The organism is Nocardia sp. NPDC004168 (genome assembly GCF_040610355.1).
Classification (GTDB): Bacteria; Actinomycetota; Actinomycetes; order Mycobacteriales; family Mycobacteriaceae; genus Nocardia; species Nocardia sichangensis.
In genome coordinates this window covers 113,386-169,750 of sequence record NZ_JBEXME010000014.1, presented here as the reverse complement: position 1 = coordinate 169,750, position 56,365 = coordinate 113,386, and the positions used below count along the sequence as shown (strand labels likewise).

Sequence of the window (56,365 nt, the reverse complement as noted above, 5' to 3'; positions counted from 1 at the left end):
GCGTCCCACCATCCATCGGGCCGACTGGAACGGCAAATATCGTTGCCGGTTCGGCAACCCGCCCTGCCGGCTGTCCGCCCGGAGTCCCCGGCCGCCCGTGGGTCAGTAGTCCTCGAGCGGGTCGCGCAGGATCATGCCCTCGGCCGCGCGCAGGCGCGTGGTCATGGTCGTCAGCAGGTCGACGGAGTCCTCGGACAGGCCGATGGCCGTGTGCAGCAGCCTGCGCAGCCGCGGGCTGGCGAGCCGGTCGGCGAGGGTGTTGTCGTGCTCGGTCGGTTCGGCGTCGAGCTGTCGGTCGAGATTCACGGGAAGGTACTCACAATCGGTCATCGGGCCCCCAGGAAACCATGTCAATGCGACGCTCGTGCCTGGAACGACGCGGTGGGCACGGGCGAGATCGTTCCGGGGCGCAGCGTACATCGCGGACGGTCGGTCGCTGGACCGGGTCGAAATGGGTGCATGTGGCCTCCGTGCCGCAGTCGGGTCGGCGCGTCCGTGCCATGGCCGTGCCCGCTCCGGCGCCGAGATCGTGCCCATTGTTCCACTCTCCCTGGACAATTCGGCGCAGCGACCCCGTCTACGCAGGTTGCGGACGTGCTGCGGCACGCAGAAGCGCACGTCGTGCCAGGCAGCGGGTGCGGCCCGTTCCCAACTCTGGGAAATATCGCCTCGGCGACGCGGCCCCCGGAAAACCGGGAGATCAGCTCGTTCGCCCATGACACGATGGGGGCGGCCGAAGCAGGTACCGACCGACGAAGGGCCAGTCATGGGCAACCTCGACGACCGGGTGGCGGTGATCACCGGCGGCGCCCGCGGGCAGGGGCGCGCGCACGCCTTGGCGCTGGCGAACGCGGGCGCGGACATCGTGGTGTGCGATATCGCCGCACCGGTGCCCGGCCTGCCCTACGAGCTGAGCACCCCCGGCGACTTGGCCGAGACCGCCGCGCTGGTCGAGCGGACCGGCCGCCGCTGTGTCGCCGTCCGAGCCGACGTGCGCAGCCTGGAACAGATGCGGACGGTCGCCGAGCGCGCGCTCGAGGAGTTCGACCGCATCGACATCCTCGTCGCCAATGCGGGCATCGCGTCCAACTCGCCCGTCGCCGAGATGGACGAGCGGTTGTGGCGGGACATGATCGACACCAACCTGACGGGCGTGTTCCACAGCTTCCGCGCGGTCGTCCCGCACATGATCGAGCGCCGCTGGGGTCGCGTGGTGGCCACCTCCTCCATCGTGGCGAAGATGGGCGTGCGCAACGCGGCGCACTACGCCGCGAGCAAATGGGGCGTGCTCGGCTTGGTGAAGTCACTGTCGTTGGAAGTGGCGGAGTACGGCATCACGGTGAACGCGCTGCTGCCCTCCGGCGTGGACACCGACATGATCCAGAATCCGGCGACCTGGCGGCTCATGATGCCGGACAAGGAGAATCCCACCAGGGAGGACTGGATGGCGATCATCGAATCCGGGCCGCCCAACGGTGATCTGATCCAGCCCGCCGAGGTGGCCGAGGCGATGCTGCTGCTGGTCTCCGAGCACGGCCGCCACTTCAACGGCGAAGCCGTCACCATCTCCTGCGGCGGGAGCGCGAGCACCTCTTAGGGCTCCGGCCGCAAAAGTGCTTCCCGCCACGAAGTTCGCGCGCTGACTCTCGCCGGTCGCCTTCCTTGCGGCGGCTGGACTGAGCGTCCTGGTCGAGGCGCAGACCGAGGCGGCGCGCTCGCGCGGCCGGATGATGCTGACCACCACCGTGCGGCCGGTTACCGGGCGATCGAGATCACCGGCCTGGCCGACCGGTTCCAGCGGGTCTCCTCGCTCGGCGCGGCACTCATCGACCTCGCGCACGATTACGGCGAGACCGCCCGACCGGCGCGCAACCGCAAGTCGCTCGAAGGCGTGAGCGAAGAAACGGATGCTCGTCCGCGAAGTAGCGGGCGTCGCGCGACGCCCGCTACCGAACGCTCATGAGGCCGAGCCGGGCCCCAGCTGGCCCGCTTGTGCACGACTGGCTCGCCGGGCACGTCCCTCGCTGCCGGGCCGAGGCGAAGCCTGTCGCGAAGCGTCAGTGGCGACGTGACTCGATCGCGTCGCGGGCCGCGTGCGCGGTCTGGGCTCCACGCTCGCGCGCCAGGTGTGCCGCGTGCACACCGCGTTCCTTGGCGGCGTCGGCGAGCTCAGGCCCGCGCTCTTTCGCGATCTCCGCCCATTCGGCGCCGCGCTGCTTCGCCAGATCCGCGAGGTGAACGCTCTGCTCCTTGGCGACCTCCGCCCATTCGGCGCCGCGCTCCTTGGCGATCTCGGCCCATTCCGCGCCGCGCTCTTTCGCGATTTCCGCCCAGTCCGCGCCGCGTTCTTTGGCGATCTCCGCCCAGTCGGCACCGTGTTCTTTGGCGATCTCGGCCCACTCCTGCCCGTGCGTCTTGGCGGTCTCGGCCCAGTCGCTGCTGTGCTCTTTGGCCGATTCCGCCCACCCGGGCCGGTGCCGCTGGGCCGATTCGGCGAGTTCCGCCCCCTTGCTCGCGGCCACCGCGCCCACTGCCCGCGCCTTGTCCGCGGCCTCGTGCGCGTGCTTGCGCAGTGCCGCGCCGGTGGCGGTGTCCGAGGCCGCGCCGAACGGCAACGCCGCGGTCACCGCGGCGGCGGCATCGCGCGCGGCCCTGCGGCCACGCCAACCCAGCGAAGGCTTGCCCTCGGTGTCGGCGGCGGTGATCATCAGTCCGCCGAGCAGCCCGAGATCCTTCAGGAACGCGGTGCGCTTCGCCGACTTGCGGGCGGGATCCTGTTCGTTCCAGAAGTCCTGCTCGGTGACGGCCGCGGGCACGACGGTCGCGGCGAGCACCAAGGCGGCCAGTCGCGGCGCCTTGCCGAGGGCCAGCAGGACGCCGCCGCCCACCTGGGCGAAGGCGTTGACCTGCACGACGGTCGACGGATTCGATGGCAATTTCGCGGCGACCTCTGCGGGCAGCTGCCGTTGCCCCCGTTCCAGCAGTGCGTTCGCGGACTTCACCCGCTCGTCCGGGTGCCGCAGCGTATCGACCCCGTCGACCACGAACACGGTGGCCAGTAGCGGCCGGGCGAGTCGGCGCAACAACATGACAGAACCCCTTCCCTTAGATGGCGTCACAATTCGGATTCCCGCGCGATTCGTGACCAAACAAGCGGGTCCGCCGCCGTGTGAAAGCGGACTCATCCGGGTAACAGCTAATCGAGAGAGATCGATCCAGGGGGTAGAAGGCGCCGCCGCACCGCTCGTTCTCCCGCCCCTGCTCCGCCGGAAGGTATCCGCTGTGAACACCCATACGGCCACAACGGCTTTCGATGCCGTCGTCGCCGAGTTGCCCGCCGCGCCGAAGTGCACGTTCCGCTTCGATTCCGTGCCCTGCCGTCATCGCGCGGAATGGTTCATCCGTAAACGGTCCTGCTGCCATCCGGCGGGTGTGGATTTCCTCTGCGAGACCTGCCATACCCGCATCCACTGGATGCTGGACATGGGCATGGTGTTCGAATGCGCCGGATGCGGAGTGCACTCGGCCAGTTTCGCCGAACTGTGCCCGACCGTGGCTCCGCTCTGAGTGCGGCTCAGCGGCCGCCGGACTGCTCGCGGGCCGGGACGTCGGTCGCGGCCAGGAAGCCGGTGATGATCGAAGCGACCCGCTCCGGAGCCTCCACCATCGGAAGATGACCGCAGTCCGGTAGTTCCACCGCCGTGTGCGGGCGCAGCTTGCGGTTCAGCCGTCCGCCCGCCTTCGCCGACAGGATGCGGTTGCGCCGCCCCCAGATCGTGCAGATCGGCGGGAAACCGGCGGGCGGCTCGAAGGTGTCCAACGCGCGGTAGGACGGGAAATCCTGCACCAAGCCGTGCAGAGCTCGCAGCCTGCCCCGATCGGTCCAGTGCGCCCGCACGCGCGGCTCGTGCTGGGTGCGCAGACGCCGGCCGCGGGGGCCGAGCTGATTGCCGACGATCAGCGAGACCACCGGGTCCGGCAGGCTGATCCGGCGGGCCAGCGGCCCCAGCGGCAGCCGCGCGTCCAGCCAGGCCAAGCCCGCCGACTGTCCCGAACTCACAGTGTCCAAGGTGAGCGGATTGATCAGGACGAGCGCGCGCACCCGGTCGGGATGCCCCATGGCGTAGCGCAGCGAGGTGGCGCTGCCGAGACAGTTGCCGATCAGCACCACGTCGGTGACGCGTTGGGCGTCGAGGAACGCCGTGAGCATGTCGACGTAATCGGTGAGGCGGTAGCCGGTCGCGGGCTGGTCGGACTGCCCGTAGCCGGGCAGGTCGAGCGCGAAGACCTCATGCGAGTCCCGCAGTGCCGCGACTTGGTCGTCCCAGATGCGGCGTTGCGTGCCCGCGTTGTGCAGGAACACGACCGGAGACCCGCTGCCCGTGCGGTCGAAGACCACGGACCTGCCCCGATGTTCGAATACGTCCACGCTGACTCCCTACGAACCACCGGCGAGCGAACCGCCGGGTAGCAGCGATTTTACGTGGACGAACCGGACCGAGCGGGCGGTTGGACTATCCGGTGGCGGTCGCCGCGCGCAGGAAACGGCCGGTCCGCCGGGCGCCGAGCTCCGCGGCGGGCGCGCCGCCGCCGAACACCGGCACGCCGCCGACCAAGACCGCGGTGACCGCCTCGTCGTTGCGGTTCACCATGCGCGACAGGTTGTCGAAGGGGGCGATGGGGGATTCGTGGTAGGCGTCCAGCGAATCGTCCAGGCGAGCCGGATCGAGCACGACGACGTCCGCTCGGTCGCCCACCCGCAGATGTCCGGCGTCCAGGCCGTACCAGTCCGCGAGTTCGCCGGTGAGCCGGTGCACCGCCTGTTCCATCGACAGGAACGGACGGCCCGCGTTCGCGGCGTCGCGCACCCGGCGCAGGAAGCGGAGCCCGAAGTTGTAGAACGCCATGTTGCGCAGATGCGCTCCCGCGTCGGAGAAGCCCAATTGCACGCCGGGGTCGGCGGCGAGCCGATCGAGCACTTCCGGTCGGTGGTTGGAGATCGTCGTACGCCAGCGGACCTTGCCGCCGTGTTCCACCACGAGGTCGAGGAACGCGTCCACCGGGTGCGTGCCGCCGCGCTCCGCGCCCACCTCGCCGAAGGTCTTGCCGATCACGCTCGCGTCCGGGCATTCCACGATCCGCGCATCGAAGAAATCACGGTGCCACACCCGTGGACCGAATTTCTTGTCGTAGTCCTTGCGGAAGCGGCGCCGGTACTGCTGGTCGCGCAACAGTTCCCGGCGCTTGTCCACTTGGTCGGCGAGGTGCAGCGCTTCGGCGCCGGAACCGAACTCCTCGAACACCACCAGGTCGATGCCGTCGGCGTAGACCTCGAACGGCACCGGAAGGTGTTGCCAGCGGAAATCGCCGCCCAGCGCGTTGAGCACTCGCGCGATCAGCGGGAAAAGGTACGCGATGCCGGGAATGGCCTTGAGGTCGGCGGCAGAGAGCAGGCTGACCTTCAGCGGCTTGCGGAACAGGCCGAGGCTACCGGCCGCCATCGTCACCAGGCTCTGCGGGCGGGACACGTCGGGTCCGCCCTGTAGTGCCCGCCCGCGCCGGCGCAAGATGGCGTTGAGCCTGCGCCGTTCCCGGGTGGTCGCGTAGGTGGACGGCAGGGTGCGCGATCGGCACACCGCACCGTCGAGTTTGTCGAACAGCAGCTGCTGGGAGGACATGCCGACGAACCCGGCGTCCAGCGCCTCGGTCAGCTTCGCCGCCATCCCCGCCAGTTCGGCGGCATCGGGCCGGACGTCCTTGCGGGTCGCGCGCTCCAGACCCATTTCCGCGGCGCGGATGTCCGAATGCCCGATGAACGCGGCCACATTCGGGCCCAGCGGCAGTTGTTCCAGGGCGGCCGCGTATTCGTGCGCCGAGCGCCAGGTCTTGTGCTCGCCGACCGCGGCGAGGACGTGCTTGCGCGGAATCGCCTCGACCCGTGCGAACAGGTCGCCCGCGTCGGAGGCGTCGACGTGGACGGTCGACAGCGAGCACGAGCCCAGCAGGACCGTGGTGATGCCGTGGCGCAGCGATTCGGTCAGCGCGGGATGCTGGAGCACCTCCACGTCGTAGTGGGTGTGGATGTCGAGCATGCCCGGGATCACCCATTTCCCGGTGGCGTCCACGATGTTCGGACAGTCGGGGTCCTCGATCGAGTCGGCCGAGACGGTCGCGACGCGCCCGTCTCGGATGCCGAGGTGCCGGATCGCCGAGGGCGCGCCGGTGCCGTCGAACCACTGGCCGTTCGCGATGATGGTGTCGTACATGGCTTTACACCTCGAGATCGGCGCGTATGACCTTGCCGGTCGCGTTGCGCGGTAGTGCGGTGGTGGTGAGCCGCCAGCGGGCGGGCACCTTGTAGTAGGCGAGCCGCTCGGCGGCGAACGCGCGCAGCTCCTCTTCGCTTGTCGCCGTGACGCTTTCGACCACGACCACGGCGGCGACCTGCTGTCCGAGGTCGGCGTCGGGTACCCCGAGCACCGCGCACTCGCGCACCGCCGGATGCTCCTCGAGGCACTGCTCGATCTCCGTGGGATAGACGTTCTCCCCGCCGCGCAGGATGAGATCCGAACGACGCCCGGACAAGCGCAGCCTGCCGTCCTCCAGCACCCCGATATCGCCCGTGCGCAACCAGCGGTCGGCGGTGATCGCCGCGGCGGTCGCTGCCTCGTTCTGCCAGTAGCCCAGCATCACGTAAGGGCTGCGCACGCAGATCTCGCCTTCGGTGCCGTCGGGGACCACGTTGCCCGCGCTGTCGCGGATCTCCAGCGCGACCCCGACGACCGGACGACCGACGGTGTCCGGGAACGCCGCCAGCTCGGCCGGGCTCGCCAGCGTCGCGGCGGTGCTGCATTCGGTGAGCCCGTAACTGGTCACCAGCGCGTTGCGGGCGACGGGCAGCTGATCGCGCAGCTTCTCCTGCAACGCGGCCGAGGACGGCGCGGAGTTCAGCGAGAAGGAAGTGAGCGAGGACAGGTCGTAGTCGGACAGGTCGAGTTCGAGCATCCTGGTCGCCATGGTCGGCATGGCGCCCCAGTTGGTGACCCGCTGCGCCTCGATCAGCCGCAGCACCCGGTCGGCGTCGAACGAGCCCTGGTGGATCACCGCCGCGTCACCGCTGACCAGCCGGGGAACCACCAGGTTGTGCAGGCTGGCGATGTGGAACAGCGGCGAGGTGAGCAGGAAGCGCCGCCCGCTCGGCAGTTCGTCCGCCCCGGTGAGCGCGGCGGCCAGCGCGTCGTTGAAGAGGTGATAGTCGGTGACCGCCACCAGGTTTCGGTGCGAGTGCACCGCCCCTTTGGGTCGGCCGCTGGTGCCGCTGGTGTACAGGATCACCGCGGGATCGTCTTCGTCGATCTCGGTGTCGGGCAGGTCGTCGGTGCGGTATTCGGCCAGCAGCGCGGGTATGTCGTGTTCCATGGTGAGCACCGGGACCGGGATATCCAGTTCCGCCACCAGCGCCGCGCGCTTCGCGTCGACCACGAGCACGGAGGGGCTGGTGTGCTCGACGCCGTAGGCGATCTCGCGCGGCGCCCACCACGCGTTGTAACCCACCGCGATCGCGCCGAGCGCTTGGGCCGCCCAGAAGGTGAGCACCCACTCGGGCGTGTTCGCGGCGAGAATGCCCACGCGGTCGCCCTTGCCGACGCCGAAGCGGTCGCGCAGGGCCGTGGCCAGTGCCGCGACCGCGGCGGCGTGCTCGGTGAACGACATCCTGCGGTCCGCGGTGACCAGATAGTCCCGGTCGCCGTGCGCGGCCCCGGCGACGAGCACTTCCCGCAGCGAGGACTTGCGATGGCGCACCACCGGCAGCGGCGCGCCGAGCACGTCCTCGACCACCATCTCGAATCGACCGCCGGGTCCGGTGAGCCTGCTCGCGGCCTGTGCCACGAACGTCTGCGGGTCGATTGCTTTTGTCATATCGGATACTTCCTCGTCACTGCGCAAGGGTTGATTCGTCACGGCTCTGGGATCAGCACGGCGCGGCCGGTGATCAGCCCGCGCTCCAGCCGGTCGAGGGCGGCGCGGCCGTCGGCCAGCGGGTAGCGCTCCACTTCGGCGCGCAGCTTGCCCGCCGCGGCCAACGCCACGGCGTCGATCAAGTCGGATCTGGTGCCGCCGTAGGATTTCCGGACCGTGGCGCCCCACGGCCAGCCCGTGCCGGTGGCGGGCGCCGCCGTGATCTCCGGCGCGCCACCGCCGAGGCCGACCATGCGGTAGGCCCCGTCGGGCGCCACCGATTCCACCGCGAGCCGCGCGGTGGCGTCGACGCCGACAAAGTCGAACACCGCGTCCGCGCCGCGACCTGCGGTCCGGTCGAGGATCTCCTTCGCCGTGTCGTCGCCCGCGAGAAGTCCTTCGGCCGCACCGCACCGCGCGGCGAGTTCGAGCTTGTCGGCGCTCACGTCCACGGCCAGCACCTTGGCCGCCGTGGTCGCGGCGAGGATCTGCACCGCGAGGTGGCCGAGCCCGCCGATCCCGACGACCACCGCCACCGACCCCGGCCCCAGCCGATCACGAGCGCCGCGGATGGCGTGGTAGCTCGACAGCGCGGCGTCGGCCAGCGGCGCGGCCTCGGCGAAGTCGAGGTCGCCGATCGGCACGAACGAACTCGCGGGCACCCGGATGTAGTCGGCCATCCCGCCGTCCGGCCCGAGTCCGGGGCACGGCGGCATGGCGGTGCGACCCGCGGCGAGGCAGACGTTCTCGTTGCCGCCGACGCACTCCCGGCAGACCCCGCACGACCAGCACAGATACACGATGCCGCGCTCGCCCGCCCGGCGGCCGCCGACCCCGGCGCCGACGGCTTCGATGGTGCCCGCGATCTCGTGGCCGAGGGTCAACGGTTCCTCGCGCATCCGGAAGGGGATGTGCAGCACGTGCAGATCCGAATGGCAGATGCCCGCCGCGCCGACCCGCAGCAGCAGATCGGTGGGACCGATCTCCGGAATCGGTACCTCGCGCAGTTCCAGCACACCGGGCTCGGTGAGCTGCAGTGCCCGCATCATCCGCGCACCGCCGCGAATGTCGCGCGCAGATAGGCATCGCCGCGGTCGGAGCCGATCAGCCCCGGCGCCATCCGGTTCATGGCGTAGGCGAAGGTGGTGCGGTGCTCGAGGTCGTTGACCACCATCGCGCCTCCGTACCCGGCCCACCAGCACACCCGGCCGTCGGGAACCTGCGGGGCGGTCTGCCGCTGCGGCAGACCGTAGCCGATGCCGAATCGCAGCGGCACCGCAAGCGCGAGATCCACGCCGTCGGACTGCTGCTGGAAGATCAGCTCGATCGTCCGCTCCGACAGCAGCCGCCGTCCGGCCAGTTCGCCGCCGCAGGACACCAGCGATTGCACCCGCGCCACCGAACGGGCGTTGCCGTGGCCGTTCACCGCGCCGATCTCGGCTTGCCGCCACCCGGCGCTCGCCGTCTCGGCGATGTCGAGCAGCGGGCTGGTGAGCGTCTTGACCAGCACGCTTTCCTGGTCGAGCGCGGCCATGTCGAATTCCGGCATGGCGGGCGGGATCAAGGTCGCGATCCGCCCGTGGTGCTCGGGCGCGGTGCCGATGTGGAAGTCCGCGCCCAGCGGCCCGGCGAGCTCATCGGCGAAGAACTCGCCCAGCGAGCGTCCGGTGACGCGGCGGATCACCGCGCCGATCAGGTGGCCGTAGGCCAGCGCGTGGTAGCCGGAGGCGGTGCCGGGCTCCCACCACGGCGGCTGGCTCGCGAGACGGGCGGCGGAGGCTTCCGCGTCGTAGATATCGGCGAGCTCGATCGGCGGCTGCCACCCGGAGACGCCGGAGGTGTGCGCGAGCAGATGACGAATCTCGATGTCGCCCTTGCCGTTCGCCGCGAATTCCGGCCAGTACCTGGCCACCTTCGCGTGCACGTCCAGTTCGCCGCGCTCGACCAGCAGCAGGGCGCACAGCGCGGTCATGGTCTTGGTGATGGAGAAGACGTTGACCAAGGTGTCCTCGGTCCACGGCTGCGTGCGTTCCCGGTCGCGGTAGCCGCCCCAGAGGTCGACGACCGTTTCGCCGTCGACGGTGACGCAGATCGATGCGCCCAGCTCGTCGCCGGAGGCGAGCCGGGACTCCAGTTCCGTGCGGACCCGTGCGAATCGTTCGGCGCAGAATCCCGAGGTGGCGGTGCCCGTGGTAGTGGTCATCGCCGCCTCACACGTGTTCGGGCGTGCGGCCGGGAACCGGCAGCGCGTTTCCCGCGGCGGTGGCGCGTTTCGCGCCGCGCGCCAGCTCCCGCCGCATGTCCCGCACGTACGGTTCGAATTCGATCTGGATGGTGTGCCGGGGCGAGTCGTAGTAGCGCCCCGACCTGGCCGACTCCGCGGACCGCATGGCCGCCCGCATCTCCTCCGCGGGCGGCAGGTGGTAGCGGCCGGTCAGATAGGCGGCGACCAGCTTGCTCTGCTGCTCGGCGAAGTTCACCAGCGTGGGCAGCGGCTGGGCCAGCCCGAGGAAGAACAGGTTGTCGATGCCGGGCTTCACCATCTGCTTGAACAGCGGGAAGCGATTGTCGCTGTCGGGCAGCAGTTCCGGATCGGAGAAGAACGGGAAGGAAATGCGGTAACCGGTGGCGCAGACGATCACGTCCACCTCCTCGGCGCTGCCGTCGGCGAAGCGCACCCGCGAACCTTCCAGCGCGGTGATCGCGGGCTTGAACGTGACGTCGCCGCAGCCCGCGCGGTGCAGGAACTCCTCGCTCGCCGATGGATGCGCCTCGAAGGGCAGGTGGTCGGGCTTGGGCAGGCCGTAGTCCTCCATGTTGCCGCGGAATTTGCGGACGAAACGCTGCTTGAGTTTCAGGCCCAGCTTCGGCGGCATCCACCGTGGCATCGAGCGTTTGTCGCCGACCTTGCCGTTGACGTACTTCGGCAGTACCCAGACTCCGCGCCGGGCGGAGACGTAGAGCTTCGTCGCGATGAACCGCTGCGACAGCTCGGAGGCGATGTCCAGGCCCGAGTTGCCCATGCCGACCACCACGACGCGCTTGCCGCGCATGTCGACCGGGTCGAACGGGTCGTTGTAGGCGTGGCTGTGCAGCAGCGTGCCGTCGAATTCGCCCGGGTAGTCCGGAAGGCGGGGATCCCAGTGGTGCCCGTTGCAGACGATGAGCGCGTCGTAGTCCTTGGTGCTCCCGTCGCTCGTGCTGATCAGCCAGCGGCCGTCCGTCCCGCGCTCGGCCGCGGTCACCCTGGTGCCGAACACGATCCGGTCGCGGATGCCGAAATGGTCGACGTAGTCGCGGAAGTACTGGAACAGCTGCGAATGGTGGGGAAAGTCCGGCCACTCGTCGGGCGCCGGATAGTCCTCGAAGGCCAGGCGGAACTTGGACGTGTCGATGTGCAGGCTCTGGTAGCACGCCGACATGCCGTTGGGGTTCTTGAAGTACCAGTTGCCCCCGACTTCGTCGGACGCTTCGTAGCAGTCGAACGGTATGCCGTAATCGTTCAGGCGTTTGGCGGCGGTGATCCCGGAGGGACCCGCCCCGATCACGCAGACGCGGGGGAGTGCGGTTGACGTCATTCACTGTCCTCGTGCTGGAGGCCGTCGTCGGTGACGGCCGAACCGTCCGGTGCGGCTCACGCGCCGGAGTGACGTAGGCAACAAATTAGCACTCGGTAGACATGGTGTCTAGTGAGTGACGCGCTGTCCATCACTCCCTTTGCCGCGTAGACTCGGGCGGCGTCAACCGCACGTCAGTCCCTCTTTTCACGGATACGAGGTACCTGTTCACCATGCGTACGAACGCGAGCGCGAACCTGCGGGACGAGCAGAAGCAGCAGACCAGGGTCCGGCTGATGGAGGGCGCCAAGGAGCTGTTCGCCACCCGCGGCTACGCGGCGGTGCGGGTGGACGACATCGTCGCCGCCGTCGGTTGCAGCCGCGCCACGTTCTACCTGCACTTCGCGGGGAAACAAGAGATCCTGCGCGCGATCGCCCAGCAGGGCACCCTGTCTACCGTGCTGCACTCCTATCAGGACCTCGATCGGGTGCTGGAGACCGGTTCGCGCGCCGAGTTCGCCCGTTGGATGACCCGCGCCATCGAGTGGTTCCACCAATACAAAGACCTGCTGCCCGCCTGGGACGAGGCGACCGCGCTGGAACCGGAGTTTCGCGAGATCGCCCGCGACGGCATCCTCGCATTGCCCAACGCGATGACCGCCTACCTGGCGGCGTGGCCCGCCGACCGGCGCGACGAGGCGCGGTTGCGCGTGGAATTGCTCGTCGCGCAACTGGAGCGGTTCTTCACCCGATGGGCGATGCAGGGCACCATCGACGTCTCGGTGGAGCAAGCCGTCGAAGTGCTCACCGACATCTGGTTTCCGGCGCTGCGCGCGCCGACGGACGCGAGTTGAGCGGGCTTGTTCGGCACAGTCGACCTTCCTGGGCGGGCCAGTCGGTGACGTCGGGTCGGCTGAGGTGCGAGAAGGCCTCCAGCACTGGTTTTCTCGCATAGGACGCCGAAGCGTTGTGGTCTGTGGGGGCTGTCCGCAGGGTGACGGCATGTGTTGCCCACTGTTCGCTGGATGCGTGAACGGTGTCGTCCGCCGCCCCTATTCGACGGTGGCCCGCGAATCTGTCGGCGTCGTGCGGCATCATCTGTGCACGCAGCCAACCACGAAATCGCTCGGAGTTACCCATGTCGTCCCCACGAACCAAGCCGCAGCCCTTGTCGGACAGCGAGATTCAACAGATCGCCGCGGACATAGCCGGTGGCAGCCCGCCCATGGTGTGGTTCACCTCCGCCGCGGTCGGCGTGCCGGAGGGGCGCTCGGGCAAGGTGATCGCGCTCGGCGACCCTGCCGACGGTGACTTCCTCCAGGTCCGGCCGACCGGATCGAAGGATGTACTGTCCTTCTCTCCCACCGAGGTGACCTTGACCAAGCCGCCGCGAGGGGCGGCGGGCGCCACCGCCCAGCAGAAGTCGACAACACGGAAGGAATCCCCTGTGACGCAGTCGTCGACCACGACGAGCACCACGACCGAGCCCGCGCGGCCGAGCGCACCCGCGCCCGCGGCCACCCCGAAGCCCGCGGCGGCCGCGGAAGCGAGTCGAGCCGACAGCGCGGCCAAGCAGGCCGCGGCGCCCAAACCGGCCAAAGCGGCCGCCGCCCGCAAGGCCAAGGCGCCCGAGGTCACCGTGACGCTCACCGGCACCGCCGACGGCGAGTGGTCCATCGACGTGGTCAGCGGGAAGAAGCGCACCCTGCGCGGTCTTCCGGTGGCCGGTTCCACGGTGGCGCAGGCGGCGAAGATCCTGCATCCGGAGGTCGCCGAGGTGGTCGCGGGCGTCCTGGACGCGTTGCGCGGGGTGCAGGAGGCCAAGGTGCAGCAGTTACAGGCCGAGCTCGAGGAGGCCAAGCGCCTGCTGAACGAGCTGAGCGACTGAGTCAGACCGCGGGACTGGCGGATCGGGCAGCCGTGCGCCAGATCCGTCGCTCAGTGCCGGGAGGCGTGTGCCGCACGTCGTCGTGGAACGCGTAACCGAGCGAGTACTGCTTCGCGTGGTACATGGCCGCGTCCGCGTCCCGGAGCAGGCCGTGCACGTCGGTGTCCGAGCTGCGTGGACCGACGCACGCCACGCCGACGCTCGCGGTGATCGGTATCTCCCCGGCGCTCAGCCCGAACGGCCGGACGAACGCGCCGAGCAGCCGTTCGGCCAGCACGGCGGCCTCCGGCCGGGCGAGCCGGGCGAGCACGACGAATTCGTCGCCGCCGTAGCGGGTCACCACGTCCTCGTGGCGCGCGACTCGCCGGATCCGGCCGGCCGCCGTCGAGATGAGTTCGTCGCCGACGGCGTGCCCGTAGCTGTCGTTGACCCGCTTGAAGCCGTCGAGGTCGATGAACAGCAGCGAGATCGGTTGCTCGGCCCACTGTTCGCCGCGCTGCCGCAGCGCGCGCAGCAGTGCGGCTCGATTCAGCAATCCGGTGAGTACGTCGTGGTCGGCCTGGTACTGCGCGCGCCGCTCGCTGCGGGCGCTGCGCACGATGGCGCGCTCGCTGCGCACCAGCATGCCGATCAGCAGTAACCCGAACAGCGACGACACCACCACGCGATCGAGCGGGCGCAGGCTCGACCCGACCACCGGCACCAGTGAGGCCACGATCAGCGCGATCGCGATGAGGCTGGCGCGCTGCCTGGAGTGGTGTGGGTGGATGCGCCGTGGCGTGCCGAGCGCGGTCATGGTCGGGTGCAGCGCCGCGGCGCCCACGGTGGCGTAGGCGGCGAGCAGGGGAGCCAGCAGCACTTCACGCCCGAACACGGTCGCGCCCGCGGTCTCCAGGCTGTAGCCCAAGTCGCCGAGCAGCACCGCGACGAGTCCGGCGTGCAGCAACCACAGCGAGGTCTCCGCGCGCGTTGAGGTCGCCATGGAGTGCGCCACCAAGGTCAGCAGCAGCGCGTCGAGTACCGGGTAGGTCGCCGCCAACAGCGCGTCCAGCCCGGTCGCGGTGGATTGCAGGATCGGGGAGATGAGGAAGGTCCAGGAGGCGAGCAGCGCGCCGAGCCCGATCAGGGCCGAGTCCAGGAGCAGGTCGTAGTCGCCGTGTACTTGGCGCGGCCACAACCAGATCAGCGCCGCGAGCCCGACGCCGAGATAACCCAGCAGAGTGAACGCGTCGTCGAGCGGATGGACCGCGTGGTCGCCGATGTCGCGCAGCGTGGTGCCGGTGGCGAACAGCACCGCCGAGCCGGACAGCAGATACCACGGCAACGGGTGCGCGGGCCGGTGCGTGCGCACGCCGACCGCGATCATGGCGAGGGTCGCGCCGACGATGATCGTCATCGTCACGAACGCCGCCACGTGCGAGTCCACCGCCAGATGGACCGCGATCGCGGCCGCGCTTCCCCCCAGAAGTACCGGGTACCAGCCCGATCCGATGCCGCGCGGACGGCTGGTCTGTGGCTGTTCACTTGGTGTCATCAGCCCCCCTTGGTCGCTCCATCCCCGGTGAACCGGGCCGCGTAATAGATCTGTGAATCCTCCACCGCGACTTCGACGTTCGCCTGTTCGTCGAGCACCGCCCTGATGCTGTCGGCGAACGAGAACCGAGTGTTGTTGTACGAGCAGATGTCCCAACCGACCGCAGCGCGCTCGGCAACCAATATCTGGACAACTGATTTGATCATGGCATGGAACGCCGCCCCTTGGCGGGCACTTGGCGCAACAAGGGTGAAACCCGCGTAGTAGATCGCGTCGCGCGCCGCGTGTTCGGGATAGCGGGCCGCGAAATAGTCTGGGCTGATCCACGGCACGGTCTCCAGATGCCTGGTCAGCGTGGTGACGCCGATCGGCTCGCCGTCGGCGTGCGCCACGTACTTCTGCACGCGGGGATCCACCATCTCCTCCCGGAACTCCTCCGGGTGCAGCACCTGCCGTGCGATGGCCTTCGCGCGCAACGGGCCGAACGCCTCCTCGTACAGGCGATGGAACATCGCGATCCGTTCCTCCGGAATCGCCGCCTCGACGGTCACGGTGATCTCGCTCATCGCGGGCCCCACGGAATGGTGTGATACGCGGCGAGGACCAGCGCGCACGCCGGGTCACCGTCGGAGGTGGCGTCCACGGTGCACAACTGGACGGGGCCGAAGCCGTCGCCGCGGTGGCGGGTCATGTCCGCCAGGCTGGCGCGGATCAGGGCGTCGACTTCGTCGCTGGTGTCGGCCTCGTGCTCGACGAACAACCCCGCGCCGGAGCCGTCGTCGCGCAGCGCCCAGCCGATGCCCGCCGCGGCGGTCGCGCCGCGTTCGCAGGCGTGCCGCACCGCGTAGACGCAGTACAGCCGGTCACCCCACGGTATCGGCTTGCGTACCCGGCCGATCCGTTCGACGGTGGCGCGCGGCGGGATGACCGACGACAACCGGATCAGGTTCGCCTCACCCACGCCGAGATCGCGCAGCGCCGCGTCGAACGCCGACATGGCGGTCGGTCCCGCGCCGGTCGCCGCGCCGATCTCGATCGTCAGCGGCGCCGGGAACGTCCGCTCCAGCGGCGGCCGCAGCCGATCCGGGCGAGGCCGCGCGCGTAGGTCGCCGCGTGAGGCGTCGTGAATCATGGTGCCCTCCCGATCCGCCGCGGCCGCCAGATTTCGCAGGCCGGACTTGCGTCGAATTCGACTCTGCGGCACGAACGCCGATCCCGCAGCCGACCGGGCCGAAAACGATGTCCGGGCGGCGTGTCTCGTACCCTGGCACCGACCGGGACAGCGAGGAGCGAGTGTGCGGACATGGGTGGCGCCGGGGCGGGTCAACATCATCGGTGAGCACACCGACTACAACGACGGCTACGTCCTGCCGATCGCGTTGCCGCTGGTGGCGCGGTGTACGGCGGCGCCGCACACGGACGGGCTGGTGCGGGTCGGCTCGCGGCAGCGGCCCGGCGAGCCGGTGCTCGTCGCGGTGTCCGACCTCGAAGGCGCGCGGGCGCGGGTGCCTGGTTGGTCGCGCTATCCGCTCGGCGTGGTCGCCGAGTTCACCCGGCGCGGACACCGGATCCCCGGCGTGGATCTCGACCTCGACGGCGCGGTGCCGATCGGCGCGGGCCTGTCGTCCTCGGCGGCGCTGTCCTGCGCGGTGGCCATCGCGCTGCGTGATCTGTTCGCGCCGGGCCTGACCGATCGCACGCTGATCGACATGGCCCGCGCCGCCGAGAACGACTACGTCGGCGCGCCGACCGGCTTGCTCGACCAATCGGCCGCGATGTTGTGCACCGCCGGGCACGCGCTGCTGCTGGACGTGCGGGCATTCACCGCCGACACCGCCGCGCCGCGCGGCGTCGAGCAGATCCCTTTCGATCTCGGCGCTTTCGAGCTGGAACTCCTTGTCGTCGACACCGGCCAGCCGCACGAACTGGCCGACGGCCGCTACGCCGAGCGCCGCGCGGAATGCGCTGCGGCGGCCGAGGCACTCGGCGTCGAGACCTTGCGCGACGTGGCGTCGGCGACGGACACCACCCGGATCGCCGACGACGTGCTGCGTCGGCGCGCCCGGCATGTGGTGACGGAGAACGCCAGAGTGGTCGCAGTTGCCGAAAAATTGCGGGAAGGGCTCGACCCGCGTGGAATCGGCCCGGTGCTCACCGCCGGACACGTCTCGCTGCGGGACGACTTCGAGGTGTCCACTCCGGCCCTCGACGCGGCGGTCGACGCCGCGCTGGCGGCCGGGTCGCACGGCGCGCGGATGGTCGGCGGCGGATTCGGCGGCAGCGTCATCGCGCTCGTCGACCGGGACCGCACCGCGGCGGTGGCGGAGTCGGTGCGGCAGCGTTTCGCCGACGCGGATCTCCCCGATCCGCGCACTTTCGTGGTGGTCCCCGCCCCTGGAGCCCACCGGGTCGACTGAGCGACCGACCGGATTTGTGCGCGAATGTGCCACGCCGTTGGGCATGATCGCGCACAGTGGTGTCTGCCGACACCATTCGGCGGGCGACGAGGAGGTCGCGCGCGCCGGGCAGGACCAGCACGACGCGGCTCTCGCACGACGAACGACCTCGCTCGCCGCCCCGGTTTCACCGCCAGGAGGAACGCTGTGCCGCTCGTCGATTCGTCCGTTCTCGCCGCCGTGCCCGGCCTGCACTCGGCCGCTTCGCCACCGCACCTCGAAGCCGCCGAGACCCTCCGCCTGGACGCGCAGCCCGTCGACTACGCGCTGGTCGCCCTGTATTTCGTGTTCGTGCTCGGCATCGGCCTTCTGGCCAGGCAACGGGTGTCATCCAGCATCGACTTCTTCTTGTCCGGGCGCTCGCTACCGGCCTGGGTGACCGGCCTTGCGTTCATCTCCGCCAACCTCGGCGCGGTGGAGATCATGGGCATGTCCGCCAACGGCGCGGAGTACGGCTTCCCGACCTTCCACTACTTCTGGATCGGGGCGGTGCCCGCCATGCTGTTCCTCGGCGTGGTGATGATGCCGTTCTACTACGGCTCCAAGGTCCGCAGCGTGCCGGAATTCATGCGCCGCCGCTTCGGCACCGGAGCCCATCTGGTGAACGCGCTGAGTTTCGCCGTCGCGCAGATCCTCATCGCCGGGGTCAACCTGTACCTGCTCGGCTCGATCGTGAACGTGCTGCTGGGCTGGCCGCTGTGGGTCTCGGTGATCGTGGCCGCGGTGATCGTGCTGTCCTACATCACCCTCGGCGGTCTGTCCGCGGCGATCTACAACGAAGTGCTCCAGTTCTTCGTCATCGTCGCCGCGTTGCTGCCGCTCACCCTGGTCGGGTTGCACCGGGTCGGGGGATGGGACGGGCTGCGCGACAAAGTGACCGCCTCGCCGGGCGGCGCGGCGCAGCTGGAATCGTGGCCCGGTAACGCGCTCAGCGGATTCTCCAACGATTTCCTGTCGATCCTCGGCATCGTGTTCGGCCTCGGATTCGTGCTGTCGTTCGGGTACTGGACCACGAACTTCGTCGAGGTACAGCGCGCGATGGCGACGCACTCCATCTCCGCGGCGCGGCGCACGCCGATCATCGGCGCGTATCCGAAGATGTTCATCCCGCTGATCGTGGTGATCCCCGGCATGATCAGCGCGGTGCTGGTGCCGCAGATGGCGGAGTACAAGGCGGCGGTGACGGCGAATCCGGACTTCGAGAGCGACACCACCTACAACCAGGCGCTGCTTTACCTGATGAAGGACGTGCTGCCCAACGGCCTGCTGGGTGTGGGGCTGGCAGGCCTGCTCGCGGCGTTCATGGCGGGCATGGCGGCCAACGTCTCCGCGTTCAACACGGTGTTCAGCTACGACCTGTGGCAGCAGTACGTGCGGCGCGACCGCGCGGACGGCTACTACCTCGGCGTGGGCAGGCTGGCCACGATCGGCGCGACCGTGGCGGCGATCTTCACCGCGTTCATCGCCTCCGGGTTCAGCAACATGATGGACTACCTGCAAACCTTGTTCAGCTTCTTCAACGCGCCGCTGTTCGCCACGTTCATCCTCGGCATGTTCTGGAAACGGATGACGCCGACCGCGGGCTGGACCGGTCTGGTCTGCGGAACAGCCTCCGCCATAGTCGTTTTCATCCTGCACGAGACGAAGGTCTTCGAGCTGTCCGGCCAAGGGGCGAGTTTCGTCGCCGCCGGTGTCGCGTTCGTGGTCGACATCCTCGTCAGTGTTCTGGTCACCCAGGTGACCCAGCCGAAACCGGCGGCGGAACTGATCGGGCTGGTTTACTCGGAGACACCGAAGGAAGTGCGCACCGACCCGGAGGCCGACACGCTGCCCTGGTACCAGCGCCCGGTCCTGCTGGCAGGCATCGCGCTCGTGCTCGTGATCGCGCTCAACATCTTCGTCGGATAAGGAATCGCCGCAATGTTTTTCGATATCCGTACCATCGTCGGCGGGTTGCTCGGCTGCTACGCGATCGTTCTCGTGGTCACCGGCCTGGTGCACGACACCGCCGCCGAGCAGGCCAAGACCGGCGGGGTGAACGTGAACCTGTGGGCCGGGCTCGGCATGGGCGTGGTGGCGGTGGCCTTCGTGGCCTGGGCGCTGCTGCGCCCGGTCCAGGTGCCACCGGAAGCGCGTCCGGCGGACACCGATGAGGAGCGCGACTCCGCCTGACGCGAACGACGCCCCCTGGGAGACCCAGGGGGCGTCGTCATCGCACTGGTCAGACGCCCGGGCTACCGGTTCCGCCGGGCCACGTGCCGGGTGTGCCGGTCCCACCGACACCCGGGCTGCCGGTTCCGCCCGTTCCCGGGGTCCCGGTTCCGCCTGCGCCCGGCATGCCGGTTCCGCCGACGCCGGGCCGGGGAGCCGTGCCGCGTTCGGTCGCGGTGCCGCCGGCGTCCGGACGCGGGATGTCGCCGCGCCACGCACCGGTCTCGCTGCCCTGATGCTCGATGAAGTGCTTGAAGCGCTCCAGGTCACTGTTCACCCGGTGCTTCAGCACACCGAGCTTGTCGGCGACGTTCTCCACGAACCCTTCGGGGTCGACGTCCATCTGTGTGGTCACCCTGGTGTGGGTGTCGTCGAGCCGATGGAACGTGACGACGCCCGCGTGCTTGGGTCCGCTGTCGGACTTCCAGGCGATGCGTTCGTCGGGATGCTGCTCGGTGATGGTCGCGTCGAACTCCCGCGTCGACGGGCCGACATGGACACGCCAGTGCATATGCCGGTCATCGATCTGCTGTACCGCTTCGACACCCTCCATGAACTGCGGAAACGACTCGAACTGCGTCCACTGGTTGTAGGCGGTGCGAACCGGAACCTCGACGTCCACCGTGGCGGCCATTGTGCTCACTTGCTACCCCTTTCCTCGCCCATCCGCGTCTTTCGCGGGTCGGCGTCTCTCGGTTGACAAGCGCTCCCTTGTGGGGCGACTCGGGACATTGGTCGCTTACCCGGGTCGTTGGGGGGCAAACAGAGCGGAATCCTCGTCACACGTGCCGCCCAGCGCCGTCGGACCAGGTCTCCGGCCCGATCAGGCCCATGTTTTCTTCCCGAATCAATTCAGACGAGGACGTCGGCGGCCAATGCGTCCAGCGCGCGTACCGCTGTCGGCTCCAGCGAGCCTTCCCGGTGGTCGCGTCCAGCACGGCGAAAGCGCCTTCGTCCAGCCGCTCGCCGCGCCAGACCGCGACGGCCTTCGAGTGGGGCAAGATGGCCGGTTCCTCGCGCACTTCTATCCGCCAGCCCTTGTTCGCGTCTTACAGCCCGGGCACTGCCAGCTTTGTGTCGGAGGTTCCTGGGTTGCTCTGATCCTCGGGGCTCGAATCGGACTGTCGTTACCGCAGGCAGCCAGCACGCACAGGACGACTGTCCCAGCGAGTACGGACTTCGACTTCAACGAGATGCCCCCTGGTTCAGACAATCCTTCTGGCACAACACAATCGAGGGCTCGCGCGATCGTTTCAGCGGTATTACCGCCTGGCGCGGGAAGCGTGGCGGTCTCGGCGACCGCGGCCTCCACCTCCGGCATTTGGTCCTCGACCGCCAGCGAGTCGCCATGCTCCGCCGTTCCCGCCACCGGCCCAGCCAGCCCGCCCCGAGCGTCTCCGGAACCGACGCGCCGCACATCCCGAGCGTGAGAACCACCCGGAATGTGCGAGGACGGCAGGCCCGCGTGTGGTCAGGGTTGAGGACGAACAGATGCCGGATGATCGAGTGAAGGAGGGTTCCAATGAAGAAGGTCGAGATCTTCGACATGCCCACCCGCAGTGAGAGGCGCGATCCCGAGGCACTGAAGAAGCGCATTCAGGGCTCCAACGGCGGCCGGGACGACGCCTACGGCGCGTACCAGCTCGCCTGCCTGATGGCTGCCACCGAGGCGGAAGAGGACGGCAGCGACGACGAGGCGTGTCTCAGCCAATTCGAAGACGTGCTCCCCGGCTGGCTGAGCCGCCTCGGCTTGAAACTGGACGTCCATGCGTACGGCGTGTGCCACATGTCGGACAACGCGGGCGTCGATCGTGGCGACGCGTCGTCGATCTATTGGACGTTGTCGGGGTTCCGCGACCGCTCCCGAATCTACGAGGCCATCGCCTTCCCGTCCGGCACACCCGCGCCCTCCGGTTCGCTGATGGAGCAATACGACGACTGGTCGCAGAACGCCGCCGCGGTAGCGGAAGAGGAATCCAGCGACTCCGCGCGCTTCTCCGCCTTCGTCGACTCGATGACGGAATACCTGAATTCCTCCGGCAAGAAGTTCCCCGGAACGTCCTTCGGCTACTTCAACAGCGCGGGCAGCGAAATCTACACCCCCAGCATGGAAGAAACCGGAATGCTCTGGAGCGTGGCCCCGCTCGGCTCCTTCGACGGCCACATGTACGAATGCGTCACCGCGCTTCCCAAGTAGGTTCAAGATCAACGGCGCATGCGTGCGGCATTTCGCGAGTAACCCGCTCCACCATGTGCCGTTGATCTTGTTGTTCGGAACAGGGTCAGCGGCAGCAGTTGGGGTCGAGGACGAAGCACAGTGCCGCTAAGGCGTCCCGGCGGGCGCGGTGGAAGGTGTTCATGCCGCGCCGTTCGGATTCCACCAGCCCGGCTTTACGGAGCTGGCCGAGGTGATGGCTGACCGTCGACTCCGACAATCCGACCGCCGCGGCGAGATCGCCGCCGTTCTCCTCGTCGGAAGTGCTGGTCAACAGCAGTGACAGCAGCTTCACCCGCGCCGGGTCGGCGATCGCTTTGAGCCGCAACGCCACCTCCAGCGCGGCGGCGTCGTCGATCGGCCCGGCCGCGACCGGCGCGCAGCAGACCGGGACGGACATGTCGATCACGGGCAGCGTCTTGGGCATGCGATCGACTCTACCGACTTTGTTGACATATGTCGAAAAGGTGGCAGACTCGGCATCGAACCGGTTCTTCGATATATGTCACACAAGTGGAGGTAGTCATGTCCCGCATCCAACTCGCCCTCAACGTCGACGACATCGACCAAGCCGTGCGGTTCTACTCGACCCTGTTCGGCACCGAACCCGCCAAGCGCAAGCCCGGCTACGCCAACTTCGCCGTCACCGAACCACCCCTGAAACTCGTGCTGATCGAGAACCCCGGCCACGGCGGCAGCGTCAACCACCTCGGCGTCGAAGTCGAAACCTCCGACCGGGTGCACGCCGAGATCGCCCGCCTGTCGGAAGCCGGGTTGTTCACCGAGGAGCAGATCGCCACCACCTGTTGCTTCGCCACGCAGGACAAAGTCTGGGTCACCGCGCCGGACACCGAACGCTGGGAGGTCTACACCGTGCTAGCCGACAGCGAAACCTTCGGTACGGCACCCGAACTCACCGGTGCGGCCACACCTTCCGACGCCGAGGCGGTTCAGGCCTGCTGCGGCACGGCCGAGGAAGCCGCCGCCGAAGGTGCGTGCTGCGGCTCGGCCGCGAAGAAGGAGGCAATCGACTCAGGCGCCACCTGCTGCCGCTGACCCCGGGCGGCGTTCACCAGGTGTTCGCTTGCCTCTGGATTCGATATATATCAATATCGACCTGTGTCGAAACAGGAGTTACCGCTCGTCGGCGTGACCGCACCATCGTGTGAGGTCACGCCGATGATCCGCCAACCGCTGACCGCCGACGCCGCCATCGAGCTGGCCTGCGTCTTCAAAGCGCTGTCGGACCCGGTCCGTTTGCGGCTGCTGTCGGTGGTCGCCGGCCATGCCGGGCGGGAGGCGTGCGTCTGCGACCTGTCGGAAGGCTTCGACGTCAGCCAGCCGACCATTTCCCATCACTTGAAAGTGTTGCGCGAAGCCGGACTGCTCAGCAGCGAGCGTCGCGGGTCGTGGGTGTACTACCGCATCGAACCCGCCGCGCTGCGGCAGTTGTCCCGCCTGCTCGACATCACCGTCTCGGAAGCGGCGCGATGACCGACCTGGCCCGGCGGCTACTGGCCGAATTCCTCGGCACCGCCCTGCTCGTCGCCGTCGTCGTCGGCTCCGGCATCGCTGCCCGGCAACTGTCGCCCGATGACATCGGCGTGCAGCTGCTGGAGAACTCCACCGCCACCGTTCTCGGACTCGCGGTGCTGATCCTGGTCTTCGGGCCGGTGTCGGGCGCACACTTCAATCCCGTTGTCTCCGTGGTGGACTGGCTACTCGGGCGACGCCAAGGCACCGGCCTTTCCGGCCGAGACCTCCCTGGCTACATCGCCGCCCAAACGACCGGAGCCGTCTTCGGAGCGATCCTCGCCAACATCATGTTCGATCGATCCGCGCTGCAGATCTCCACCCACCATCGCGTTACCACCGGCCATGTGATCGCGGAAGTCGTCGCCACGGCCGGACTGATCGCCGTCGTCTTCGGCCTGGCCCGCAGCGGGCGAGCGGCCCTGTCGGCGGCAGCGGTCGGCGCCTACATCGGAGCGGCGTACTGGTTCACCAGTTCCACCTCGTTCGCCAACCCCGCCGTCACCATCGGCCGCGTCTTCTCCGACACCTTCGCCGGAATCGCCCCCGCCTCAGTGCCCGGCTACCTCGCCGCCCAACTCCTCGGCGCACTCATCGGCATGGCCCTCGTCGCCATCCTCTACCCGGCCACCGCCGCCGCCGCCGACAAGGCCGTCATCCCCCGCGACACCATCGACACTCACTGAAAGGCCGCGATGCCAGCCATACCGAGCGTGCTGTTCGTCTGCGTCCACAACGCCGGACGCTCCCAAATGGCCGCCGCCCTGCTCGCCCACCTCGCTCAGGGCGAAGTCGAGGTCCGCTCCGCAGGCTCGGCCCCCGCCGACGAGATCAACCCTGTCGTCGCCGAAGTCATGAACGAGATCGGCATAGACCTCACCGACCGGAAGCCGAAGATCCTGACGCCCGAAGCTGTCGAAGCCTCCGACGTCGTCATCACCATGGGCTGCGGCGACGCATGCCCCTACTACCCCGGAAAACGCTATCTCGATTGGAAGCTCGACGATCCCGCCGGACAAGACCGCGCCACCGTCCGCGCGATCCGCACCGAGATCGAACGGCACGTCCGCGACCTGCTCGCCGAAATCGGTCTTCGGATAACGGATGAAGCGGGGCCCGGCACCGAGTGACACGCTCTCGATGCCGGGCCGGAGATTACTTCAGCGGAGCCGGCATGGGTGCGTTGATCGTGGAGAAGTACATGATCGCCGCGCCGATGGCGACGGGGGCCGTCACCAGGATCTGGCCCGCGACCGTGCCGAGGGCGCCGACGGCGACGATGCCGCCGAGGCAGCCGACGGCGGCGGCCGGAATGAACGGGCCGAACATGCCGACGATGGTGGCGGCGGCGACGGTCGCTCCGGCGATGCCGCCGAGCACGCAGCCCACCGCCGCGCCGCCGATGCCGCCGACCAGGGTTCCGATGGTGGCGCCCATGGAGATGGTGCTGGTCATCCGGGACCAGGCCGCCTGCTCACGGTCGTACTCCGTCTTCCACGGCGCCTTGTCCTCGAACGGCAGGGCGACCGGCTTGTAGACCGCGTGTGCCAGGTCGAACTGGGGGGTCAGCGTCGCGGTGCGGTCGGAAATCTCCGCAGCGATGGGGAATTCGAACTCGTCGACCAGGAAGGTCAACGGCGTGCCCGCGACGACGGTGCCGTCGGCGGCCTTCACCTTCAGCACCTGGTCCTCGACCACAAGCGAGCCGGAATCGATGCTGATGATGCTGGCGGTCTCGGTGGCGTGGGCGGTGAAACCGACGGCCTCGGCGGCCTCCGTGGATGTGGCCTCGACGGACGCGCTGTCCACCGCAGCGACCTCGGGGGCGGCGGAACTCGTGCCCGCGGCGATGCTCACGGCAGCGGTGGTGAACGCGGCGGCCAGGGCTAGTTTCGTGATCTGCATGGGAAATCCTCGGTTTCGAAGGCATGGCGAAGCGACGGCCATACCCGTGACGTTTCGGTAGGTCGTTGGGGTGACGGGCCTTCGCCCGCGAATGTGTGGTTAAGCGGCGGCGCGCATCCGTCCGGCGAGGCCGAGCAGTACGTCGATCGCGAGGAAGGCGAGCAGGCTCAACCCGACCAGCGGGACGAACCAGCCGACCACCAGCACGGCGGTCACCAGCGGCACGACCAGCCAGAGCGAGGTCTTGCGCAACGCGCCGCGTCGCGGGGCGCGGCCCAGCACGAACCGCCCCGTATCGCGGGTCGGCCGCCTGCGCCACCACATCAGGTAGCCGCGCACGATCACGGTGATCAGGCCGATCATCGCCGCGAGCAGCAACAACTGATTGAGCAACCCGAACATCAGCCCCATGTGGAACTGGATGCCCCAGTTGGTGAGCTTGGCCATCAGCGGCCAGTCGGCGTACGGCAGACGGTCGGTGACCGCGCCGGTCGCGCCGTCGACGGCCACGGAGTCGACGGTGTAGGTGCCGGGCATCCGGCGTTCCTTCACCGCGAACGCCTTGCCCGGCGCGGCCGGTACGGCGATCTCGGCCGACTGCGTGATGCCTTCGGCGCGGGCGGTCGCGTAGACCCGATCCAGCTGGGCGATCCGCTCGGCCGGGGCGGCGGGCGCGTGGTCGGCGTGCCCGCCGCCGTGGTGATCGGAACCCGAATCATGGCTCGAGGCAGCGGTTCCGGGCAGCGCGGTGCTGACCGCGGGTGTGGTCCAGCTGAGCTGCTCACGCAGTTCGGTGACGTTCGCACCCGCGTAGGTCGACCAGGTCATGCCGGTCGCCGACAGCAGCAGCGCCAGGGGAAGCACCCACATTCCGACCGCACCGTGCCAGTTCAGGGTGCGGCCTCGCGCGCGCTGCGACCGATCGGCCGCGAACAGCCAGCCCCAGCCGTTGCGGGCCCGCCGGCTGCGCACCCGGCGCACCCAGATGACCAGCCCGGCCAGCGCGACGATCCACAGCCAGGACGCGGCGAGCTCGCTGTAGAGCCGGCCGGGTTCGCCGAGGTGCAGGTCCCGGTGCAACCGATCGATCCAGGTGCGCATCGGCAGCGCACCCGAGCTGCCGTATACGACGGAATCGCCCACCGGCTGCGCGGTGTACGGGTTCACGAACACCGCCCGCCGCTCGGATTCCCCCAGCGACGGGTCGCTGAACAGCACCCGGGTGGTGTCTTCGGCGCCCCCCGCCGGGGCGACGGCGACGAGCTGGAGATCCGGCCGCGTGGCGACGGCCGCGCCGACCTGCTCCGACAGCGGCTTCGGCGTTCCGGTCGCGGTGACCGTCAGCAGGTCGCGCGACGCGATCGACTCGAGCGTCGGCGATATCGCGTAGAGCGCGCCGGTGACGGCGGCGATGAGGATGAACGGCCCGACGAACACTCCCGCGTAGAAGTGCAGCCGCATGGCCAGCGCGTACAAACTGTTACGTGCGGTGGCCCGGCGTGGGCCGGAGGAATCCGACGGCTCCGATAAGTCGGCGTCGGAAATAGTTTCTGTTGTACTCACGATCATTTCGTTTCTGACGGCGGAACCCGGGTGGGACGCAACCTTTTCTGACGGCCGTGGGCACGCGACCGCCGCGGCGACCGTCCTGCGCGGACAGCCGTCGCGGAATCACCTGCGGACGCGTCCATTCGACGGAAGCGCGATCTCGGCACCGCACGGAAGGAAGGTGTGCGATTCGGTGAACGGCGTCGCGTCGGCACGCTCAGGAGTGGGCACGAGAGTGCGCGGCGACGCTGCGCTGCACGAGGAAAGACCGTGACGATGAGCGATACTCACGCCACGCGTGCACCGGGTGTGGAAAGAATTCAGAGAACGACCGCGAGCGGCGGAGCGCGTGTGCGCAGCGCCTCGGTGGCGAAAACACGCAGGACGACCCGGTCACGATGGGCCGTCCGCAAAGGAGCGCGGTCCGCGACGACGGGCGGGGTGTGCCGCACCGGCAGCACCTGGCGCAGCACCGCGGTGCCGATCCGGTAGGCGGCCTCCGCCCCCCGGATCACGATGGCCGCCGCGAATGCCGCGCACACGTGCGCGGCCAGCATGGCTGGGGTCAGCTGGGCATCACCGTGATGCAGGTGTCCCGAGCTGATCCCCATGGTGAAGTGCCCGAGCAACTGCCCGGCGACCAGCGCCGCGACCAGCCCGGACGACGTCTCGCGCAGCGGGGCCAGGCCCGCGACCAGCGCGCCGATCACGGCGGACGCGGCGGCGAGCAGGGCCAGCGCGGTGGTGTCCGGCAGCATGCCGCCGGAAGCCCAGCCGTGCGCCGCGACGGAAATGGCCCCCGAGATCGCACCGGCCGAGCCACCGCGCACCCGCGCGACGGCGCCGCGACGTCCCGCGGCAGACCGGTCGAACTCGTAACTCACCCGCTGATGATAGCGGACCGGTTGCACGCGTCCGACCGCATCAGCAGGCCCCGAAAATACTCAGGCCTCCATGGCGGGCGGCAGGCGCACCGCCAGGAAGACCGTGGACGCGCTCCGCTCAGCCCGCGTCGACCTCCATCTCGATGAGCGGCTTGCGTAGCAGCTTGCCGGTCGCGTTGCGGGGCAACTCGTCGAGGAAGACCACCTCGCGCGGCACCTTGTAGCGGGCGAGATTCGCCTTGACGTAGTCCTTGATCTCCTGCGGATCGCGCTTGCAATCGGGACCGGGAACGACGAACGCGCGCAGCCGCTTGCCGAACTCGCGGTCCTCGACGCCGACGACCGCGGCTTCGAAGATGTCGTCGCGACCGGCGATGAGGTTCTCCACCTCGAGCGGGAAGACGTTCTCGCCGCCGGAGACGATCATGTCGTCGTCGCGGCCGTCGATGTAGAGCAGGCCGTCGGCGTCGAAGTGCCCGACATCGCCGCTGGACATCATGCCGTCGACCATCTCCTTGCCGCGACCGTCGGTGTAGCCGGTGAAGGCGAAGCCGTTGTCCACGAAGATGGTTCCGGTCACGTTCGGCTCGGTGATCGGCTTGCGCTTCTCGTCGAGCAGCACGATCCGGATGCCGACCGGAGCCTTGCCTGCGGTGGTCGGCGCCTTGCGCAGGTCCTCGGGCGTCGCGACGGTCATGACGGCGCACTCGGTGGAGCCGTAGAGGTTGTAGAGGCTGTCGCCGAAGTGGTCCAGCGTGCGGGTCACCACGTCCGGCGCGATGGCCGAGCCCGCCGCGAAGATCACCTTGATGCTGCTGACGTCGTACTTCGCCAGCACGTCCGCATCCAGGTCCAGGATGCGTTGCAGCATGGTGGGCACCACGACCAGCGAATCCGCCCGGTACTTCTCGATGTTCGCCAAGGTCTGCTCGGGATTGAAGCGGCGCTGCTGGAAGACCACCCGGTTGCCCAGCGCGAGACCGAGGGTGAACTGGGACAAGCCGGTGCCGTGGAAGATCGGCGCCGCCATGATCATGGTGCCGTTGGCGGGCAGCGGCACCCGGTCGACGAACTGAGCCGAGGCGAACGGGCTGACCCGGTCGCGCGGGGCCCCTTTCGGGGTGCCGGTGGTGCCGCTGGTCAGGATGACGATGCCGCCGGGCTTGGCCGGGGCGGGCAGCGATGCGCCGGACTGCCCGCTGATCAGCGAATCGACGGTCGGGATCGCCGGATCGGCGTTGTCCTTCTCGTCCACCCAGGTGAGGATGCGCGGGATCGCGGCGGGGATGGCGCTCATCAGGTCGATGAACTCGCTGTCGTGCAGCACCGCCTTGACGTTCTCGCGCTCGGCGACGTCGGCGAACTGCGGCTTGGCGAACCCGGTGTTCATCAGCACGCCGCGCACGCCGAGCTTGCCGGTGGCCAGCAGGCTCAGCACCATGCCGCGGTGGTCGCGCGCCAGGATCGCCACCACGTCACCGGGATTGATGCCTTTGCTCTGCAAGCCGCGGGCCAAGGCGTTGGACTGTTCGTTGAGACCGCCGAAAGTCAGCTCCCCGCGCTCGTCGACGATCGCGACGGCGTGCGGCCTCGTCTGCGCGGCATGCATGACGACACCCGCGAACGGGCCGAACTTCAAGATATTGAACGCCGACCGAGCGGCATGGTCGGGGCGCAGCGGATTGAACAGCCGCCGCTTGACCATCACGTTCACGCCAAGGGCAAGATCGCCAGCCTTGCGGGCGGCGCCGCCCAACGCGGGGAGGGAAAGAGACATCGACGACAACCTTCCGGCGGTATCACCCGGTGATCCTCCGGGTGGTGCGGACCGCAATTTCGATACCCAGTGCTGGTGCTAACACTAGCAAGCTTGTGTAACCGGTTGTGTCATGTATCTCAGCGGACGCTACCCGCTGGTAACGGGCCGGGCGCGGTGGCCCGGCCCGCTGTTCATCAGGCCTTGACCTCGTACTCGACCAGCACGCGGCGCAGCAGTTTGCCGGTGGCGTTCCGCGGCAGGTCATCGAGGAAGACCACCTCGCGCGGCACCTTGTAGCGCGCCAGGTTGTTCTTCACGTACGCCTTGATCTCCTCGCCGTCGGGCGAGGAGCCCGGCTCGGGAACTACGAAGGCGCGCAGGCGCTTGCCGAACTCCACGTCGTCCACGCCGACCACGGCCACGTCGAAGATGTCGGGCCGTTCCAGCAGCAGGTTCTCCACCTCCTGCGGGAAGACGTTCTCGCCGCCGGACACGATCATGTCGTCGTCGCGGCCGTCCACCATGAGCAGGCCGTTCTCGTCGAAGTGGCCGACGTCGCCGCTGGACATGTAGCCGTCGATGATCTGCTTGTGCCTGCCGTCGGTGTAGCCCTCGAACGGAGCGCCGCTGCGGATGAAGATGCGGCCGGTGGTGTTGGTGGCGGTGACGCGCTGGTCGTTGTCGTCGTAGAGCCGAACCTCGCAGGTGATCGGCGCGCGACCGACGGTGCCGGGCGCGAGGGCGAGATCCTCCGGGTTGGCCACCGTCGCCACGGCGCACTCGGTGGAGCCGTAGAGGTTGTAGAGCACCGGACCGAACGCCTCGGTGGCCTTGATCGTCAGTTCCGGCGACAGCGCCGAACCGGCCAGCACGATCGACTTCAGCGAGGACGTGTCGTATTTCGCCCGGATCGCCGGATCGAGTTCGACCATCCGGTGCAGCATCGTCGGCACCGCCACCAGCATGTCGGCCTTGTGCTCGGCGACCAGGGCGAGCGTGGCCTCGGCGTCGAACCGGCGGCGCACCACGACCTTGTTGGCCAGCGCCGCGCCGACCAGCCAGGTGGCCAGTCCGGTGCTGTGGAAGATCGGCGAGACGATCACCTGAGTGCCGCGCTGCGGGAACGGGATGCGGTCGACCATCTGCGCCGTCGACAGCGGAGTGACCTTGGTGCGCGGAGCGCCCTTCGGCAGGCCGGTGGTGCCGCTGGTCAGGATGATGAAGCCACCGGGCTTGCTCGGCGCGGGCAGCGGCTCGGCGGAGTTGGCGGCCACCAGGTCGTCGAGCGTCTGCGCACCCTCGGGGAGTGTGGCGCCCTCGTCGACCCAGGTGATGTAGCGCGGCAAGTCGGCGGGCAACGCGTCGAGCAGGCCGAGGAACTCGCTGTCGTGCAGCACCGCCTTGACCTTCTCGCGGGCGCACACCTCGGCGAACTGCGGCTTCGCGAATCCGGTGTTCATCAACGCGACTCGCACGCCGAGCTTGCCCGCGGCGGCCATGGCGATGATGAGCCCGCGGTGGTCGCGCGCGAGCACGCCGATCACCTGGCCTTCGGAGATGCCCGCCGCTTGCAGGCCGCGCGCGACGGCCGTCGACCGGTCGTCCAGTTCGCGGTAGGTCAGGGCGCCCGCCTCGTCCACGATGCCCGGAGCGTCCGGCGCCACGCGCGCGGAGTGCCGGATCAGCGTGGCCTGCGGGCCGAGGATGCGCGACTCCTTCATCGTCCGCAGTGTCTCCAGCGGCTTCCGGGGATCGGTGACACCCCGGCTGCGCAGCACACCCAGCGCCTTCACGGCCTCCAGCGTGTGGGCCAAATTCATGTCGAACAACCTCCACAAAACCCTCGCGTCGGTCCTCGACCTAGCGAACCGGTACGGCGTGTGACTTGACACCGTAGCAGTGCGGAGTGTGACAGGTCACAACAGAAACGGACAAACCCGTCTCGGTTCGGTCGCGGCCACCGCAGGTGAGAGCGGTCGCCGGTCCGATTTCGGTCTTTTCGCCCGCCGTTACCGGCCGGTAGCGCTACCCTCGCAACGTCTCGAGACCGCTCGAAGGGAGACGCGGCCAATGTCCGATCCGAAGGACCGTGCACCGTTCATCGACATTCCCGGCGATCTGCCCGGCATCCGCGGCCTGTTCGCTTTCAAGCCCGAAACCGGAACGGCGCTCAGCGAATTCGCGCAGACCCTGTTGCGTGGGTCGTCCCCGCTGACGCCGGGGGAGCGCGAAACCATCGCCGCGTACGTGTCGTCGCGTAACCAGACCTACTTCTGCACCCAGTCGCACGCGGCGACCGCGGCAGCGCTGGTCGACGGCGGTCGCGAGCTGATCGACGCCGTCATCGAAGACGCGGACTCCGCCGCGATCGATCCGAAACTGCGTGCGCTGCTGCGCATCGCGGACAAGGTGCGCCGGTCGGGACTCGAGGTGACCGCGGAGGACGTCGAGAACGCGCGCGCCGCGGGCGCCAAGGACGAGGACATCCACGACGCGGTCCTCATCGCTTCGGCGTTCTGCATGTTCAACCGCTATGTGGACGGCCTGGCGACGGTCGCGCCCAAGGAGCGGGCGACCTACGAGCAGATCGGTGGGATGCTCGCCACCGCCGGATACGTGGCCGCCGGAGTGCCGCCGGAATCAGCGGCGAGCGCTGGCCAGGGCGACGAGTAAGGGCACCACCCGGGCGGTGGGCACCTCGAATCGCCCGCGCCCCGCGGTGTGCAGCCAGCCGACGGCGGCCAGTTGCCGCAAGTGCTGATAGATCTGGCCGGAGTCGCCGACACCGTCCACTCCGGCCAGTTCGGCCGCGGTTCGCCGCCCGCCCATGATCTCGCGCAGCAGCCGCAGCCGCACCGGGCTGCCCAGCGCCGCAAGGCATTCCGCCGTCTCGGCCCAGTCGTCCTCGATGAGGTCGCCGGTGGTGAACCGGGCCTGCCACTCGCGCTGCTGGTCGTTGGGCAAACGGACCGACCCGGCGAAGACCACGCCGCCGTCGGGCTCGTCGGCCGCGGCGAACTCGTCCCGCAGACGAGCCACCGCCCACTGCTCGGCGCCCGGCGGGAGATCTTCGGGGCGAATTCTTTCTTCCAGCGCGCTGAGCCGCCGTTCCAACTCGGCGACTCGGTCTTCCAGGCTCACGAACCCAAAAGCTACGGAATTCCATAACTTCCGACAAACCGATGGCCCCGGCTCCCGTGGCGGCGGGAGCCGGGGCCTTTCGTACTCAGTTGTAGACGGCGCCGAACGACGGAACCGAGATGGTGCCCAACCGGTAGGCGTACCCATCCGGGTTCATGTCGCTGACGGGCACCGACCAACGATGCCACAGCGATCCGTACACCGCGGCGACCACCGGGCCCGCGCCGGTGTCCAGGGCGCGGCTGCGAATGGTGGTGTCCACCGGAACGTCGTTGTGTTCGTAGAGCAGTTCGGTGCCGCTGCGCCCGTTGGCCAGGTTGATCCACAGCGCCTCGAGCTTCGCGCCGCCCTGGTTCGGCGAGATGGTGCCGGGGCCGCCGAAGAACCCGATGCGGAATCCGTCCATCCCGAGGGCGATTCCCGATCCGTACACGCCCGGCCCCTCACCGCGTCCGATATCCGACTGCGCCGGAACCTGGAACGGCTGGGCGGGCAAGGCGACCTGACCTGCCTTCGCGAGCTGTCCGGAGGCGATCAGCCGATCCACCGCCTGCTCCGCCGCCGGATTACCGGCCGCGGCGGTCCGCAGTTGCTGCGCGGCGGCGGACCAATCGACCGCGGCGGGTTGGGCGGCGGCGTGTCCGGCGAAGGGCGCTGTCAACACTGCCGAGGCGGCCAAAGCGGTGGCGAGGCGACGCGTGAAACTCAGTCGTTGCATAACCAGTTCTCCTTGAAGTTTGCTGGTACTGCTCGAGTGAAGATACGTCCGCTGATTCGTCGATCCAGCGACTCAGGGCGATAGGCTGCCTCGGCCGGGGCGCGTCTGTCCAGGGATGAACGCGGATTGGCGTGATCGTGTCATTGACACATCGATGCAGCGGCCTGCCCGTCGACAGCAGCCGCGGTGGTTGTCCTCGTCGTCGGACATCGCGAAGGGAACCGGCCGCGGTCGTCGCCATCATCGCGGGTCTCTTCCAAGGAGCGGTTCGGCGCACTTCCGATAAAACCATTCCGTTTGATCTGCGCAGGCGTAGTGTGGAGTTCTCGAGGTGACCGCCGAATTCGCGGCGGCGGCGATCGTGTCTTCGCGGTACGCCACCCAGTCGGGTGCCATCGATCGCGAGTGAGCGGAGAACCCCGGAATGTATCGAAGTAACCGACCCTCATCTGACCTGTTCAGCCATCGGAGCGAGCCGGTCGATACCAGCGCGCCGATGCCGGGCGCGGTCGATCTGCCCGTATTCAGCGACGCTGTCGCCGCAACTCCTGCCATGGCGACCGACGAAACGACGCAGGCCGCAGGCGGGTGACCGATGGATCCGGCGGCCAGGGCATGGGATCTCGGTTACGCCGCGGGTTGGCGGCTGGTGCGCGCCCTGCCGGAACCACTGGCCGTCCGCCTCTTCGATGTGGGAGCCGAACGCGCGGCTCAGAACGGCGGACCGAACCAATTGCGCCGGAACCTTTCTCGGGTCCTGGGCACCGCGCCGGAGGAGGTGCCGCAGCCGCTGGTCCTGGCGAGCCTGCGCTCCTATGCCCGGTACTGGCGCGAAGCCTTCCGGCTGCCGTCGATGGACCCGCTGAGCCTGGCCGACGCCATCGAATCCTCGGCGACCGGACTCGAACACATCCACCGGGCGGTCGAACGCGGCACCGGAGCCGTGCTCGCCCTGCCGCACAGCGGTAATTGGGACCTGGCGGGGGTCTGGCTGGTGCAGCGCGTCGGCTCGCCGACCGTGGTCGCGGAGCGGCTCGCGCCGGAATCGTTGTTCCGGCGCTTCGTTCGTTTCCGTGAACGCTTGGGCTTCGAGATCATCCCCCTCACCGGCACCGCGACGCCGCCGTTCCCGCAGTTGCTCGCCCGGATCCGGCAGGGGCGGATAGTCGGGTTACTCGGGGAACGCGACTTGTCCGGTACGGGCGTACCGGTCACCTTCTTCGGTGAGCAGGCTCGGCTGCCGGCCGGTCCGGCTCGGCTGGCCATCGACACCGGCGCGCCACTTCTCCCCGTGCACTGCTGGTACACCCCCGACGGCTGGGGATTCCGCGTGGATCCACCTATCGACACCAGCCGTGGAGTGCGTGAGACCACCCAGGCGCTGGCCGATCGATTCGCGGCGGGAATCACCGCCCACCCCGCCGACTGGCACATGCTCCAGCCCCTCTGGACAGCCGACGTCACCGCCGCCCGGCTCGCTCGCCGAAACCCGGACTGAAACGCTCGGCGGTGCCCAAGTCGGCGAGCGAACGCGCTGATACGAGGGGGCGTCTCAGTCGCCGGGCAGCCCCCACGCGAATCCAGCGGCTATCACGAAACAACTGACGATCGAAATGAGAACGATGCTCCACATGGGGGCGAAGAGTACGGAACCCGCGGGGCGAAATCCATAGCTACGCATCACTGAAAGTGTTCGGGGACACGTCATTCGCCTACTGGCGGCGGAGAGAACGAAAATCCGGTGCGAGTCCGAGAAGCTCGCACCGGATTCCGTTGTCGACCGTCTAGCGCGGCGTCACTTCAGCTCGGCGCTGGTCTTGCCCAGCACCCGGCGGGCGACGATGAGCTGCTGGATCTGCTGGGTGCCTTCGAAGATGTCCAGGATCTTCGAGTCGCGGCCCCACTTCTCCAACAGCGTGCGCTGCGAGTAGCCGATGGCGCCGGCCAGTTCGACGGCTTTGAGGGTGACGTCGGTGCCGGTGCGGCCCGCCTTCGCCTTGGACATGGACGCCTCGAGCGAGTTGGGCTTCTTGTTGTCGGCCATCCACGCGGCGCGCAGGGCGAGCAGGTAGGCGGACTCGTAATCGGCTTCCATCCGCAGGAACTCGGCCGCTGCGGCGTGCTGGTTGTTCGCGGGGGTGTCGTAGGAGATCTCCACACCCGCCGCGGTCAGGATCGAGCGCAGTTCTTCCAGCGCGGCGCGGGCCACACCGATCGCCATCGCGGCGACGAGCGGTCGGGTGTTGTCGAAGGTCTGCATGACCCCGGCGAAACCCTTCTCCACGTTGACTTCCGGGCTGCCGAGGATGTTGTCCTTCGGGATCCGGCAGTCCTGCAACAGCAGCACGGCGGTGTCGGAGGCCTTGATGCCGAGCTTGTGCTCGAGCCGCGCCACCGACAGGCCGGGAGCGTCACGCGGCACGACGAACGACTTGATCGCCGCGCGGCCGAGGCTTTTGTCCACCGTCGCCCACACCACGATGTGGGTCGAGCGCTGACCCGCGGTGACGAAGATCTTCTCGCCGTTGAGCACCCACTCGTCGCCGTCGAGCACGGCGGTGGTGGACACGGCGGCGGAATCGGAGCCGAAGGACGGCTCGGTGATCGCCATCGAGGCCCACACCTTGCCGAAGCGCTTCAGCTGCTCGTCGGTGGCGACGGCGGCGATGGCCGCGTTGCCCAGGCCCTGGTAAGGGATCGACAGCATGAGGCCGACGTCGCCCCACGAGGTCTCCAGCGCGTTCAACAGCGCGGACATGTTGCCGCCGTTGGTGTTACCGAGCAGCTCGGTGGCGTGGCGGTCGCCCTCGCTGTCATCCGAGCGGCCACCGGCGGCGCCGCCGATCTTCTGGGTGCCGGAGTCGGCCAAGCCCTCGACCATGGCGGCCATGGTGTCCAGCTCGACCGGGTAGTCGTGCTCGGCGAGGTCGTACTTGCGCGAGATCGGGCGGAAGATCTCCTGCGCGACCTGGTGCGCCTGGTTCGCGCTGGCCCGCAGCTTCTTGGGGAGTTCGAGGTTGATCATGTTGTGAGGTCTCCTGGAAAACGGAACGGGCCGGTCAGATGAGCACGACACCTTCGGCGACGCCGATGGCACGCAGATCGCGGTACCAGCGCTCGACCGGGTGTTCCTTGGTGAAGCCGTGGCCGCCGAGCAGCTGCACGCCGTCGAGGCCGATCTGCATGCCCTTGTCGGTGGCGAGCTTGCGGGCCAGCGCCGCCTCGCGGCCGAAGGACAGGCCCTGCTCCGCGCGGGACGCGCCGCGCAGGGTGACCAGCCGCAGGCCGTCGAGTTCGATCGCGATGTTGGCGACCATGAAGGCCACCGCCTGCCGGTGCGAGATCGGCTCGCCGAACGCCTCGCGCTCGTTGACGTACGGGATCACGTAGTCCAGCACGGCCCGGCCGGTGCCCGCGGCGAGCGAAGCCCAGCCGAGGCGGGCCAGGCGCACGGCGTCGGCGTACTCCTCGGCGCGGGTCGCGGCATCACCGTCACCCAGGATGGCGTCGGCGCCGACCGCGACGTTGTCCAGGATCAGCCGGCCCAGGCCCGCGGCGCGCAGACCCATGCTCGGATCGGCCTCGACCACCAGACCGGGCGCGTCCGATTCGACGATGAACAGCGCGGGACGGCCGTCGAGCTCGGCGGCGATCAGGAACAGTTCGGCGTCGGCCGCGGCGGGCACCAGGCTCTTCACGCCCGAGATGCGGTAGCCGCTCGGCGAGCGCACGGCCTTGGTGTCCAGGGCGAACGGGTCGAACAGGGCGCGGGGCTCGCTGATCACCACCGAAGCCTGCGGCACGTTCTCGCCGGTGAAGGAGGGCAGGTAGGTCTTCTGCTGCGCGTCGCTGCCCCACTGCGCGAGCGCGACCGCGACGCCGCTGGGAGCGAGGATCGGCAGGGCCAAGCCCATGTCGCCGTGCGCCAGCGCCTCGGCGACCAGCGAGTTGGTCACCGCGCCGCGCTCGGAGGCCGCACCCTCGAGTTCCTCGGGGACGTTGATCAGGGTGATGCCGAGCTCGGCGGCGCGCTCGAGCAGGTCGCGCGGCGCCTTGGCGGCGTTGTCGGCCTCGTAGGCGGCCGGGCGCAGGATCTCGGCGGCGAACTCCTGCACCGTCTCGACGATCATCTGCTGCTCGTCGCTGGGCGTCAGGTCGAAGAAGTCCTTGTTCTTCGCCTCGTTGGTGGCCAGGCGCTTCGGCGCACCGCCGCCCGCGACCTTGGCGAAGGCGCGGGTCGCCGCGCCGAGCGTGCGGAAGCCGGTCTTGGTGCCCTCGTAGGTGACGCGCTCGATCGGCTTGCGCAGGTTGTATTTCTCGGCCAGTTCCGACCCGGTAATGCTCGTCATGACCCGCATCGCCGCGCCCATCCAATCCCGCTTGGGATGGTTCAGGCCGACCGCGGACGTGTCTGGACGTCGCTTCGTTGCGCTGTCTCGAGTGCTCATCATCACCTGTTTTCTCGGATGGGTTGGTGCGGTCTTTCCCAGCTATCTTACTCCAGAGTAAGGCTATCTTACTGCTGAGTAAGAAGTGCGTCGAGGTGCAGCATACGCGGTGAATCCGCGCCTTGCTGGACAAGTGCCCGAAGTTGCGTCCCGGGGTCGGCCGTCGCCTCCTGCGCGCGTCGTGCTAGGCCACGCAGCGCGATGAGCTGCGGCTTCGGAACACACGCGGACACTCCGAGCCGGATAGCCGGATCGACCGCCGCCGGTTCGCCGCGATCCAAAGCCATAGCGGCGATCGATGCTGATTCGTTATTCGTCGACAGGGGACATGCGTGCTGTGTGGAGCGATCGGCAGAGCTGGCTCGAACCTGGCGGCGGCGCGGTCGGCAGGCGAGACGAATCCAACGGCAGGTGATGTCGACGGAGGCGGTCGACCGTGGTGCCGTGATTACAATCCGACGCATGTCAGCGATCTTCGACTGGGCCCGGCCGGACAATGTGCAGCCGGAGCCGATCACGGTCGACATCTGGCGCGAGCTTCCGGAAGAGTTCTGCCGCTTGGTCGAAGTGGTGAACGGGGACGCGGTCCGTTGCGAATCACCGAGTAGGGCACATCAGAAAGCCGTCCACCGGCTCTTGGCGATGCTGGAATCGGCGGCTCGTGAATACATGGCCGAAGATCCGTCGGCATGTCTGGACGCCAACCACGACTTCGACGTGGTCCTTTGGGAAGTGCCCCGAGCGACGATTCGGCGTCCCGACATCGCACTGTTCGAGTGCGTGCCAGCGGATGTGCGACCGATGCCTGCACGCCATCTGAAGATCGCCGTCGAGATCATCTCGCCCAGCCATGTCAAAACGGACCGACTCGAGAAAATGGGCGAATACGCCGCTGCCGGAATTCCGTGGTACTGGCTGGTCAGCGTGTCGGACACCGAGGTGACCGCGATCGAGACCTACGGCCTCGACCACAGCGTCGGTCACTACCGGCTCGCCCGCGTGTTGAAGCCGCAGACCGCGTTCGCCGTCGACCTGCCGATCCGCATCCAGCTCGACTGGGACCAGCTCGCCGATCTCGTGCTGTAGCGGGGCCGGAGCCGACTCGTACCCGGTCCGAGCGGGCCGGTGGCGCTGCGGCCACCGGCCCGAAGGATCACTCGCGCACGTAGTACCGCAGCGTCGCGTAGGCCGTGATCCCCGCGAAGACGATGCCGACCGGGGCGATGACGAGCGCGGTCATCGCGATGTCGTCGCCGGTGATGCGGGGGAAGACCTTGCTGGCGAACAGGTCGCCGAGGGCGCGGTCGATCACCAGCGGGCGGGCGATGAGCAGGCCGAACATGGCGAGCAGGGAGCCGGCCAGCGCGGCGACCACGGCTTCGAGCAGGAAGGGCAGCTGGGTGTACCAGCGGGTCGCGCCGACCAATCGCATGATGCCGACCTCGGTGCGCCGGGTGAACGCGGCGATCTGCACCATGTTCGCGATCAGCATCACCGCGGCCAGCGCTTGCAGCACGGCCAGGCCGAACGCCGCGTTGCGCAACCCGTCGAACAGGCTGACCAGCCGGTCCACGATGTCCTTGTCGTTGCGCACCATGCCGACGCCGGGGCGGTCGTAGAACTTCTCGTAGATCGTCGGATAGAGCTCCGCGTTGTCCATCTTGACTCGCAGCGACGCGGGCAACGGCGTCTCGCTGACGTACTTGGCCAGCTCGGGCTGGTCCTTGAACGTCTTCTCCTTGGCCTCGCGGACCGCCTCTTCCCGGTTGAGGAACTGGACCGACTCCACGCCGCTGGTCGCCTTCAGATCCGCCATGAGCGAGCGGCACGGGTCCAGCGAGCAGTCCGGGTCGTTGGCCGACACGTCTTCGGTCAGGTACAGCCGCACCTCGAGCCGGTCCAGGAAGTACTGCTCGGTCTTGTCCGCGATGCGCACCGCCAGCAGACCGCCACCGAGCATGGTGAGCGAGACCGCGGTGGTCAGGATCATCGCGATGGTCATCGTGACATTGCGGCGCAGGCCCGCGAAGACCTCGCCGAACAGGAAGCTCGCGCGCATTACCGGCCCACCCCGTACACGCCCGTCGCCTCGTCCCGCACCAGGCGTCCGTGGTCGAGTTCGACCACCCGCCTGCGCATCGCGTCGACGATGTGGTTGTCATGGGTGGCCATCACCACCGTGGTGCCGATGCGGTTGATCCGCTCCAGCAGCATCATGATGTCGGCGCTGGTGTCGGGATCGAGGTTGCCGGTCGGTTCGTCGGCCAGCAGCACCAGCGGCCGGTTCACGAAGGCGCGCGCGATCGCGACGCGCTGCTGTTCACCGCCGGACAGCTCGGTCGGCAGCCGGTCGGCCTTGCCGCCGAGGCCGACCATGTCGAGCACCTCGGGGACCGTGCGGTCGATGACCTGGCGTCGCTTGCCGATGACCTCCAGCGCGAAGGCGACGTTCTGGTACACGGTCTTCTGCTGCAGCAGCCGGAAATCCTGGAAGACGCACCCGATCCGCTGGCGCAACTTGGGCACCTTGCGGCCGGGTAAGCGGTCGACCCGGAAATCGGCCACTCTGATCTCGCCCGCCGTCGGAGTCTCCTCCTTCAAAAGCAAGCGCATGAAGGTCGACTTTCCCGAGCCGGACGGTCCGATGATGAAGACGAACTCGCCCTTGCCCACATCGACGGTGATGTTGTCCAGCGCGGGTCGCGTCGAGGTCTTGTACGACTTGGTCACGTTCCGCATGGTGATCACGGGGAGCCAGTGTAACCAGCAACCGTTCGCGGCCTGCGTTGTCAACCGTGGGAGACAGTGCGGCGGCGGTCGGTCCCACTCGGCTCAGTGGCCCGGCTGTTCGTTGAACACCGCTGCCGGAACAGCGTTGACCAGGGTGGCCGGAGCGGTGGTGGTCTCCTCGGGTTTGACGAATACGTACAGCACGAACGTGGCGACCCAAGTTGCCATCAGGATCGCCGTGGATCTACGTGGTCTCACTGATTCCCTCCCGGCGCAGCGCCGCGGCGACTCGTACCCGCAGCTCGCGTCCGACGTCGAACTGTTTACCCGGCAACGTCCGGGCAACCATTCGGATGTTCATCTGGTCGACGGTCAGGTCTTCCACACCCATGACGGTGGGCTCGTCCAGCAGCAACGGCTTCAGGCGAGCGTCCTCGTACGCCTTCGCGCCCACCTCGTGCAGGATCTCGTTGACCCTGGTGATGTCGGCGCTGGCGGACACCGGAACGTCGATCGCGGCGCGCGCCCAATCCTTCGACAGGTTCGTGACCTTCACGATCTGGCCGTTGGGCACGGTGATCACTTCACCGTCGGCGTTGCGCAATGTGGTGATCCGCAGCGTGACGTCCTCGACCGTACCTTCGGCCTGCTCCGCGGCTCCGGTCACGGCGATGCGGACCACATCGCCGAACCCGTACTGCCGCTCCGTGATCAGGAAGAATCCGGCGAGGATGTCCTGCACGATGCGCTGCGCGCCGAAACCCAGCGCGGCGCCGAGCACCGCGGCGGGCGCGACCAACCCGGTGACGGCGAAGCCGAGCCGCCGCAGCACCTCCATGGTGATCAGCACGTAGACGATGGTCAGCACCACCCAGGTGATCACCTGGGCGAGCGCGTGCCGATGCTTGGCCGCCTCGGTGCGCACCAGCGCGTCGCTGCTGCGGAATCCCGCGTCGATCCTGCGGGTGACCCGGTCCCGCAGGTAGGTGGCGAGCCGGCTGAACAGGATGGCGCCGAGGATGAGCAGCACGATCTCCAGGCCCGAACCGCGTAGCCACGTGGTGAAACCGGTGGAAGCGATAGCCTGGATGCCCGCGACATTCATCTAGCTCGCCTGCTCTCGCATTCGCCAGCGGATCCCCGACTCGATGAACCCGTCGATGTCGCCGTCGAGCACCGCCGACGGGTTGTTCACCTCGTAGTTCGTCCGCAGGTCCTTGACCATCTGGTACGGGTGCAGCACGTAGGAGCGCATCTGATTGCCCCAGGACGCGCCCTCGTTGGTCTTCAGCGCGTCCATCTCGGCGCGCTCTTCCTGCCGCTTGCGTTCCAGCAGCTTGGCCTGCAGCACCCGCATGGCCGAGATCTTGTTCTGCAGCTGCGATTTCTCGTTCTGACAGGTGACCACGATGCCGGTGGGCAAGTGGGTGATCCGGACCGCGGAGTCGGTGGTGTTGACGCTCTGGCCGCCGGGGCCCGACGAGCGGTACACGTCGACGCGGATCTCCGTCTCCGGCACCTCGATGTGGTCGGTGGTCTCCACCACGGGAAGCACCTCGACCTCGGCGAAGGAGGTCTGGCGGCGGCCCTGGTTGTCGAACGGGCTGATCCGCACCAGCCGGTGCGTGCCCATCTCGACCGAGAGCGTGCCGTAGGCGTAGGGCGTCTTCACCGCGAAGGTGGCGCTCTTGATGCCCGCTTCTTCGGCATACGAGGTGTCGTAGACCTCGACCCCGTACTTGTGCCGGTCGGCCCAGCGGATGTACATGCGCATGAGCATCTCGGCCCAGTCGGCGGCGTCCACGCCACCGGCGCCGGAGCGGATGTTCACCAGCGCGTCGCGCTTGTCGTACTCGCCGGACAGCAGCGTGCGGACCTCCATGGCCTCCACGTCGCTGTGCAGCGCGGCGCGCTCGGCGTCGGCCTCGGCGAGCGCGTTGGTCTTGGCCTCGCCCTCTTCCTCTTCGGCCAGTTCGTAGAGCACCGGCAGATCGTCGAGCCGCTGACGCAGCTCCTCCACCCGGCGCAACTCGCCTTGGGCGTGCGACAGCTCACTGGTGACCCGCTGGGCGTGGTCCTGGTCGTTCCACAGCTCGGGGTCGGCGGCCTGATGCTCGAGCTCGTCGATACGACGACGCAGCTCGTCGATGTCGAGGACCGATTCGACCGTCTTGAGAGTGGCGTCGAGTTCGGCGAGATCAGCGGAAACGTCAGGATGCACGATCGTCAAGCCTAGCTGCCCCTCTTCGGCCGCAGCACACGAGTGCGCGCGGTGTGACCGGGGACGGCGCCTGCGCGGGTTGCTCGCGCCCGGCGCGGGCCGAGCGGGCGGATCGCCGGGACGTCGCGCGCTCGCTCGACAGCCCGCGCCGGGCGGGTGAGCTGTGACGGACGCCTCATGGGTTTCTACCCTAAACGGCGACCGCGCTTGGCGCAGTTGGTGTTTGGAATTCGCGGCGGAGATGCTGCTCCGGCCACGCGACGGGATGCCGGTCGTGCCTGATTAGTCGTCGTGCCGGGCGGACGGTTTGTGCGCGAGGGGAGCGGTGTGGCGAACTCCACTCGTGCGGCCGCGGATCGCCGCCGCTCGGAGCTCACGCAACTGCTCGACGACTCTCGGCCAAGCCGATTCCGCCGTGCCGATTCGGCCGTGCCGATTCGGCCGTGCCGATTCCGGCCGAGGTGATTCCGGCCGAAGCGGCGATCGGCGTGCTCGGCAGCCGAAACCCCGTGGCCGAGGAGGGTTCGCCCGGGGGACTTGCGCCCACGGCAGAGCGTTTCGCCGTTCCGGCTGGTCACAGCCGATATCGGGGGTGCGGCCACCGGGACCCCGACGGCGAGCGCAGGGTTGTGGAAGCACCGCGCCGCTTCCGGCTTCCTCACCCCGCGGGGTCAGAGATCAATATGCCTGGTCGGCTCCTGCCGCGCGCGGGCGTACTCGATTTACCGCGATCGATCCCGGCTGTGCCATGAGTGGCCCGCTCAGCCCGAGACGGCCCGCAGTCCACCCGGGCGGCGTCCGGCGAGTGCGTCGAGGGCCGCGGCGGTGGCGTCGTCGGCCGGTAGATAGACGATCACCCGCTGGTCGTCGTCGGCGGAGAGCTCCAGGAACTCGTAGGCCAGGCGCAGCGATCCGGCTTCGGGATGGGCGAGGCGGGTGATGCCGGTGGCGGCGGCCAAACTCGGCACGGTGTCGACCCGGTCGGCGAACGCCGGGCCCACGGTGACGGTGAGCTCGTCGGCGAGCGCGGCGATATGCGAGTCGGCGCGGAACGGGCCCTGCTTCAACGTCGCGACCGTCTCGTCGGCGACGTGCTCCCAGTCCGCGTATACGTCCCTGGATCCAGGGACGCAGAAGACGAAACGTGCCAGGTTGGGCGGGGTATGCGGCCCGTCGAAGAGTCCGGTCGGCGCCATCAGCCGGTGGTAGGCGCCGGTGTAGGCGAGAACCTCGGTGAGGCGATTGACCACGACGGCGGGCGTCGGCTCGAGCCGGTCCAGGATCGCGCGCACCGTCGGCCGCACCTCGCGCAGCGGCTGCGCGTCCCCCATGCAGGTGAAGCCGCTGTCCACCGACTTGGTCAACCGGTGCAGGTGCACGCGTTCGGCGGGGCTCAAACGCAACGCGTCCGCCAGCGCGGAAAGCACCGGAGGGGAGGGACGCCGGTCGCGCCCCTGCTCCAGGCGCGTGACGTACTCCACGCTCACACCGGCCAGGGTGGCCAGCTCGGCGCGGCGCAATCCGGGGGTGCGCCGCCGCGCGCCGGTGGGCAGGCCGACTTGGGCGGGCGTCACCGCCTCGCGGCGGGTGCGCAGGAACAGCCCCAGCTCGTTGTCGCTCACCTGTCGAACCTAACAAGGCGAAACGCTCGGAGGGTGTCCCTGCCACTACCACTCTTACGGCGGTCTCCCTGTTCCACGTGCCCGGCAGCAGATTGAGTGGGCGGCCCGGCCGGGCCGTTCTGTGATCCGAGGAGGAAACAGCATGTCCAACGCCCCACTGAAGCTCGCGGTGATCATCGGCAGCGTCCGCGAGGGACGTTTCGGGCCGGTCGTGGCCACATGGTTCACCGAGCAGGCGCGGCGGCACGGTTCGTTCGAGGTGGACGTCATCGACTTGGCCGAGGCGGACATCCCCTGGGAACTGCCCGCGGTGCCGCCCGCGATGGATCCGGACCCGCAGCGACCCGAAGGGATGACCGACCTCACGCGCAGGCTCACGGCGGCCGACGCCTTCGTCATCGTCACGCCCGACTACAACCGCAGTATCCCCGCGTCCCTGAAGGCCGTCATCGACTGGCACTTCACCCAGTGGAACGCGAAAGCGATCGGTTTCGTCGGCTACAGCGGAGCGTCCGGCGGCCTGCTCGCCATCGAGCACCTGCGGCAGATCTTCAACGAGCTCAACGCGCACACCGTGCGCAACTACGTGTCGTTCCCGCGCTACTACCTGCTCTTCGACGACGAGGGCAAGCCGAGGGAGCCGCAGGAGCCCGCGGCCGCCGCGACGGCGATGCTGGATCAGTTGCACTGGTGGGCGAGCGCGTTGACGGCGGCGCGATCCCTGGAACCCGTGGGGTGAGCGCCGGGCCGATAGGGTGCGGGGCGTGGCTGTGTACTCCTCCGACCTCGAACTCGCCCTGCGGCTGGCCGATACCGCCGACGAGATCACGCGGGCTCGCTTCGGTGCGCTCGATTTGAAGGTCGACGCGAAGCCGGACCTGACGCCGGTGTCGGATGCCGATCTGGCCGTCGAGCAGGCGATCCGGCAGGTGTTGTCCGAGGCGCGGCCGGACGACGCGGTGCTCGGTGAGGAATTCGGTGGCGCCGCCGAATTCAGCGGGAGGCAATGGGTGGTCGACCCGATCGACGGCACGAAGAACTTCGTGCGCGGAGTGCCCATCTGGGCGACGCTGATCGCCCTGCTGGAAGACGGTGAACCGGTCGTGGGCGTGGTGAGCGCGCCCGCTCTGGCACGGCGCTGGTGGGCAGCGGCGGGATCGGGGGCATGGTCTAGTTTCGAAGGGCGTGCCGCGCGAGCGATCTCGGTCTCCGCCGTGGGTGAGCTGGGTTCGGCCAGCCTGGCATTGTCCAGTCTTTCCGGCTGGCGCGACCGCGGCCTGCGCGAGCAGTTCATCACTCTGACCGACGATGTGTGGCGTGTGCGCGGCTACGGCGATTTCTTCAATTACTGCCTGCTCGCCGAGGGCGCCGTCGACATCGCCACCGAACCGGAGGTCTCCCTGTGGGACCTGGCCGCGCTGGACATCCTCGTCCGCGAAGCGGGCGGGCGTTTCTCCTCGCTGAACGGTGCACCCGGCCCGCACGGTGGCGACGCCATCGCCACCAACGGCCTGCTGCACGATGAGGTCCTCGACCGCCTGCGCGGCTGACCGCACTCGCGATGTTCGGAGCTAACCGGCCCGCCACGGGGTCGCCGGCGTGAGGTCGATCCCCGCCGGAGGACGCAGGCGGCGCAGCGTGCCGTCCATGCTGGTGACGAACAGCGCCCAGGAGTCCCCGTCACGGTCGATGCGCACCGACGTGGCGCCGTCCGGTGGGTTGCGCACCGGAGCGGGTTTGATCAGGCCCGTGATGATCGCGCACGTTGCGCCGGTCGCCGTATCCACCCGATAGACGGCGCCGAGTATGTGATCGGCCACGAACAGCGCCCCCGCCTTGGTGGCTTCCATATCGTCGGGCAGAGCTACCAGGTCCGGGATACCGGAGACGGTGGTGGGATGAGCCGGATCGTCCAGCCGGACGCGGAGGATCTGCAACGTCATGGTGTCGACGTAGACCGATTCGCCGTCCGCGGCCAGCGCGAGGCCGTTGGCGGGCGGCAGCACCGACCAATCCCGTTCGTACTCGCTGGTCGCCGGCCAGTAGCGGGAGATTCCGTTCGACCCGCCGAGGCCGATCGTGGTGAACAGCAGGCTGCCATCGGGAAGCAACAGCAGGCCGTTGGGCCCGTTCAGCCCGGTGAGCAGAACCTGCACGGCGCCGGTCTCGGTGTCGTAGCGCTGGAGTGTGCCCGGCGGTTCGCTGAGCCCGTCTCCGGTGAGGAAGTAGACGTAGCGTCCGGCGACGCGCACGCCCGCTGGGCGGTACAGGTTCGCGACCAGCTTCTCCAATCGTCCGGCCCGATCGACGTGCGCCAAGTAGCCGTCCATCAGACCGGTGACGTAGAAGCCGCCCCGCCCGTCGGAATCGAGATTCTCCAGATTGCCGACCCCTTCGACCACCGTCGTGGTCTCCCAGCCGTCCGAGCACCTGGAGGGGAATGTCTCCGCCCGCGCCGTCGGTATCGCCGCGGTGACTCCGGCAGTCACCGCGACGGCGCTCAGCACCGCGGCGCACGCCCGAATCCCTATCCGTTTTGCCATGAGCGACAACATAACAGCGCCGGATCCCGCGAGCAGGCCGGCGAACTTCGCTCGAGTGGAGAAAACGCGAGGTCGGCGCGCTGTGACGGAAAGCGAGGGTCTCGGTTGTCCACATGTGGACAACTCGGCGGCCCAACAGGGCGAACGCCGAACGGTGCGGGTACCGCCCCGCCCGTGCGCTCGTAGGATGGGCCGGGTGACTCCCCCCGATGATTTCGCTGCGGTAGCGACCGAAGCCGTGTCCGGATCGGACGCTGGATCCGTTGCGGCGCAAGAGGTTCTACGCCGAGTCTTCGGTTACGACAGCTTCCGCGGTGAGCAGCAGACGATCGTGCAGCGCGTGATCGATGGCGGCGACGCGCTCGTGCTCATGCCGACCGGCGGCGGCAAGTCGCTCTGCTATCAGATCCCCGCGCTGGTGCGTCCCGGCGTCGGTGTGGTGATCTCCCCGCTGATCGCCCTCATGCAGGACCAGGTGGACGCGCTCAGTGCGCTCGGCGTGCGCGCGGGCTTCCTCAACTCCACCCAGTACCCCGACGAGCGCCGGGCCGTCGAAGCGCAATTCGTCGCCGGCGAACTCGATCTGCTGTACCTGGCCCCGGAACGGTTGCGCCTCGACTCCACCGCGCAGCTGCTCGATCGCGGCAAGGTCGCGCTGTTCGCCATCGACGAGGCGCACTGCGTCTCCCAGTGGGGTCACGACTTCCGGCCCGACTACCTGGGCCTTTCGCTGCTGCACGAGCGCTGGCCGGACGTACCGCGGATCGCGCTGACCGCGACCGCCACCGAGAAGACCCGTGACGAGATCATCCAGCGCCTCGACCTCGGCGCCGCCCGCAGGTTCGTGTCCAGCTTCGACCGCCCCAATATCCAGTACCGGATCGAGCCGAAGAATCGTCCCGAGCGTCAGCTGCTGGAATTCATCCGCACCGAGCATGCCGGGGACGCGGGGATCGTCTACTGCCTGTCGCGCAACTCGGTGGAGAAGACCGCGGCGTTCCTCACCGAGAACGGCGTCACCGCCGTGCCCTACCACGCGGGCTTGGACAACCGCACCCGCGCGGAGAACCAGGCGCGTTTCCTGCGCGAAGACGGGTTGGTCGTCGTGGCGACCATCGCCTTCGGCATGGGCATCGACAAGCCCGACGTGCGCTTCGTCGCCCATCTCGACCTGCCGAAGTCGGTCGAGGGCTACTACCAGGAGACCGGGCGCGCGGGCCGCGACGGGCTGCCTTCTACCGCGTGGATGGTCTACGGCCTCAGCGACGTGGTGCAGCAGCGCAAATTGATCGACTCCTCCGAGGGCGACGCCGCCCACCGGCGCCAGCTCCAATTGCACCTGGACGCGATGCTCGCGCTGTGCGAGACGGTCGCCTGCCGGCGCACGCAGCTGCTCGCCTACTTCGGCGAGCCCGGTCTGCCTTGCGGCAACTGCGACACCTGCCTGTCGCCACCACAATCCTGGGACGGCACCGTGGCCGCGCAGAAGTTGCTGTCCACCGTGCTGCGGCTGAAGCGGGAACGCGGCCAGAGCTTCGGCGCGGGGCACATCGTGGACATCCTGCTCGGTAAGAAGAGTCCCAAAGTCCTGCAATACGACCACCACGAGTTGAAGGTCTTCGGGGTCGGCACCGACCTGCGTGACGTGGAGTGGCGTGGCGTGGTGCGGCAACTGCTCGCGCACGGGCTGCTGGCCGTTCACGGCGACTACGGCGTGCTGACGCTCACCGAGGCCAGCAGTGAGGTGCTGTTCGACGGACGACAGGTAGCGCTGCGCCGCGAGCCCGAACGCCAGGCCAAGCCCGCCCGGACCGCGAAGGCCGCCAAGGCGGCCTCCGTCGACCTGACGTCCACCGACCTGCCGCTGTTCGAGAAGTTGCGCGAATGGCGCGCGGCCACCGCGAAGGAACAGGGTGTTCCCGCCTACGTCGTCTTCCACGACGCCACGCTGCGCGAGATCGCGGCGCGCAAGCCCGCGAGCCTCGCCCAGCTCGGCGGCGTCAGCGGTGTCGGCGAGAACAAACTGGCGAAATACGGCGAACAGGTGCTCGAGGTGCTAGCCACCGGATGAACCGCTACCGTCACGCGGGTCACCGATGAGCGGGGACGGTTGCCGGGCAAGGCCGCCGAAAACTATGGAGGACAGCGTGAGCCGGAGCGACACGATCGGGCGCAGGGCGTTTCTGGCCGGTGCGGCCACCCTCGCGGCCGGGACCACGTTGGTCGGGCGCACGCCGGCTCATGCGGTACCCGTCGCCGAGGGTGTCACCAAGTTCCCCTTCCCGGACGAGCGCCGGGTGCGGGTGCTGGTGACCGGCGACGCGGGCACCGGCACCCGCGCTCAGTGGGCCGTCGCCGACGCCATGCGCGCGCTGCACGGCCGCGAACCGGTCTCGCTGGCATTGGGTCTCGGCGACAACATCTACGAGCACGGGCCCGACGGCGCGGCCGACGTCCAGTTCGCCGACAAGTTCGAAAATCCCAATGCCGGACTGGATTTCCCCTGGTTGATGGTGCTGGGCAACCACGACAACAGCTCGGTTCTCGGCGGTGACGGCGGCTGGCTGCTGCGCGGCAACGCCGAGGTGGAGTACCACGCGAACTCCCGGCGCTGGTGGATGCCGAGCCGCTACTACTCGGTGCGGATTCCGGAGCGCAACCCCGTCGTCGAGTTCTTCGTCCTCGACGTCAACCCGCTGGCGGCCTACGTGCCGCCGGTCTTCTCGCCGTACTGGGCGGTCGACGGCCAGTTCATGAACGAGCAGCGCGACTGGCTCGATCGCGCCCTCGCCGACTCGCCCGCCACGTGGAAGATCGCCTGCACCCACCACCCGTATCTGAACAACGGCCCGCACGGGGACGCGGGCCGCTACGAGGGTCTGTCGCTGGAGCCGATCAACGGCGTGCACGTGAAACGCTTCTTCGAAGACCACGTGATCGGACGGTGCCAGTTCATCCTGTCCGGGCACGACCACTCGCTGCAGGTGCTCGAACCCACGGCGGCGTCGAAGGGAACCAGGCAGGTCGTGTCCGGCGCGGCCGCGAAGACGGTCGGCGCGGAGCCGCGGCTCGCCGCGAGCGCGGGCCACGGTGCGCTGTACGAGAACTACCAGGAGCTGGGCTTCATGGTTCTCGAGCTCACCGAGGGCGGAGTCGACCTGGGCGTGCACACGGCCGACCTGGCGACCGGCGCGTCCGTCGAAGTGTTCCGGCGGCGTCTGGCCTGAGTTCCAACTATGTTGCGGCGTGCGAGAATTGCGGCGCGCCGCTCTCTCGGCGGCTACCGTTCTGGCTATGGCACCGGGTGATGGTTCCAGTGACGCGGGCGATGACATTTCCATCAGCTCGGTGGGGGGTGAGACGCCGGACACGCCGCCGTATGTGCGCGGCCGGACCGATCCGGCGGTCGAGAACATATGGTTGCGCCGCAGTCCGCCGCCGCCGCGCCCTGGCGTACCGCGGATGTCGACGGTGGCGCTGCTCGTCGCGTTCCTCGCCGTGCTCACGCTCTACGTGGTGCTGCATCAGGGCGGTTAGCGCGTCCGCGACCTGCGGGAATAATCCGGTTGCCGGGTCACTTAAAGTGGACCGTTATGAAGGAGAAGGGGCGCAAGGTCATCGCGACCAACCGCCGGGCGCGGCACAACTACACGATCCTGGACGTCTACGAGGCCGGGATCGCGCTGGTCGGCACCGAGGTGAAGAGCCTGCGCGAGGGCAAGGCTTCACTGGTGGACGCCTTCGCGACGGTGGACAACGGCGAGGTGTGGCTGCGTGGGCTGCACATCCCCGAGTTCAGCCACGGCACCTGGACGAACCACGCGCCGCGCCGGGTGCGCAAGCTGCTGCTGCACAAGCGGGAGATCGAGCGGCTGGTCGGTAAGTCGCGGGAGGGCAACCAGACGCTGGTGCCGCTGTCGATGTATTTCTCCGACGGCAAGGTGAAGGTCGAGCTGGCGCTGGCCAAGGGCAAGCAGGACTACGACAAGCGGCAGGACCTGGCCCGGCGCACCGCCGAGCGAGAGGTCACCCGTGAACTCGGACGGCGGGTCAAAGGCATGAGGTGACTGCCGTCCTGCTCGCGCTGGCGGCCGCGGTGGGCTACGGCGTGAGCGATTTCTACGGCGGTGTGGCGTCGCGGCGGGTGACCGCGCTGCGTGTGGTCATCTATTCCTATCCGTTCTCGGTGCTGCTGGTCCTCGTGGCGCTCCCGCTCGTGCCCGGGAGCCCGGACGCGGCGTCGTTGTGGTGGGGCGCGGCGGCGGGCCTGGCGAGCGGCGTCGCGGTGTGGTGGTTCTATGCCGCGCTGGCCAGCGGTCCGATGGCGGTCGTGTCACCGCTGACGGCGGTGCTGGTCGCGGGCATTCCGGTACTCGCCGGTCTGGCGACCGGCGAGCGTCCCGGCCCGCTCGCCTTCGCCGGCATCGTATTCGCCCTGGTCGCCGTGCTCTTGGTGAGCCGGGAGTCGCCGGACGACGTGACGGAGGAGATCACCGGCGGCCGCGAACTACGGTTCACCCGCAAGGTCGCCGCGCTGACCATCGGGTCCGGCGCCGCGTACGGTCTTGCCTTCGTGTTCTTCCACGAGACCTCCGCGGACTCCGGACTGTGGCCCCTGCTCATGCAGCGGATCGCCGCCACCGCGGCGGTGTGGCTGACCGCGCTTGCCGCCAGGGACTTCGGGCGGTTGCGCGGCGAACCGCTGCGGCTGGCCTGCTATATCAGCGCGCTGGACGTGCTCAGCAACGCGGCGCTGCTGTACGCCTTCCACGGATCGCTGTTGTCGCTGGTGAGCGTGATCGGCTCGCTGTATCCGGCGGTGACCGTGCTGCTGGCGATGGTTCTGCTCGGCGAGCGGGTGCACCGGCAGCAGCTGATCGGTTTGATCCTCGCGCTGGCCGCGGTCGCTCTCATCGCCGCGGCCTGAAGGTCATGTGCCCGCTCGAACGCGGTGCGGGCCGGGCACTCGGTGACGGGTCCGCCGCCCGAGTGCCGAAAACGCGGTCCGGGTCCGCGCGTACCCGGACCGACGCGTCATCGACGCACGCCGATCGCGCGGATCACCGCGTGCACGGTTCGTGCATCGAGATCCGCTTCAGCGTGGGACTGCGATAGTCGGCCACCACGGTGCGCGACCCCAGCGCAGTGGACGGGTCGGGCACGTTGACCACCGCGCGCTGCGCCGCGACATCGGGTTCGTCACGCCCGTAGATCTGCGGCGCCGCCATTCCCTCGGAGTCGACCGTGAGCCCGGCAAGGGCCTTGCGCAGTGTCGGCCGGTCCATGCCGCCGGTCTCGGCTGCCTTGGTGAGCAGCGCCTTCAGCGGATACGAGATCGCCCAGCCCAGGTTGTAGCCGAAGTTCGTCGGTTCGCTCGGCGCGGCGTTCCTGGCGCGCTGGGCTCCGGTGCTCGCGCCGTCCCAGCCGTCGAACGGAGAGGTGTAGTTGTACAGCGCCGTGAGCGCGGGTGCGGCCGGTGTCTTGAGCAGCGCGCTGTTCCAGGTCGGGGTGGACCCGAGGAATCGGCCCGTGTAACCGGATTTCGCCAGCTTGCCGACGATTTCGGCGGTTTCGGCCGGGCCGGTGGCCAAGAGGACCACATCCGGCGGGTCGGCCAACAGCTCGGCGACCGGGTAGTCCTGTGTGCCGACTTCGGTGTTGGGTCCGGTGTCGATCCGCTCGGTGATCGTCGCGCCGTTGTCCAATGCCCACTTCAGCGCCCCGCTGGCGTAGTCGCCGCCGTAGTTGCCGCGGTAGGCGACCACGCCGAGCGTGCGTGGCTGATAGAAGTTCTGCGCGAACCAATCCAGGCCGAGCACGGCTTCCGTGCAGTACGAGAAACCGTCGTCGAGCACCAGATCGCGGTCGGTGCCGCGGTACTGCCAACCCGACCAGAGTGTGCCTGCCCCGGTCACCAGGTCCGCCTCGTCCATCTCGTGCAGCACGGCGAGCGTCTGCGCGGTCCCGAAACTCATCGCGAGCGCCAGCACATGCGGCGCTATGTTCTCGAATTCCGTGACGTGCCTGCGCGGATCGTAGGCCGTGTCGCGCGTGTAGGTGGTGATGTCGATCTCGTAGCCGCCGATGCCGCCCTGCTTGTTCACCTCGTTCCAGAACGCGACTTGACCGTCCTGCAAGGACTTTCCGAGCGGAGCGAAGGGGCCGTTGTTCAGGTCCGACAGAACGCCGAGATAGATACAGCCCTTGTCACGCTGGATCGCGTGGGGGCAGGCTTCGCGGGTGACGCCGGGTGCGGCGGCGGGCGACGAGGCCGAACAGCCGCCGGTCAGGACGAGCCCGAGCGTGAGGGGAGCGGCCACGAGACGAAGTAGCCGACGAAAAGTATGAGGAAAAGGCATTTCTTGCTCGCTTACGGCTGCACGCAGGGCTCGTTGAGGGTGATGCGGTCCTGAGTCGGGCCGTGATAGTCGGTCGCCAGCGTCCTCGCGCCCAGCGGCGCGGTCTGATCAGGCGCTTCGATCACGGCGCGCTGCCGGGTGAGGTCCGGCTTGACCGCGCCGTAGGTGTGTTCCGGGATCGCGCCCTCGTAGTCGACGCGCAGGCCGTGCACGGCTTGACGGACACCCTTGCGGGTCAGCTTGCCTTCGTTGACCGCCCGGGTGAGCAGCGCCTTCATCGGATAGGAGAACATCCAGCCCGCGCTGTAACCCCAGGTGGAGGGTTCGCGGGTCGCCGATGCCCTGGCCTTCTTGGCGCCCGCGCTGGTTCCGTCCCAGCCGTCCAGGGGTGAGGTCATGTTGTAGCGAGAGGTGATCGCCGAGGCCGCAGGGCTTTTCAGCAGGCCGCCGTTCCACGTCGGGCCGGAGCCGAGGAACCTGCCAGGGAAACCGGCCAGTGCCGCCTTGCCCATGATCTCGCCCGCTTCCGCGGGCCCCGTGGCCAGGAGCACGAGATCCGCTCTGGTATTGAGGATTTTCGCGACCGCCGCGTCTTGGTTGCCGATCTGGGTGTTCGGCTCGGTGTCTATCTGCGCCACCAGGTCGACCCGATTGGCCGACGCCCATTTCTTGGCGCCGGTGGCGTAGTCGCCGCCGTAGTCGCCCTGGTAGCTGACGGTGGCGATCGAACTCGGCTTGGCTTCGTGCTCGGCGATCCAGTCCAGGGCGATGATCGCCTCGGAGCAGTAGGAGTAGCCGGACTCCAGCAGCAGACCCTTGTCGCTGTTCTCGAATTGCCAACCCGACCACAGGGTTCCGGCAATGGCGACCATGTTCGCCGCGTCCATCTCGGGAAGTACCTTCTGCGTCTGCACCGTGCCCAAACTCATCGAGAGCGCGAGGACATGCGGCTCGATCCGCCGGTAGGCCTCGGCATGTTTCTGCAGATCGTAGTTCGTATCCTCGGTGTACGTGGCGATGTCCACCTCGTACTTGCCGCCGATCCCGCCCGCTTCGTTCACCGCCTTCCAGAACGCCAACTGGCCGTTGTTGATGTCCTTGCCCAGCGCGGCGAACGGCCCACTCGTCAGATCGGACAGCACGCCGAGATAGATACACCCTTTGTGGGAGTCCACCGCGTTCGGACACGGGTCGGCGGTGACTCCGGGTTCGATGGCTCCGGTCGGCTCGCCACGCAGGACGGAACATCCGGTCAGGACGAGCCCGGCGATGACGGTGAGGGCGGACAGGCGCAGCAACCTGTCCCGAATGGTGCGAACTGCCAAAGTGTTTCCTTAGTCTGAAATCGAGATCCGCTGCTCAGAGCCGATCGTACGGCTCGTGCAGTGTAAGTCGGGTTCGTCGTCGGACCTCGAGAATCGACTACCAGCATCCGGGAAGGGCGAGGCGAGGTGCTCGCCGGAGCGGGTGACTCGAGATCCGGTCGCGGGGCGCTCGGCGCATATGCTCGCGGCGCGCCCTCGTGGGTCGGCGTCCACCTCCGGGCCGCGTCCGTAGATCGCCTTCGGGTGTGGCGACCGCCACCGCCGGATATCGGGATGATCCGCGCTTCCCCCGGTGTTAACATAAACAGCCCGGCAAGGTGCTGGGGCGTACGGGGCTGAACGGTTTCGACTGCGTACGTAGATTTAGGGGAAGCGTGTCGGTGCAGGCAAGAGACCACCGTAAGCGTCGTTGCAACCAATTAAGCGCCGATTCCAATCAGCGCGAGTACGCTCTCGCTGCCTGATCAGCAGAGCGTCTCTGTCGGCCCGGGGCATGCCCTCGGCTCCGGTGCCGGCATCAGCTAGAGGGCTAACCGTCCTACTCGGTCGCGGAGTAGGGCGGGACATCGAACAGCGGCTGGGATCGTCATCCGGGCTTGTTCGCGGGACCCGGAGATCCGAGTAGAGACACAGCGAACTGCACACGGAGAAGCCCTGAAGACGCGGCGGAGGACCCGGGTTCGATTCCCGGCAGCTCCACCAACGAAGGCGAGTGCTCGCGGAGAGCACTCGCCTTTTTGGTGGAGCTGGGTGTTCTGTGGGGTGCAACCCCCACACCCCGCCCGGCGGGCTTCGCCCCCGGACCCCCAGGTCGGTGGTTACGTTGAGTGGGTCCGGCGCGTTCTCGCCTCCGCCACTTCGCGGTGCTCGCACATCGCTTCACCTTCTGGCGTAAGTCGCGGCAGTTGGGCGGCGGCATCGTGCTGCGGGGGCACGGGGACCGATTTCGGTGCATGGGCGGGATGTGGGAGCTGTCGAACGGGGTAATTCGGGCGAATCGGTCGGATTCTGTTTGGTTGCTGAGCGCGGTGGAATCTCTCGGGTAATGTCCATTGACCAGGGAAAATGGGGTGTTTGCCCCCCGGTATCTGGATGGCTGCCATGAGGCTCGAGAGCGAGATGCGGTGCTACTCCCCCCGGGGCGGTTGCGGGGGGTCGACATGACCGCGGATGTCGCGGGCAACGGCATGCGGTCGATTCTGCGTGCCGCCTGTGTGAGCGTCGGTATCGATGCGAGCGATGCCGAGCCCGTGGGCGCGCAGGGGGTCTATCGGTTGCGCGACGGAATCGTCGTGCGGATCGGCGGGCGGGAACAGAAGCTGGCGACTTCGCGGGAAGTCGCCGTGTCTCGATGGCTGGAGACCTGTGGGGTGTCGGCGACGCGGGTCGTCCCGGATATCCCGCAGCCGGTCGTGGTCGACGGCCGACCGGTGACCTTTTGGCAGGAGTTGCCGCCGCATCACTCCGGCACGCCCGGCGAGGTCGGCAAGGCGCTGGGAGAGTTGCATCGGCTGCCGCTGCCCGGTTTCGAGCTGCGCCGGATGGCGCCCCTGGCTCGGGTGGAGGAGGACATCGCCGCCGCCCAGACGGTGACCGAGGACGACCGGCGCTGGTTGTGCAAACATCTGGACGAGTTGCGCGGCCGCTGGAAGGCGCTGCCGCGGGGTCTGCCGTGGTCGGTGGTGCAGGGCGCGGGCTCGGGCGACGGCGTGGTGGTCGGCGACGACGGCGACGCGATCCTGGTCGGATTGGAACGGGCTGTGATCGGCCCACCGGAGTGGGACCTGGTGCACATGGCGATCGAGTGCT

The 56,365-nt window shown here is 68.5% G+C and carries 54 protein-coding genes, 1 other RNA gene and 1 pseudogene (1 of these 56 cut by a window edge); 24 read left to right on the top strand and 32 right to left on the bottom strand.

The features are described from left to right. Positions 1–102: 102 nt before the first annotated feature. A complete protein-coding gene (locus tag ABZW96_RS24200; RefSeq protein WP_355077905.1) occupies positions 103–306 on the bottom strand; it encodes a hypothetical protein in 204 nt (67 codons plus the stop codon). 460 nt (positions 307–766) lie between these two features. Between ABZW96_RS24200 and ABZW96_RS24195 the strand changes: the two genes are divergently transcribed. Then, positions 767–1,597: a mycofactocin-coupled SDR family oxidoreductase gene (locus ABZW96_RS24195; RefSeq protein ID WP_355077904.1), complete on the top strand. Its 831-nt coding sequence runs from the start codon at positions 767–769 to the stop codon at positions 1,595–1,597. Positions 1,598–2,057: 460 nt separating this feature from the next. On the opposite strand, the gene ABZW96_RS24190 is transcribed toward ABZW96_RS24195, so the two are convergent. Then, positions 2,058–3,089, bottom strand: coding sequence for a DoxX family membrane protein (locus ABZW96_RS24190; RefSeq protein WP_355077903.1), 1,032 nt, complete (start codon positions 3,087–3,089; stop codon positions 2,058–2,060). Between the two features lie 193 nt (positions 3,090–3,282). Here ABZW96_RS24190 and ABZW96_RS24185 point away from each other — a divergent pair, with 193 nt between their 5' ends. Further along, a complete protein-coding gene (locus tag ABZW96_RS24185; protein WP_355077902.1) occupies positions 3,283–3,567 on the top strand; it encodes a hypothetical protein in 285 nt (94 codons plus the stop codon). Positions 3,568–3,574: 7 nt separating this feature from the next. Here ABZW96_RS24185 and ABZW96_RS24180 read toward each other — a convergent pair whose 3' ends face one another. From ABZW96_RS24180 to ABZW96_RS24155, 6 genes are all read right to left on the bottom strand, one after another. Beyond that, positions 3,575–4,429: an alpha/beta hydrolase gene (locus ABZW96_RS24180; protein WP_355077901.1), complete on the bottom strand. Its 855-nt coding sequence runs from the start codon at positions 4,427–4,429 to the stop codon at positions 3,575–3,577. 85 nt (positions 4,430–4,514) lie between these two features. Then, positions 4,515–6,266 (bottom strand): amidohydrolase family protein, encoded by a 1,752-nt coding sequence (locus ABZW96_RS24175; RefSeq protein ID WP_355077900.1) that lies wholly within the window; start codon positions 6,264–6,266, stop codon positions 4,515–4,517. Between the two features lie 4 nt (positions 6,267–6,270). Beyond that, entirely contained in the window at positions 6,271–7,920 is a 1,650-nt protein-coding gene (locus ABZW96_RS24170; protein ID WP_355077899.1) for a class I adenylate-forming enzyme family protein, read from the bottom strand. 38 nt (positions 7,921–7,958) lie between these two features. Continuing rightward, positions 7,959–9,005, bottom strand: a complete 1,047-nt coding sequence (locus ABZW96_RS24165; RefSeq protein WP_355077927.1) for an NAD(P)-dependent alcohol dehydrogenase — start codon at positions 9,003–9,005, stop codon at positions 7,959–7,961. Further along, positions 9,005–10,162: a serine hydrolase domain-containing protein gene (locus tag ABZW96_RS24160; RefSeq protein ID WP_355077898.1), complete on the bottom strand. Its 1,158-nt coding sequence runs from the start codon at positions 10,160–10,162 to the stop codon at positions 9,005–9,007. Before ABZW96_RS24160 ends, ABZW96_RS24165 begins: the two co-directional genes overlap by 1 nt. Positions 10,163–10,169: 7 nt before the next feature. After that, complete coding sequence (locus tag ABZW96_RS24155) at positions 10,170–11,537, bottom strand: NAD(P)-binding domain-containing protein (protein WP_355077897.1); 1,368 nt, start codon at positions 11,535–11,537, stop codon at positions 10,170–10,172. A gap of 212 nt (positions 11,538–11,749) precedes the next feature. On the opposite strand from ABZW96_RS24155, the gene ABZW96_RS24150 reads away from it, so the two are divergent. Further along, on the top strand, positions 11,750–12,370 hold the full coding sequence (locus ABZW96_RS24150) for a helix-turn-helix domain-containing protein (protein WP_355077896.1): 621 nt from the start codon (positions 11,750–11,752) through the stop codon (positions 12,368–12,370). 284 nt (positions 12,371–12,654) lie between these two features. Further along, on the top strand, positions 12,655–13,404 hold the full coding sequence (locus tag ABZW96_RS24145; protein WP_355077895.1) for a DUF6319 family protein: 750 nt from the start codon (positions 12,655–12,657) through the stop codon (positions 13,402–13,404). 1 nt (position 13,405) lies between these two features. On the opposite strand, the gene ABZW96_RS24140 is transcribed toward ABZW96_RS24145, so the two are convergent. Genes ABZW96_RS24140 through ABZW96_RS24130 form a run of 3 tightly spaced genes read right to left on the bottom strand, consistent with a single transcriptional unit; the run spans position 13,406 to position 16,070 of the window. Continuing rightward, on the bottom strand, positions 13,406–14,938 hold the full coding sequence (locus tag ABZW96_RS24140; RefSeq protein WP_355077894.1) for a GGDEF domain-containing protein: 1,533 nt from the start codon (positions 14,936–14,938) through the stop codon (positions 13,406–13,408). Continuing rightward, positions 14,938–15,504: a hypothetical protein gene (locus ABZW96_RS24135; protein ID WP_355077893.1), complete on the bottom strand. Its 567-nt coding sequence runs from the start codon at positions 15,502–15,504 to the stop codon at positions 14,938–14,940. The genes ABZW96_RS24140 and ABZW96_RS24135 overlap by 1 nt, the downstream gene beginning before the upstream one ends. Then, a complete protein-coding gene (locus tag ABZW96_RS24130) occupies positions 15,501–16,070 on the bottom strand; it encodes a pyruvoyl-dependent arginine decarboxylase (protein WP_355077892.1) in 570 nt (189 codons plus the stop codon). The genes ABZW96_RS24135 and ABZW96_RS24130 overlap by 4 nt, the downstream gene beginning before the upstream one ends. Positions 16,071–16,233: 163 nt before the next feature. Between ABZW96_RS24130 and galK the strand changes: the two genes are divergently transcribed. The 3 genes from galK to ABZW96_RS24115 all read left to right on the top strand — a co-directional run bounded on the left by galK (position 16,234) and on the right by ABZW96_RS24115 (position 19,566). Next, positions 16,234–17,355, top strand: a complete 1,122-nt coding sequence (galK, locus tag ABZW96_RS24125) for a galactokinase (protein WP_355077891.1) — start codon at positions 16,234–16,236, stop codon at positions 17,353–17,355. A gap of 228 nt (positions 17,356–17,583) precedes the next feature. Continuing rightward, positions 17,584–19,302 (top strand): sodium:solute symporter family protein, encoded by a 1,719-nt coding sequence (locus tag ABZW96_RS24120; protein WP_355077926.1) that lies wholly within the window; start codon positions 17,584–17,586, stop codon positions 19,300–19,302. Between the two features lie 12 nt (positions 19,303–19,314). Continuing rightward, entirely contained in the window at positions 19,315–19,566 is a 252-nt protein-coding gene (locus ABZW96_RS24115) for a hypothetical protein (RefSeq protein WP_355077890.1), read from the top strand. A 226-nt stretch (positions 19,567–19,792) separates the two neighbouring features. Here ABZW96_RS24115 and ABZW96_RS24110 read toward each other — a convergent pair. Together ABZW96_RS24110 and ABZW96_RS24105 are read right to left on the bottom strand one after the other, a co-directional pair. Further along, a pseudogene (locus ABZW96_RS24110) lies at positions 19,793–20,248 on the bottom strand (SRPBCC family protein); the annotation flags it as partial. A gap of 136 nt (positions 20,249–20,384) precedes the next feature. Next, positions 20,385–20,606 (bottom strand): hypothetical protein, encoded by a 222-nt coding sequence (locus tag ABZW96_RS24105; protein ID WP_355077889.1) that lies wholly within the window; start codon positions 20,604–20,606, stop codon positions 20,385–20,387. Positions 20,607–21,127: 521 nt separating this feature from the next. Here ABZW96_RS24105 and ABZW96_RS24100 point away from each other — a divergent pair. Next, on the top strand, positions 21,128–21,802 hold the full coding sequence (locus ABZW96_RS24100) for a hypothetical protein (RefSeq protein ID WP_355077888.1): 675 nt from the start codon (positions 21,128–21,130) through the stop codon (positions 21,800–21,802). Between the two features lie 85 nt (positions 21,803–21,887). Here the strand turns inward: ABZW96_RS24100 and ABZW96_RS24095 are convergent, their stop codons facing one another. After that, positions 21,888–22,247, bottom strand: a complete 360-nt coding sequence (locus tag ABZW96_RS24095) for an Rv2640c family ArsR-like transcriptional regulator (protein WP_355077887.1) — start codon at positions 22,245–22,247, stop codon at positions 21,888–21,890. 98 nt (positions 22,248–22,345) lie between these two features. Here ABZW96_RS24095 and ABZW96_RS24090 point away from each other — a divergent pair, with 98 nt between their 5' ends. From ABZW96_RS24090 to ABZW96_RS24075, 4 genes are all read left to right on the top strand, one after another. After that, positions 22,346–22,876 (top strand): ArsI/CadI family heavy metal resistance metalloenzyme, encoded by a 531-nt coding sequence (locus ABZW96_RS24090; protein WP_355077886.1) that lies wholly within the window; start codon positions 22,346–22,348, stop codon positions 22,874–22,876. Between the two features lie 123 nt (positions 22,877–22,999). Beyond that, positions 23,000–23,314, top strand: coding sequence for a metalloregulator ArsR/SmtB family transcription factor (locus ABZW96_RS24085; protein WP_355077925.1), 315 nt, complete (start codon positions 23,000–23,002; stop codon positions 23,312–23,314). Next, the gene (locus ABZW96_RS24080; protein ID WP_355077885.1) at positions 23,311–24,039 is read left to right on the top strand and encodes an MIP/aquaporin family protein; all 729 of its coding nucleotides are present in this window, start codon (positions 23,311–23,313) and stop codon (positions 24,037–24,039) included. Before ABZW96_RS24085 ends, ABZW96_RS24080 begins: the two co-directional genes overlap by 4 nt. A gap of 9 nt (positions 24,040–24,048) precedes the next feature. Further along, positions 24,049–24,483, top strand: a complete 435-nt coding sequence (locus ABZW96_RS24075) for an arsenate reductase ArsC (RefSeq protein ID WP_355077884.1) — start codon at positions 24,049–24,051, stop codon at positions 24,481–24,483. Positions 24,484–24,508: 25 nt separating this feature from the next. Here ABZW96_RS24075 and ABZW96_RS24070 read toward each other — a convergent pair whose 3' ends face one another. The 5 genes from ABZW96_RS24070 to ABZW96_RS24050 form a co-directional block, all read right to left on the bottom strand. Next, positions 24,509–25,258, bottom strand: coding sequence for a hypothetical protein (locus tag ABZW96_RS24070; RefSeq protein WP_355077883.1), 750 nt, complete (start codon positions 25,256–25,258; stop codon positions 24,509–24,511). 99 nt (positions 25,259–25,357) lie between these two features. Further along, a complete protein-coding gene (locus ABZW96_RS24065) occupies positions 25,358–26,827 on the bottom strand; it encodes a PepSY-associated TM helix domain-containing protein (RefSeq protein WP_355077882.1) in 1,470 nt (489 codons plus the stop codon). 299 nt (positions 26,828–27,126) lie between these two features. Beyond that, on the bottom strand, positions 27,127–27,690 hold the full coding sequence (locus tag ABZW96_RS24060; protein WP_355077881.1) for a hypothetical protein: 564 nt from the start codon (positions 27,688–27,690) through the stop codon (positions 27,127–27,129). 118 nt (positions 27,691–27,808) lie between these two features. Continuing rightward, positions 27,809–29,467, bottom strand: a complete 1,659-nt coding sequence (locus ABZW96_RS24055; RefSeq protein WP_355077880.1) for an acyl-CoA synthetase — start codon at positions 29,465–29,467, stop codon at positions 27,809–27,811. Positions 29,468–29,643: 176 nt separating this feature from the next. Continuing rightward, positions 29,644–31,269: an acyl-CoA synthetase gene (locus ABZW96_RS24050; RefSeq protein ID WP_355077879.1), complete on the bottom strand. Its 1,626-nt coding sequence runs from the start codon at positions 31,267–31,269 to the stop codon at positions 29,644–29,646. Positions 31,270–31,519: 250 nt separating this feature from the next. On the opposite strand from ABZW96_RS24050, the gene ABZW96_RS24045 reads away from it, so the two are divergent. Further along, positions 31,520–32,122 (top strand): carboxymuconolactone decarboxylase family protein, encoded by a 603-nt coding sequence (locus ABZW96_RS24045; RefSeq protein ID WP_355077878.1) that lies wholly within the window; start codon positions 31,520–31,522, stop codon positions 32,120–32,122. Here the strand turns inward: ABZW96_RS24045 and ABZW96_RS24040 are convergent. Together ABZW96_RS24040 and ABZW96_RS24035 are read right to left on the bottom strand one after the other, a co-directional pair. Then, entirely contained in the window at positions 32,090–32,590 is a 501-nt protein-coding gene (locus ABZW96_RS24040; protein WP_355077877.1) for a winged helix-turn-helix domain-containing protein, read from the bottom strand. The two genes, ABZW96_RS24045 and ABZW96_RS24040, sit on opposite strands and share 33 nt — an antisense overlap. 85 nt (positions 32,591–32,675) lie before the next feature. Further along, on the bottom strand, positions 32,676–33,308 hold the full coding sequence (locus ABZW96_RS24035; RefSeq protein WP_355077876.1) for a hypothetical protein: 633 nt from the start codon (positions 33,306–33,308) through the stop codon (positions 32,676–32,678). A gap of 595 nt (positions 33,309–33,903) precedes the next feature. Here ABZW96_RS24035 and ABZW96_RS24030 point away from each other — a divergent pair. Then, positions 33,904–34,806 carry a phosphatidylinositol mannoside acyltransferase gene (locus tag ABZW96_RS24030; protein WP_355077875.1) on the top strand — a complete coding sequence of 301 codons (903 nt, stop codon included), beginning with the start codon at positions 33,904–33,906 and terminating at the stop codon, positions 34,804–34,806. A 297-nt stretch (positions 34,807–35,103) separates the two neighbouring features. Here the strand turns inward: ABZW96_RS24030 and ABZW96_RS24025 are convergent, their stop codons facing one another. Both ABZW96_RS24025 and ABZW96_RS24020 read right to left on the bottom strand, forming a co-directional pair. After that, positions 35,104–36,333, bottom strand: a complete 1,230-nt coding sequence (locus tag ABZW96_RS24025) for an acyl-CoA dehydrogenase family protein (RefSeq protein ID WP_355077874.1) — start codon at positions 36,331–36,333, stop codon at positions 35,104–35,106. 34 nt (positions 36,334–36,367) lie between these two features. After that, on the bottom strand, positions 36,368–37,759 hold the full coding sequence (locus ABZW96_RS24020; protein ID WP_355077873.1) for an acyl-CoA dehydrogenase family protein: 1,392 nt from the start codon (positions 37,757–37,759) through the stop codon (positions 36,368–36,370). A gap of 411 nt (positions 37,760–38,170) precedes the next feature. Between ABZW96_RS24020 and ABZW96_RS24015 the strand changes: the two genes are divergently transcribed. Then, positions 38,171–38,842, top strand: a complete 672-nt coding sequence (locus tag ABZW96_RS24015) for a Uma2 family endonuclease (RefSeq protein WP_355077924.1) — start codon at positions 38,171–38,173, stop codon at positions 38,840–38,842. Between the two features lie 67 nt (positions 38,843–38,909). On the opposite strand, the gene ftsX is transcribed toward ABZW96_RS24015, so the two are convergent. The 6 genes from ftsX to ABZW96_RS23985 form a co-directional block, all read right to left on the bottom strand. Continuing rightward, a complete protein-coding gene (ftsX, locus tag ABZW96_RS24010) occupies positions 38,910–39,815 on the bottom strand; it encodes a permease-like cell division protein FtsX (protein ID WP_355077872.1) in 906 nt (301 codons plus the stop codon). Next, complete coding sequence (ftsE, locus tag ABZW96_RS24005) at positions 39,815–40,504, bottom strand: cell division ATP-binding protein FtsE (protein WP_039800068.1); 690 nt, start codon at positions 40,502–40,504, stop codon at positions 39,815–39,817. Before ftsE ends, ftsX begins: the two co-directional genes overlap by 1 nt. A gap of 84 nt (positions 40,505–40,588) precedes the next feature. Continuing rightward, positions 40,589–40,714, bottom strand: a complete 126-nt coding sequence (locus ABZW96_RS24000; protein WP_355077871.1) for a hypothetical protein — start codon at positions 40,712–40,714, stop codon at positions 40,589–40,591. Positions 40,715–40,730: 16 nt separating this feature from the next. Next, positions 40,731–41,591 (bottom strand): mechanosensitive ion channel family protein, encoded by an 861-nt coding sequence (locus tag ABZW96_RS23995; protein ID WP_355077870.1) that lies wholly within the window; start codon positions 41,589–41,591, stop codon positions 40,731–40,733. Continuing rightward, a complete protein-coding gene (gene prfB, locus ABZW96_RS23990) occupies positions 41,592–42,707 on the bottom strand; it encodes a peptide chain release factor 2 (RefSeq protein ID WP_355077869.1) in 1,116 nt (371 codons plus the stop codon). A gap of 761 nt (positions 42,708–43,468) precedes the next feature. Next, a complete protein-coding gene (locus ABZW96_RS23985; protein WP_355077868.1) occupies positions 43,469–44,329 on the bottom strand; it encodes a helix-turn-helix transcriptional regulator in 861 nt (286 codons plus the stop codon). A 142-nt stretch (positions 44,330–44,471) separates the two neighbouring features. Here ABZW96_RS23985 and ABZW96_RS23980 point away from each other — a divergent pair, with 142 nt between their 5' ends. Next, positions 44,472–45,068, top strand: a complete 597-nt coding sequence (locus tag ABZW96_RS23980) for an NAD(P)H-dependent oxidoreductase (protein WP_355077867.1) — start codon at positions 44,472–44,474, stop codon at positions 45,066–45,068. Between the two features lie 25 nt (positions 45,069–45,093). Continuing rightward, the gene (gene hisN, locus ABZW96_RS23975) at positions 45,094–45,879 is read left to right on the top strand and encodes a histidinol-phosphatase (RefSeq protein ID WP_355077866.1); all 786 of its coding nucleotides are present in this window, start codon (positions 45,094–45,096) and stop codon (positions 45,877–45,879) included. Between the two features lie 21 nt (positions 45,880–45,900). Here hisN and ABZW96_RS23970 read toward each other — a convergent pair whose 3' ends face one another. Beyond that, positions 45,901–46,872, bottom strand: a complete 972-nt coding sequence (locus ABZW96_RS23970; protein ID WP_355077865.1) for a hypothetical protein — start codon at positions 46,870–46,872, stop codon at positions 45,901–45,903. A gap of 196 nt (positions 46,873–47,068) precedes the next feature. Between ABZW96_RS23970 and recQ the strand changes: the two genes are divergently transcribed. The 5 genes from recQ (at position 47,069) to ABZW96_RS23945 (ending at position 51,799) form a co-directional block, all read left to right on the top strand. Next, on the top strand, positions 47,069–48,943 hold the full coding sequence (recQ, locus tag ABZW96_RS23965) for a DNA helicase RecQ (RefSeq protein ID WP_355077864.1): 1,875 nt from the start codon (positions 47,069–47,071) through the stop codon (positions 48,941–48,943). A gap of 76 nt (positions 48,944–49,019) precedes the next feature. Then, positions 49,020–50,099, top strand: coding sequence for a metallophosphoesterase (locus ABZW96_RS23960; RefSeq protein WP_355077863.1), 1,080 nt, complete (start codon positions 49,020–49,022; stop codon positions 50,097–50,099). Between the two features lie 67 nt (positions 50,100–50,166). Continuing rightward, complete coding sequence (locus ABZW96_RS23955) at positions 50,167–50,409, top strand: hypothetical protein (protein WP_355077862.1); 243 nt, start codon at positions 50,167–50,169, stop codon at positions 50,407–50,409. A 56-nt stretch (positions 50,410–50,465) separates the two neighbouring features. Further along, the gene (gene smpB, locus ABZW96_RS23950; protein WP_174186417.1) at positions 50,466–50,939 is read left to right on the top strand and encodes an SsrA-binding protein SmpB; all 474 of its coding nucleotides are present in this window, start codon (positions 50,466–50,468) and stop codon (positions 50,937–50,939) included. After that, complete coding sequence (locus tag ABZW96_RS23945; protein ID WP_355077861.1) at positions 50,936–51,799, top strand: DMT family transporter; 864 nt, start codon at positions 50,936–50,938, stop codon at positions 51,797–51,799. The genes smpB and ABZW96_RS23945 overlap by 4 nt, the downstream gene beginning before the upstream one ends. Positions 51,800–51,932: 133 nt before the next feature. Here ABZW96_RS23945 and ABZW96_RS23940 read toward each other — a convergent pair whose 3' ends face one another. Both ABZW96_RS23940 and ABZW96_RS23935 read right to left on the bottom strand, forming a co-directional pair. Further along, positions 51,933–53,192 (bottom strand): ABC transporter substrate-binding protein, encoded by a 1,260-nt coding sequence (locus ABZW96_RS23940; RefSeq protein ID WP_355077860.1) that lies wholly within the window; start codon positions 53,190–53,192, stop codon positions 51,933–51,935. A gap of 50 nt (positions 53,193–53,242) precedes the next feature. Further along, a complete protein-coding gene (locus ABZW96_RS23935; RefSeq protein WP_355077859.1) occupies positions 53,243–54,556 on the bottom strand; it encodes an ABC transporter substrate-binding protein in 1,314 nt (437 codons plus the stop codon). 331 nt (positions 54,557–54,887) lie between these two features. Here ABZW96_RS23935 and ssrA point away from each other — a divergent pair. Continuing rightward, positions 54,888–55,258: a transfer-messenger RNA gene (ssrA, locus tag ABZW96_RS23930) on the top strand. Positions 55,259–55,716: 458 nt separating this feature from the next. Continuing rightward, a protein-coding gene (locus ABZW96_RS23925) for a phosphotransferase (RefSeq protein ID WP_355077858.1) crosses the window boundary here: on the top strand, positions 55,717–56,365 show its 5' portion. 242 nt of this gene lie beyond the right edge of the window; the window shows 649 of its 891 coding nt (coding positions 1–649); its start codon is at positions 55,717–55,719; its stop codon lies beyond the right edge, outside the window.

Coding starts and splice junctions, on each gene's coding strand:
- ABZW96_RS24195 (WP_355077904.1), top strand. CDS start 767: ATGGGCAACCTCGACGACCGGGTGGCGGTGATCACCGGCGGCGCCCGC.
- ABZW96_RS24190 (WP_355077903.1), bottom strand. CDS start 3,089: ATGTTGTTGCGCCGACTCGCCCGGCCGCTACTGGCCACCGTGTTCGTG.
- ABZW96_RS24175 (WP_355077900.1), bottom strand. CDS start 6,266: ATGTACGACACCATCATCGCGAACGGCCAGTGGTTCGACGGCACCGGC.
- ABZW96_RS24170 (WP_355077899.1), bottom strand. CDS start 7,920: ATGACAAAAGCAATCGACCCGCAGACGTTCGTGGCACAGGCCGCGAGC.
- ABZW96_RS24165 (WP_355077927.1), bottom strand. CDS start 9,005: ATGCGGGCACTGCAGCTCACCGAGCCCGGTGTGCTGGAACTGCGCGAG.
- ABZW96_RS24160 (WP_355077898.1), bottom strand. CDS start 10,162: ATGACCACTACCACGGGCACCGCCACCTCGGGATTCTGCGCCGAACGA.
- ABZW96_RS24155 (WP_355077897.1), bottom strand. CDS start 11,537: ATGACGTCAACCGCACTCCCCCGCGTCTGCGTGATCGGGGCGGGTCCC.
- ABZW96_RS24150 (WP_355077896.1), top strand. CDS start 11,750: ATGCGTACGAACGCGAGCGCGAACCTGCGGGACGAGCAGAAGCAGCAG.
- ABZW96_RS24145 (WP_355077895.1), top strand. CDS start 12,655: ATGTCGTCCCCACGAACCAAGCCGCAGCCCTTGTCGGACAGCGAGATT.
- ABZW96_RS24140 (WP_355077894.1), bottom strand. CDS start 14,938: ATGACACCAAGTGAACAGCCACAGACCAGCCGTCCGCGCGGCATCGGA.
- ABZW96_RS24135 (WP_355077893.1), bottom strand. CDS start 15,504: ATGAGCGAGATCACCGTGACCGTCGAGGCGGCGATTCCGGAGGAACGG.
- ABZW96_RS24130 (WP_355077892.1), bottom strand. CDS start 16,070: ATGATTCACGACGCCTCACGCGGCGACCTACGCGCGCGGCCTCGCCCG.
- ABZW96_RS24115 (WP_355077890.1), top strand. CDS start 19,315: ATGTTTTTCGATATCCGTACCATCGTCGGCGGGTTGCTCGGCTGCTAC.
- ABZW96_RS24100 (WP_355077888.1), top strand. CDS start 21,128: ATGAAGAAGGTCGAGATCTTCGACATGCCCACCCGCAGTGAGAGGCGC.
- ABZW96_RS24095 (WP_355077887.1), bottom strand. CDS start 22,247: ATGCCCAAGACGCTGCCCGTGATCGACATGTCCGTCCCGGTCTGCTGC.
- ABZW96_RS24090 (WP_355077886.1), top strand. CDS start 22,346: ATGTCCCGCATCCAACTCGCCCTCAACGTCGACGACATCGACCAAGCC.
- ABZW96_RS24085 (WP_355077925.1), top strand. CDS start 23,000: ATGATCCGCCAACCGCTGACCGCCGACGCCGCCATCGAGCTGGCCTGC.
- ABZW96_RS24080 (WP_355077885.1), top strand. CDS start 23,311: ATGACCGACCTGGCCCGGCGGCTACTGGCCGAATTCCTCGGCACCGCC.
- ABZW96_RS24075 (WP_355077884.1), top strand. CDS start 24,049: ATGCCAGCCATACCGAGCGTGCTGTTCGTCTGCGTCCACAACGCCGGA.
- ABZW96_RS24070 (WP_355077883.1), bottom strand. CDS start 25,258: ATGCAGATCACGAAACTAGCCCTGGCCGCCGCGTTCACCACCGCTGCC.
- ABZW96_RS24065 (WP_355077882.1), bottom strand. CDS start 26,827: ATGATCGTGAGTACAACAGAAACTATTTCCGACGCCGACTTATCGGAG.
- ABZW96_RS24055 (WP_355077880.1), bottom strand. CDS start 29,467: ATGTCTCTTTCCCTCCCCGCGTTGGGCGGCGCCGCCCGCAAGGCTGGC.
- ABZW96_RS24050 (WP_355077879.1), bottom strand. CDS start 31,269: ATGAATTTGGCCCACACGCTGGAGGCCGTGAAGGCGCTGGGTGTGCTG.
- ABZW96_RS24045 (WP_355077878.1), top strand. CDS start 31,520: ATGTCCGATCCGAAGGACCGTGCACCGTTCATCGACATTCCCGGCGAT.
- ABZW96_RS24035 (WP_355077876.1), bottom strand. CDS start 33,308: ATGCAACGACTGAGTTTCACGCGTCGCCTCGCCACCGCTTTGGCCGCC.
- ABZW96_RS24030 (WP_355077875.1), top strand. CDS start 33,904: ATGGATCCGGCGGCCAGGGCATGGGATCTCGGTTACGCCGCGGGTTGG.
- ABZW96_RS24025 (WP_355077874.1), bottom strand. CDS start 36,333: ATGATCAACCTCGAACTCCCCAAGAAGCTGCGGGCCAGCGCGAACCAG.
- ABZW96_RS24020 (WP_355077873.1), bottom strand. CDS start 37,759: ATGATGAGCACTCGAGACAGCGCAACGAAGCGACGTCCAGACACGTCC.
- ABZW96_RS24015 (WP_355077924.1), top strand. CDS start 38,171: ATGTCGACGGAGGCGGTCGACCGTGGTGCCGTGATTACAATCCGACGC.
- ftsX (WP_355077872.1), bottom strand. CDS start 39,815: ATGCGCGCGAGCTTCCTGTTCGGCGAGGTCTTCGCGGGCCTGCGCCGC.
- ABZW96_RS24000 (WP_355077871.1), bottom strand. CDS start 40,714: ATGGCAACTTGGGTCGCCACGTTCGTGCTGTACGTATTCGTCAAACCC.
- ABZW96_RS23995 (WP_355077870.1), bottom strand. CDS start 41,591: ATGAATGTCGCGGGCATCCAGGCTATCGCTTCCACCGGTTTCACCACG.
- ABZW96_RS23980 (WP_355077867.1), top strand. CDS start 44,472: ATGTCCAACGCCCCACTGAAGCTCGCGGTGATCATCGGCAGCGTCCGC.
- ABZW96_RS23970 (WP_355077865.1), bottom strand. CDS start 46,872: ATGGCAAAACGGATAGGGATTCGGGCGTGCGCCGCGGTGCTGAGCGCC.
- ABZW96_RS23955 (WP_355077862.1), top strand. CDS start 50,167: ATGGCACCGGGTGATGGTTCCAGTGACGCGGGCGATGACATTTCCATC.
- smpB (WP_174186417.1), top strand. CDS start 50,466: ATGAAGGAGAAGGGGCGCAAGGTCATCGCGACCAACCGCCGGGCGCGG.